49 protein-coding genes, 2 tRNA genes and 1 pseudogene (2 of these 52 running past the window's edge) are annotated in these 56,686 nt (G+C 66.0%); 35 read left to right on the top strand and 17 right to left on the bottom strand.

The genetic code is table 11. The features are described from left to right. The 5 genes in view from ACUCV0_RS20710 to ACUCV0_RS20690 are tightly spaced (at most 56 nt apart) and all read right to left on the bottom strand, a layout consistent with a single transcriptional unit that may run on beyond the window. Nucleotides 1–1,379 carry the 5' portion of an EAL domain-containing protein gene (locus tag ACUCV0_RS20710; RefSeq protein WP_482213563.1) on the bottom strand. It extends 697 nt beyond the left edge of the window, so only the first 1,379 of its 2,076 coding nucleotides appear in the window; its start codon is at nt 1,377–1,379; its stop codon lies beyond the left edge, outside the window. 40 nt (nt 1,380–1,419) lie between these two features. Next, complete coding sequence (locus tag ACUCV0_RS20705; RefSeq protein WP_482213562.1) at nt 1,420–3,204, bottom strand: molecular chaperone; 1,785 nt, start codon at nt 3,202–3,204, stop codon at nt 1,420–1,422. Between the two features lie 43 nt (nt 3,205–3,247). Next, entirely contained in the window at nt 3,248–4,156 is a 909-nt protein-coding gene (gene asd / locus ACUCV0_RS20700) for an archaetidylserine decarboxylase (protein ID WP_313649620.1), read from the bottom strand. Between the two features lie 16 nt (nt 4,157–4,172). Further along, complete coding sequence (locus tag ACUCV0_RS20695; protein ID WP_313649619.1) at nt 4,173–4,985, bottom strand: rhodanese-like domain-containing protein; 813 nt, start codon at nt 4,983–4,985, stop codon at nt 4,173–4,175. 56 nt (nt 4,986–5,041) lie between these two features. Further along, nucleotides 5,042–6,559, bottom strand: coding sequence for an HDOD domain-containing protein (locus ACUCV0_RS20690; protein ID WP_482213561.1), 1,518 nt, complete (start codon nt 6,557–6,559; stop codon nt 5,042–5,044). Between the two features lie 117 nt (nt 6,560–6,676). Here ACUCV0_RS20690 and motA point away from each other — a divergent pair, with 117 nt between their 5' ends. The 3 genes from motA to ACUCV0_RS20675 all read left to right on the top strand — a co-directional run bounded on the left by motA (nt 6,677) and on the right by ACUCV0_RS20675 (nt 9,454). After that, nucleotides 6,677–7,528 carry a flagellar motor stator protein MotA gene (motA, locus tag ACUCV0_RS20685; protein ID WP_059316407.1) on the top strand — a complete coding sequence of 284 codons (852 nt, stop codon included), beginning with the start codon at nt 6,677–6,679 and terminating at the stop codon, nt 7,526–7,528. Beyond that, nucleotides 7,528–8,691: a flagellar motor protein MotB gene (locus tag ACUCV0_RS20680; protein WP_482213560.1), complete on the top strand. Its 1,164-nt coding sequence runs from the start codon at nt 7,528–7,530 to the stop codon at nt 8,689–8,691. Before motA ends, ACUCV0_RS20680 begins: the two co-directional genes overlap by 1 nt. Before the next feature lie 163 nt (nt 8,692–8,854). After that, nucleotides 8,855–9,454, top strand: a complete 600-nt coding sequence (locus ACUCV0_RS20675; RefSeq protein WP_482213559.1) for a nitroreductase family protein — start codon at nt 8,855–8,857, stop codon at nt 9,452–9,454. A 45-nt stretch (nt 9,455–9,499) separates the two neighbouring features. On the opposite strand, the gene rsgA is transcribed toward ACUCV0_RS20675, so the two are convergent. After that, the gene (gene rsgA / locus ACUCV0_RS20670) at nt 9,500–10,522 is read right to left on the bottom strand and encodes a small ribosomal subunit biogenesis GTPase RsgA (protein WP_271653222.1); all 1,023 of its coding nucleotides are present in this window, start codon (nt 10,520–10,522) and stop codon (nt 9,500–9,502) included. Nucleotides 10,523–10,616: 94 nt separating this feature from the next. Between rsgA and ACUCV0_RS20665 the strand changes: the two genes are divergently transcribed. The 6 genes from ACUCV0_RS20665 to ACUCV0_RS20640 all read left to right on the top strand — a co-directional run bounded on the left by ACUCV0_RS20665 (nt 10,617) and on the right by ACUCV0_RS20640 (nt 15,973). After that, nucleotides 10,617–11,387: a class I SAM-dependent methyltransferase gene (locus ACUCV0_RS20665; protein WP_271653221.1), complete on the top strand. Its 771-nt coding sequence runs from the start codon at nt 10,617–10,619 to the stop codon at nt 11,385–11,387. A gap of 50 nt (nt 11,388–11,437) precedes the next feature. Continuing rightward, nucleotides 11,438–11,986: an oligoribonuclease gene (gene orn, locus ACUCV0_RS20660; protein WP_059316402.1), complete on the top strand. Its 549-nt coding sequence runs from the start codon at nt 11,438–11,440 to the stop codon at nt 11,984–11,986. Between the two features lie 16 nt (nt 11,987–12,002). After that, a complete protein-coding gene (locus tag ACUCV0_RS20655; protein ID WP_059316956.1) occupies nt 12,003–12,617 on the top strand; it encodes a trimeric intracellular cation channel family protein in 615 nt (204 codons plus the stop codon). 97 nt (nt 12,618–12,714) lie between these two features. Beyond that, nucleotides 12,715–14,595: a PAAR domain-containing protein gene (locus ACUCV0_RS20650; RefSeq protein ID WP_482213558.1), complete on the top strand. Its 1,881-nt coding sequence runs from the start codon at nt 12,715–12,717 to the stop codon at nt 14,593–14,595. Next, nucleotides 14,592–15,281 carry a DUF2931 family protein gene (locus tag ACUCV0_RS20645; RefSeq protein ID WP_482213557.1) on the top strand — a complete coding sequence of 230 codons (690 nt, stop codon included), beginning with the start codon at nt 14,592–14,594 and terminating at the stop codon, nt 15,279–15,281. Before ACUCV0_RS20650 ends, ACUCV0_RS20645 begins: the two co-directional genes overlap by 4 nt. Before the next feature lie 11 nt (nt 15,282–15,292). After that, complete coding sequence (locus ACUCV0_RS20640; RefSeq protein ID WP_482213556.1) at nt 15,293–15,973, top strand: DUF2931 family protein; 681 nt, start codon at nt 15,293–15,295, stop codon at nt 15,971–15,973. A 16-nt stretch (nt 15,974–15,989) separates the two neighbouring features. Here ACUCV0_RS20640 and queG read toward each other — a convergent pair whose 3' ends face one another. Next, nucleotides 15,990–17,054, bottom strand: a complete 1,065-nt coding sequence (gene queG / locus ACUCV0_RS20635) for a tRNA epoxyqueuosine(34) reductase QueG (RefSeq protein ID WP_482213555.1) — start codon at nt 17,052–17,054, stop codon at nt 15,990–15,992. A gap of 61 nt (nt 17,055–17,115) precedes the next feature. On the opposite strand from queG, the gene ACUCV0_RS20630 reads away from it, so the two are divergent. The 13 genes and pseudogenes from ACUCV0_RS20630 to ACUCV0_RS20570 all read left to right on the top strand — a co-directional run bounded on the left by ACUCV0_RS20630 (nt 17,116) and on the right by ACUCV0_RS20570 (nt 32,338). Further along, complete coding sequence (locus ACUCV0_RS20630) at nt 17,116–18,603, top strand: NAD(P)H-hydrate dehydratase (RefSeq protein WP_482213554.1); 1,488 nt, start codon at nt 17,116–17,118, stop codon at nt 18,601–18,603. Further along, nucleotides 18,591–19,052 carry a tRNA (adenosine(37)-N6)-threonylcarbamoyltransferase complex ATPase subunit type 1 TsaE gene (gene tsaE / locus ACUCV0_RS20625; protein ID WP_059316395.1) on the top strand — a complete coding sequence of 154 codons (462 nt, stop codon included), beginning with the start codon at nt 18,591–18,593 and terminating at the stop codon, nt 19,050–19,052. The genes ACUCV0_RS20630 and tsaE overlap by 13 nt, the downstream gene beginning before the upstream one ends. Nucleotides 19,053–19,230: 178 nt before the next feature. Beyond that, nucleotides 19,231–20,661: an N-acetylmuramoyl-L-alanine amidase gene (locus tag ACUCV0_RS20620; protein WP_059316394.1), complete on the top strand. Its 1,431-nt coding sequence runs from the start codon at nt 19,231–19,233 to the stop codon at nt 20,659–20,661. Beyond that, nucleotides 20,654–22,552, top strand: a complete 1,899-nt coding sequence (gene mutL / locus ACUCV0_RS20615) for a DNA mismatch repair endonuclease MutL (protein ID WP_482213553.1) — start codon at nt 20,654–20,656, stop codon at nt 22,550–22,552. The genes ACUCV0_RS20620 and mutL overlap by 8 nt, the downstream gene beginning before the upstream one ends. 42 nt (nt 22,553–22,594) lie before the next feature. Then, nucleotides 22,595–23,575, top strand: a complete 981-nt coding sequence (miaA, locus tag ACUCV0_RS20610; protein ID WP_313649517.1) for a tRNA (adenosine(37)-N6)-dimethylallyltransferase MiaA — start codon at nt 22,595–22,597, stop codon at nt 23,573–23,575. Between the two features lie 87 nt (nt 23,576–23,662). Next, a complete protein-coding gene (gene hfq, locus ACUCV0_RS20605) occupies nt 23,663–23,908 on the top strand; it encodes an RNA chaperone Hfq (RefSeq protein ID WP_007161156.1) in 246 nt (81 codons plus the stop codon). 20 nt (nt 23,909–23,928) lie between these two features. After that, entirely contained in the window at nt 23,929–25,233 is a 1,305-nt protein-coding gene (hflX, locus tag ACUCV0_RS20600) for a ribosome rescue GTPase HflX (protein ID WP_271653210.1), read from the top strand. A gap of 98 nt (nt 25,234–25,331) precedes the next feature. Beyond that, nucleotides 25,332–26,519: an FtsH protease activity modulator HflK gene (gene hflK / locus ACUCV0_RS20595; RefSeq protein WP_271653209.1), complete on the top strand. Its 1,188-nt coding sequence runs from the start codon at nt 25,332–25,334 to the stop codon at nt 26,517–26,519. Continuing rightward, nucleotides 26,519–27,388 carry a protease modulator HflC gene (gene hflC / locus ACUCV0_RS20590; RefSeq protein WP_017642910.1) on the top strand — a complete coding sequence of 290 codons (870 nt, stop codon included), beginning with the start codon at nt 26,519–26,521 and terminating at the stop codon, nt 27,386–27,388. Before hflK ends, hflC begins: the two co-directional genes overlap by 1 nt. A 255-nt stretch (nt 27,389–27,643) precedes the next feature. After that, the gene (locus ACUCV0_RS20585) at nt 27,644–28,831 is read left to right on the top strand and encodes an ATP phosphoribosyltransferase regulatory subunit (RefSeq protein WP_059316389.1); all 1,188 of its coding nucleotides are present in this window, start codon (nt 27,644–27,646) and stop codon (nt 28,829–28,831) included. Between the two features lie 78 nt (nt 28,832–28,909). Continuing rightward, nucleotides 28,910–30,205 (top strand): adenylosuccinate synthase, encoded by a 1,296-nt coding sequence (locus tag ACUCV0_RS20580; RefSeq protein WP_271653207.1) that lies wholly within the window; start codon nt 28,910–28,912, stop codon nt 30,203–30,205. A gap of 198 nt (nt 30,206–30,403) precedes the next feature. After that, nucleotides 30,404–31,480, top strand: a pseudogene (locus ACUCV0_RS20575) (HAMP domain-containing protein); the annotation flags it as partial. 186 nt (nt 31,481–31,666) lie between these two features. After that, on the top strand, nt 31,667–32,338 hold the full coding sequence (locus ACUCV0_RS20570) for a methyl-accepting chemotaxis protein (RefSeq protein ID WP_420480527.1): 672 nt from the start codon (nt 31,667–31,669) through the stop codon (nt 32,336–32,338). A gap of 89 nt (nt 32,339–32,427) precedes the next feature. Here ACUCV0_RS20570 and ACUCV0_RS20565 read toward each other — a convergent pair. Beyond that, nucleotides 32,428–32,514 (bottom strand) — tRNA-Leu (locus tag ACUCV0_RS20565). Between the two features lie 112 nt (nt 32,515–32,626). Then, nucleotides 32,627–32,713 (bottom strand) — tRNA-Leu (locus tag ACUCV0_RS20560). A 209-nt stretch (nt 32,714–32,922) separates the two neighbouring features. Here ACUCV0_RS20560 and rnr point away from each other — a divergent pair. From rnr to ACUCV0_RS20510, 10 genes are all read left to right on the top strand, one after another. Then, nucleotides 32,923–35,733, top strand: coding sequence for a ribonuclease R (rnr, locus tag ACUCV0_RS20555; protein ID WP_482213552.1), 2,811 nt, complete (start codon nt 32,923–32,925; stop codon nt 35,731–35,733). Then, entirely contained in the window at nt 35,730–36,479 is a 750-nt protein-coding gene (gene rlmB / locus ACUCV0_RS20550) for a 23S rRNA (guanosine(2251)-2'-O)-methyltransferase RlmB (RefSeq protein ID WP_059316385.1), read from the top strand. The genes rnr and rlmB overlap by 4 nt, the downstream gene beginning before the upstream one ends. A 133-nt stretch (nt 36,480–36,612) precedes the next feature. Then, the gene (locus ACUCV0_RS20545; RefSeq protein WP_007161147.1) at nt 36,613–36,987 is read left to right on the top strand and encodes a response regulator; all 375 of its coding nucleotides are present in this window, start codon (nt 36,613–36,615) and stop codon (nt 36,985–36,987) included. 182 nt (nt 36,988–37,169) lie between these two features. Then, entirely contained in the window at nt 37,170–37,586 is a 417-nt protein-coding gene (gene rpsF / locus ACUCV0_RS20540) for a 30S ribosomal protein S6 (protein WP_007161146.1), read from the top strand. A gap of 26 nt (nt 37,587–37,612) precedes the next feature. After that, entirely contained in the window at nt 37,613–37,843 is a 231-nt protein-coding gene (gene rpsR, locus ACUCV0_RS20535) for a 30S ribosomal protein S18 (protein WP_059316384.1), read from the top strand. 35 nt (nt 37,844–37,878) lie between these two features. Further along, on the top strand, nt 37,879–38,769 hold the full coding sequence (locus tag ACUCV0_RS20530) for a hypothetical protein (RefSeq protein ID WP_482213551.1): 891 nt from the start codon (nt 37,879–37,881) through the stop codon (nt 38,767–38,769). Between the two features lie 20 nt (nt 38,770–38,789). Further along, nucleotides 38,790–39,236, top strand: a complete 447-nt coding sequence (rplI, locus tag ACUCV0_RS20525; protein ID WP_059231672.1) for a 50S ribosomal protein L9 — start codon at nt 38,790–38,792, stop codon at nt 39,234–39,236. Between the two features lie 150 nt (nt 39,237–39,386). Further along, nucleotides 39,387–40,781, top strand: a complete 1,395-nt coding sequence (dnaB, locus tag ACUCV0_RS20520; RefSeq protein WP_017642919.1) for a replicative DNA helicase — start codon at nt 39,387–39,389, stop codon at nt 40,779–40,781. Beyond that, entirely contained in the window at nt 40,781–41,797 is a 1,017-nt protein-coding gene (locus tag ACUCV0_RS20515) for a D-alanine--D-alanine ligase (protein ID WP_059316382.1), read from the top strand. Before dnaB ends, ACUCV0_RS20515 begins: the two co-directional genes overlap by 1 nt. 80 nt (nt 41,798–41,877) lie before the next feature. Further along, entirely contained in the window at nt 41,878–43,359 is a 1,482-nt protein-coding gene (locus ACUCV0_RS20510) for a glucosyltransferase domain-containing protein (RefSeq protein ID WP_482213550.1), read from the top strand. Nucleotides 43,360–43,465: 106 nt separating this feature from the next. Here the strand turns inward: ACUCV0_RS20510 and ACUCV0_RS20505 are convergent, their stop codons facing one another. After that, nucleotides 43,466–44,842, bottom strand: a complete 1,377-nt coding sequence (locus ACUCV0_RS20505) for an amino acid permease (protein ID WP_482213549.1) — start codon at nt 44,840–44,842, stop codon at nt 43,466–43,468. A gap of 607 nt (nt 44,843–45,449) precedes the next feature. Here ACUCV0_RS20505 and ACUCV0_RS20500 point away from each other — a divergent pair. Then, a complete protein-coding gene (locus ACUCV0_RS20500; RefSeq protein WP_434775143.1) occupies nt 45,450–47,717 on the top strand; it encodes a YgiQ family radical SAM protein in 2,268 nt (755 codons plus the stop codon). Between the two features lie 153 nt (nt 47,718–47,870). Here the strand turns inward: ACUCV0_RS20500 and ACUCV0_RS20495 are convergent, their stop codons facing one another. The 7 genes from ACUCV0_RS20495 to urtA form a co-directional block, all read right to left on the bottom strand. Then, entirely contained in the window at nt 47,871–48,725 is an 855-nt protein-coding gene (locus tag ACUCV0_RS20495; protein ID WP_482213548.1) for a shikimate dehydrogenase, read from the bottom strand. 4 nt (nt 48,726–48,729) lie between these two features. Further along, on the bottom strand, nt 48,730–49,170 hold the full coding sequence (gene aroQ, locus ACUCV0_RS20490; protein ID WP_482213547.1) for a type II 3-dehydroquinate dehydratase: 441 nt from the start codon (nt 49,168–49,170) through the stop codon (nt 48,730–48,732). Between the two features lie 134 nt (nt 49,171–49,304). Then, nucleotides 49,305–50,003: an urea ABC transporter ATP-binding subunit UrtE gene (urtE, locus tag ACUCV0_RS20485; protein WP_482213546.1), complete on the bottom strand. Its 699-nt coding sequence runs from the start codon at nt 50,001–50,003 to the stop codon at nt 49,305–49,307. Between the two features lie 161 nt (nt 50,004–50,164). Next, the gene (urtD, locus tag ACUCV0_RS20480; protein WP_482213545.1) at nt 50,165–51,010 is read right to left on the bottom strand and encodes an urea ABC transporter ATP-binding protein UrtD; all 846 of its coding nucleotides are present in this window, start codon (nt 51,008–51,010) and stop codon (nt 50,165–50,167) included. Then, on the bottom strand, nt 51,007–52,086 hold the full coding sequence (gene urtC, locus ACUCV0_RS20475) for an urea ABC transporter permease subunit UrtC (protein WP_482213544.1): 1,080 nt from the start codon (nt 52,084–52,086) through the stop codon (nt 51,007–51,009). Before urtC ends, urtD begins: the two co-directional genes overlap by 4 nt. Then, entirely contained in the window at nt 52,083–53,651 is a 1,569-nt protein-coding gene (gene urtB, locus ACUCV0_RS20470; protein ID WP_482213543.1) for an urea ABC transporter permease subunit UrtB, read from the bottom strand. Before urtB ends, urtC begins: the two co-directional genes overlap by 4 nt. A gap of 287 nt (nt 53,652–53,938) precedes the next feature. After that, nucleotides 53,939–55,213 (bottom strand): urea ABC transporter substrate-binding protein, encoded by a 1,275-nt coding sequence (gene urtA, locus ACUCV0_RS20465; RefSeq protein ID WP_434775137.1) that lies wholly within the window; start codon nt 55,211–55,213, stop codon nt 53,939–53,941. A gap of 341 nt (nt 55,214–55,554) precedes the next feature. Here urtA and ACUCV0_RS20460 point away from each other — a divergent pair, with 341 nt between their 5' ends. Both ACUCV0_RS20460 and ACUCV0_RS20455 read left to right on the top strand, forming a co-directional pair. Next, a complete protein-coding gene (locus tag ACUCV0_RS20460; protein WP_482213542.1) occupies nt 55,555–56,445 on the top strand; it encodes an NAD(P)-dependent oxidoreductase in 891 nt (296 codons plus the stop codon). Nucleotides 56,446–56,447: 2 nt separating this feature from the next. Further along, nucleotides 56,448–56,686, top strand: partial view of an aldehyde dehydrogenase family protein gene (locus tag ACUCV0_RS20455; RefSeq protein ID WP_482213541.1) — the 5' portion only. Its footprint extends 1,279 nt past the window's final position; the window shows 239 of its 1,518 coding nt (coding positions 1–239); the start codon lies at nt 56,448–56,450; the stop codon falls past the right edge of the window.

Genomic DNA, 56,686 nt, shown 5'->3' with positions numbered 1-56,686 from the left:
AGGCGGAAGCCGTTCTGCTGCAGCGCCTGCTTGACCATGGCCACCAGATTGCCGCGATTGGCTGCGGCGGCCAGCTCTTCCTGCGGATCGTAGCGCTTGCAGGCGTTGCCGCCGCGCTGGGCGACCTGGCGGGCAGAGCGGTGGGCGCGGTCCACCAGGTCGCCCGCGCTCTTGGCATGGGTGTCCAGGCCGACCACGCCGATGGAGTAGCTGATGGCCAGGTTACGCCCAGCCAGGGCCAGGGGCTTCCGTTCCTGGCGACCGAGCAGGCGCTCGAAGGTGGTGTCCAGGCTGGCATCGGCCGCCTGCGGCAGCAGGGCGGTAAAGGCGTCGTCGGCGAAGCGCGAGAGGGTGACCAGGGTGCCGAAGTGCTCGCGCAGGCGCTCCGCCAGGGCGACCAGCAATTCGTCCATGGCGTCTATGCCGAGCTCGGCCAGCAGCGTCGGATAGCGGTCGATGCTCAGGTAGGCGAAGCTGGCCGGCGCTCCCAGTCGGGCGCGCTCCAGCGCATCTTCCAGCAGGTCGAGCATGCGGCTGCGATTGAGCAGGCCGGTCAGGGTGTCCTGGAAGCGCACCTCGCGCAGCTGCTCCTCGAGGGCCTCGGCCGCGGGGGCCACGCGCGCTTCCCGCAGGTGCAGCTGCACGCAGGGTTCGTCGAGATAGATGGCCGGCGTCAGACGCAGGCGCAAGTCGATGGTACTGCCGTCATGGCGGACGCCCTGGCAGTCCAGTTCCAGCGGGCTGGGATCGTCACGCAGCTGGCGGAAGGCGTCGCGCAGCGCCGGCTGGTCCGCCGCGGCGATCAGGTCCATCAGCGGGGTAATTTCCAGATCGTCTGCGGACGGATAGCCCAGGAGCTCTACATAGGCCAGGTTGACGTGGATGTGCAGGCCGTCATGGACATAGGCGACCGCGTCCACCGCGTTGGCCAGCAGCAGCTGGCAGCGCTGTTCGGCTTCGGCCAGGGCCTGTTCCAGGCGTCGGCGCTCATGACGATCGGCCAGATTGCCCAGTTCGCGCAGGCTGGCCAGCAGCAGGTGCTCGTCGTTGTCACTGGCAATGGCATCCTGTGCCCCCTGGCGCAGGGCGGTCAGCACTGCCTCTGAATCACCCGGGGCCACCCGCTGGATGATCGCGAGGTGCGGCACCTGGTGACGCAGCCGTTGGAGCACGGCGTGGCTGTCGAGCTCGGGGGACGGTGGGGCGAGGATGGCAAGGTCCCAGGACTGGGACAGGAGTTCGTCGAGACCGGCGGGATCGGCAAGGCGCTGGGCCCGCGCTGCCCGTCCGGCATTGCGGAACAGGCTGACCAGGCGTTCCGCCTCGTTCTGCGATGCTTCGAGCAGCAACAGGCGGATCGCGCTGTGTTCGGCAGCCATGGTCTACTCGCGCCCTGGCGATAACGATAATCCCTGGAAGCTACAGAGACTTCCACAACGAGTCAAAGTCTTCTTCCTGGCGCATGCCGCCGCCAGAGCTACCGCCATTGGCCTGGGCGTTGCTCTGCTCCAGCAGGTGGTATTCGAAGACGCTGAAGCTGACGGTCATGCTGCGGCGCCGGTCGAGCATGCCGCGCTGCTCGTTGCCCTGCTGATTGATCTGCACCTTGCTGCCTTCCTGGAAGGGCAGGCGCGGCGCGATCAAGGTCGGCGCCTGGTCGATGGCCTTGATCTCGGGCAGCAGCAGCGCCCGCAGGTACTGGCTGTTCTGCTCGGCCTTGCGCAACAGTTGCAGCCCGCAGGGGCGTGCGGTAGGCGCCAGCAGTTCGACACCCATATGGGTACCACTGCCCGGCACCTGGCGTACCCAGCGCACCACTGCCGGGCCCCAGTTGTGATCGTCGGGCAGGCGCACGCCAAGTAGCTCGCCCGCCTGCAGCTGCTCGGGTACTTCGCCGCTCCAACTCAGGCAGTAGCCGCCCGGACTGTGGTTGACCACCTGCACCCCATGGATCGGAAAGGCCGGGCTGGCCGTCTCGCCTTCGCCCGGCAGGACGTCGTAGTGGATTTCTTCCAGGTTCTCGGCATCCCAGTCCAGGGCGTCCGGTGCGCGGGGGGCGGCATCGAAGGCCTGCGACCAGACGTCTTCCTTGGGCTTGGGTGCGAAGGTTTCCGGCGCCGCCACGGTGGACAGCCGCAGGGTGTCGGCGAACACCTGCCCGCCAGCGAGCTGGTAGTGCAGGGCGCTCATGCCAATGCAGACCTGCACCTGGCCCTGGCCGGGCATGCGTTGGAAGGCGCGATCCGCCTCCTGGCCCCAGGCGCCCACCAGGTGTTGCAGCAGGTCCAGGGACAGATCGCCGTGCACCGGCAGGCGGGCGCGCGGCCGTTGTTCCGGGGCCAGGGCGAGGTAGTCTTCGATGGCCTGGACCAGTTGTTGCGGCGCCAGGCCCAATAGGCCGCTGAGATTGGCTTCGCGCAGCAGCGAGCGATAGCGCGGCGGGGCGTCGATCTGTGGCGCCACCACCATCAGGGTGCCGTTCTGCTCGGGGGCCTGCAGGCGGACCAGATTGGCCCAGTCGTCCAGGTGAAGCGTCAACTGGGCGATGTGGCTCTGGCGCAGCTGGTTGCAGCGCGCCGCGCCGAACAGCAGGGCGGCGCAATAGGCCTGGGTGATGGTCTGGCTGCCATCGCCGGGCAGCAGCTCATCGCGAACCTTCTGATTGTGCAGGCCGGTGGTCACGGCCAGCCGATAGAGCTGATGCAGCTCCAGCCAGAGGTTGTCGTGGACCGGCGTATAGAGCTGCGCGGCGCGGATCAGCGGCCCGAGCAGCGCCCGCAGGGCACGTTGGATGGCCATGGCGAGCAGGGCGCTGCGTTCGCCACGCTCGCTTTCCTCGACCACGATCAGCTTGTAGCCGGCAGCCAGCAGGTTCTGCAGCGCCTGGCAGAGATTGGCCACTTTGCGCGAGCGTTCGTCGAGCACGATGGCCTGGTTCAGCACATGGCGCTCGAGCAGCTGGCAGACCCGCTGTACGTCCGGACGCAAGGCCTCGAGCAGGCGCAGGCGGGCCTCTGGCGTCAGGATCAGCCGGTTGAGTTCGAGCAGGCCCTGATAGAGCAGGCGGGCGAACTCGCCCAGCTTGGCCCGTGGTAACTGTTCCAGCCAGCGCTTGAGGCCGGCCGGCGTGGCGTCACAGAACGTCAGGCTGCGCTGATCGGGCGTGGGTACCCGCAACATGAGCTGTGGCCTCTTGCTATCCATTCGCCGCACGCACTCCTGTTTCGATGGGCAATAAACCGCGCATCTAGGCGAGAGGCCCTGGCTCGGAAACGGTGGTCAAGGGGGCGGGCGTGGTCGGAACCCCCAGCAGTTGACCCATGTTGACGGTAGACAGCGCGCCGAGTTCAGCGGACCAATTCACCGCCTCCGGACCGAACAGCACGATGGCGGTGGAGCCCAGTTTGAAGCGACCCAACTCGTCGCCCGTGCGCAGGGTGATGGGTGCACGAGCCGCTTCGTCGTAGGCGAAACGCTTGAGTTCACGCTTGGGCGGGGTGACCAGGCCGGCCCAGACCGTCTCGATGCTGGCGACGATCATGGCGCCGACCAGGATGACCGCCATGGGGCCCACGGCGGTGTCGAAGATGCAGACCACCCGCTCGTTGCGCGCGAACAGCTCGGGCACGTTCTCGGCGGTGAGCTGATTGACCGAGAAGATGCGTCCGGGCACATAGACCATCTCCTTCAGGGTGCCGGTGAGCGGCATGTGCACCCGGTGGTAGTCCTTGGGCGACAGATAGATGGTGGCGAAATGGCCGCCCATGAAGGGCGCGGCGCGCAGGCCGTCGCCGCCTAGCAGCTCCAGCAGGCTGTAGCTGTGACCCTTGGCCTGGAAGATGCGGCCATGCTCGATGCGACCGAGCTGGCTGATGGCGCCGTCGCTGGGGCTGACCACCACGCCGGGCTCGGCTGGCAGCGGGCGGGCACCGGGCTTGAGGGCACGGGTGAAGAAGGCGTTGAAGTTCTCGTAGGCGGTCGGGTCTTCCACCTGCGCCTGGCGCATGTCCACGTCGTAGTGACGGACGAACCAGCGGGTCAGCAGGTTCTTGAACCAGGGCGCGCGGCACTCGGCGAAACCGCCGACCACCCGCGACAGCAGGTGGTGCGGCAGCAGGTGTTGGGCCAGGATGAACAGTCGGTCTTGCAGTTTCATGAGAGGTCCTTGGCAGTCATTCGATGGGCGTGTCGGGGTGGTTGCCCCATTCGCCCCAGGAGCCGGCATAGGCTTTGACACGCGGATAGCCCAGGGCCTTGGCCGCGAGATAGGTGAAGCCGGATCGGTGATGGGTCTGGCAGTGGGTGATGACTTCCTTGTCGCGAGTGATGCCCAGGCGCTCCAGTTCGGCGGCCAGGTCCTCACGGATGCGCAACTGGCGCGCAGCGTCCATGCCGGCGGTCCACTCGAAGTTGATCGCCCCGGGGATATGCCCGCCACGGGCGGTCAGCACCTTCTCGCCGCGATACTCGTCGGCGCCGCGGGCGTCCCAGATCGCCAGGTCCTCGGCGCCGAGCCGGCTCTGCAGGTAGGCGCGACTGGCGGTGGGCTCCTCGTGCAGGGTCAGGGGGACCGGGCTGCCGACCGGGGCAGGCATGTCGGTGCTCAGTGGCAGGCCGGCGGCGATCCAGCCCTGGCGACCGCCGTTGAGGTAGTGATAGTGGCCATGCCCGATGACGTCGAGCAGCCAGATGAAACGTCCGGCCCAGCCACCGCCTTCGTCGTCATAGACCACATAGACGGCTTCGGGGCGCTGGCCCAGTTCGCCGAACAGCTGTTCCAGGTCAGCCTGGGCGGGCAGCAGGCCGGGCGCCGGCTTGGTGCCCAGCTGGGTGCGGGCGGGCGCGACATGGCGCGCGCCGGGCAGATGCCCCTCGGCATAGTGGGCGGCGCTGCTGAGATCCACCAGGATGAGTTCGGGCGCATCTAGGCGCGCCGCGAGATCGGCCGGCTCGATCACCAGGGGCAGGGCGGAAAAGGGCATCACAGATTTCCCGTCGGTCCGTAGCAAAGGTGAAGTGTACCGAGGTTGACCGGCCAGCGTCAGGTCGGTCGCACCCTGGAACGATTGGCAAAGGTGGCGATGGCGCGCTCGATGCAGGTGAAGGTTTTGTCCAGCGCGGCGGTTCGCCGCGGGTCCGCCGGCTCCAGTTCGCTGTCCAGGATCGCCAGCAGCACCACCCGTTCGCCAAAGCCCAGGCTGCGCAGCCAAAGCCGCTCATTGCTGAACAACCGGCGCAGATCGGCCGGCAGGTGCGGGGCGAACCGTGTGCGATTGCCGGCGTCGATGCGCAGCTGGCCGGGGCTGCCAAACAGCTTGGCCAGCAGGGGATGGCCGGCGATATCCAGTTGCAGGCCGGGGGCGTCGTCCAGGCCGTGATGCAACTGGACATTGCCCTTCTGGCCATTGCGATCCGGGGTCAGCAGCAGCAGTCGGGGCAGACCGCAGGCCACCAGGGCCTGGCGGGCGCAATCGAACAGTTGCGGCAGGGTGGCGAAGGCACTGGGGGTGTGCAGCAGTTGTTCGCAGAGGCCACGCCAGCGTTGCGCCTGGCTTTCGCCTGCGACCTGTACCTTGGGCACTGGTCGCAGGCGGCGCTCGCCCGGTGGCCAGAGCAGCCCTTCGGCGGGATGCCAGAGACCAGGCCGGGCATGGCGCCGGGCGTCCTGCACGGCGAGTTCGTGGCTGCGACTCTGCACCCGCGCCAGGGGCAGCTGGAGATAAAGGGCGCTAAAGCGTTGCCAGCGCAGGGTATGGGCACCGTCCCAGGCGTGGTGGCTCGCCAGGGCCAGACCATTGGCGAGAAGGATGGTGTTGCCCGGATGGGTCAGCCAGCGCCTTAGATTGGGATCCTCGTCGAGTCGCTGCTGGTGCTGCAGGGGATCCTCGTCATGGGCGATATGCAGTGCCCTCACCAACTGGCGACGATCCTCGTCCAGCAGGCGGTAGCCTTCCACGATCCAGTCGGGCAACTGCCAGTGACGGGCCAGCGCCTGGCACAGGCGAATCGCCGGTACGCCCAGCAGCTCGCGCTCGACCTTCGGCGCCGGTTCGCCTTCGCCCAGCACCCGGCGTTCCCACTCCTCGAAGAGTTCGGGGTAGCGGGTCACCAGCGGCCAGAGCGGCGCCAGGAAGAGCAGGGCGGCCAGGCGGATGTCCGGCCACAGCCGCGCCAGGGGCACGCCGAACAGGCCCATTCCCAGCGTCATGGCGTGCTGGCTCACCAGGCACAGCTGCCGCAGCGGCCGCGGCAGGCGCTCCTCGGACAGGGTGGGCTGGCGAGCGATCAGGTATTCCGCCGGGCCCAGGCCGACGCGGCCGAGCACGGCTTCGAGGCTGGCCGCGGGATCGCCAAGGCTGGCATGGCCGCGATTGGCCTCGCGCAGCAGGGCCAGCGCCAGCGGCGGTGATTCGCAGAGACGCTCGGCGATTTCATGCAGCGCCAGACGGCCATCGGCCAGGCTGCGGCGCAGGCGCTCCGCGGTGGCGGTCGCCACCGGCAGGCGCACGCCTTCCAGATGTTTGACCCAGTCTTCGACGGTGTTTGGGCGGCTTGACATACGACGGTCGCCTCGAAATTTGATGAAAGGCCTTCAGTCCGGGGCGCCGGGTCCGATAAAGGGGGCGTGAGGGTGAATCCCCGGCTCAATTTTCCTTAGCACACAGTATTCCCAACCATGGCAAAAATCATCGGCATCATCGTGATATTCGCGGCTGTCCTCGGCGGCTACATCCTCGCGCATGGCAAGATCGCCGCGATCATCCAGCCGCTCGAGGTCCTGATCATCGGCGGTGCCGCCCTGGGGGCCTTTCTGCAGGCCAACCCCGGCAGCACCTTCATGCAGGTGTTCAAGAAGTCGCTGAAAATGTTCGGCAATCGCTTCACCCACGCCTTCTACATGGACGTGCTCAAGCTGCTCTACGAAATCCTCAACAAGAGCCGGCGCGAGGGCATGATGTCCATCGAGGCGGACGTCGAGGATCCCAAGGCCAGTCCGATCTTCAGCAAGTTTCCGAACATCCTCAAGGACGAGCGGATGACTGCCTACATCGCCGACTACCTGCGGCTGATGTCCTCCGGCAACATGGCGCCCCACGAGCTGGAAGGCCTGTTCGACATGGAGCTGGCGGGCATCAAGGAGGACCTGGAACATCCCTCCCACGCCGTGTCCCGCCTCGCCGACGGCCTGCCCGGCTTCGGTATCGTGGCCGCGGTACTGGGCATCGTGATCACCATGGGCATGCTTGGCGAGGGCGACCAGGCGGCCATCGGTGGTCACGTGGGCGCGGCGCTGGTAGGTACCTTCCTCGGCATTCTCGCGGCCTACGGCTTCTTCGGCCCGCTGGCGACCTGCCTGGAGCACGACGCCAAGGAAGAACTCAATGTGCTGGAGGCTATCAAGGCCTGCCTGGTGGCCGCCGCCAGCGGCATGCCGCCCACCGTCGCCGTGGAATTCGGTCGCAAGGTGCTGTTCCCGGCGCACCGGCCGTCCTTCAGTGAACTCGAGCAGGCGATGCGGGGCAGCTGATGGACAACAACCAGCCGATCATCGTCAAGCGCATCAAGAAGAGTGCCGCCGGTCACCACGGTGGCGCCTGGAAGATCGCCTTTGCCGACTTCGCGACCGCCATGATGGCGTTCTTCCTGGTGCTCTGGCTGATGTCCTCGGCCACCCCCGAGCAGAAGAAGGCCATCGCCGGCTACTTCCAGGACCCGATCGGCTTTACCGAGAGCGCCAGTCCCTATGTCATCGACCTGGGCGGTACCCCGACCCCGGCGCCCGATCGCACCCTGAACCCCGAGATCCAGGCGCAACCGGATTCGACCCAGAACAAGGTCAATCCGGACATGCAGGAGCGTGCCGATCCCAACGAGTCCAATCGCGTCGAGCCCGACCCCACCCAGGCGCTCGATCCGTCCGACAAGCGCCAGCCCAACGACGCCGCGCAGCAGCAGAAGGATGCCGCCAACCAGGCGAAGATGGATCCGAGCCAGGCGGAAAAACTCGCCGAGCAGGTCGAGAAGGAGCGCCTGGAGCTGTTGCTGCAGGAGCTGCAGAACAAGATCGAGCAGAATCCGGAGTTGCAGAAGTTCAAGGACCAGATCCTGCTGGAGATCACCCAGGATGGCCTGCGCATCCAGATCGTCGACGCCGACAACCGGCCGATGTTCGACTCCGGCAGCCCGCGGCTGAAGTCCTACTTCGAGGACATCCTGCTGGCCATGGCCGACACCATTCGCCAGGTCCCGAACAAGATCAGCATCAGCGGCCATACCGATGCGGCGCGCTACAACGGCAAGGGCGACTTCAGCAACTGGGAGCTGTCCGCCGGCCGGGCCAACGCAGCGCGGCGGGCACTGATCGCGGGCGGCTATCCGGAAGACCAGGTGGCGCGGATCGTCGGCTATGCCTCTTCGGCACCCTTCGATCGCGACCATCCGCTCAATCCGGTCAACCGCCGCATCGACATCATCGTGCTGACCAAGAAGGCGCAACAGGCCATCGAAGGACGGGCCGGGGGCAATCAGGCACCCAAGCCCGCGGCCGGCTCAGCGCCAGCCGCCAGTCGGAGCGGAGTCTCCAGTGGCGGCGTTTCCGCCACCGGAAACCTGGCCCAACCTATCAATAACGCGGCCTTCAAGCAGCAGGTCAACGCCTTCGATGCCGGCGTCATCCAGGGCAAGCCCTGAGCGGCGGCCCCGATCGATAGGAAAATTCGCTGCTAGCGTTCGGTTTTTTCGTCCGTTGCGGCGCGGATGGGTCGTTATGCTGCAGGGGTTTCATGCTGGATCGGGCACCTTGCGCCCTGGCGCGCGGTCTCTCGATCTCCGATTCCCTTGCAGGAGCCTCCCGATGAGCAACGCCTTTATCGACACCATCAAGCGCCGCCGTAGCCAATACGCGCTGGGCAAGAACCTGCCGCTGGCCCAGGATCAGGTCACCGCGCTGATCCAGGAAGCGGTCAAGCTGTCGCCGTCCGCCTTCAATTCGCAGAGCTCGCGGGCGGTGATCCTGTTCGGCGCCGAGAGCGACAAGTTCTGGGGCTTCGTCATGCAGGCGCTGCGGCAGATCGTGCCGGCCGACGCCTTCGCCGCTACCGAAGGCAAGATCAACAGCTTCGCGGCCGGCGCCGGTACCGTGCTGTTCTACGAGGATCGGCATGTCGTTGCCGGCCTGCAGGACAAGTATCCCGCCTATGCCGACAACTTCCCCATCTGGTCGGAGCAGGCCAGCGGCATTGCCCAGTTCTCGGTGTGGACCGCCCTGGCCAATGCCGGCATCGGCGCCAGCCTGCAGCACTACAATCCGCTGCCTGACGCCCTGGCCGCTGCCGAGTGGCAATTGCCCGACACCTGGCACCTGCGCGCCCAGATGCCCTTCGGCTCCAACGAAGGCGACTTCCCCGAGAAGGGCTTCATGGACGATGCCGAGCGCTTCCGCGTCTTTGGCTGATAGTCGTCGATCGATAAAAAACGCCGGGCTTGCCCGGCGTTTTCGTCAGTAGCGCGATTCGCCTTCGAGGCTGGCCAGGATATGCCGGTAACTGGCCATTCGCTGCGGATGGATATCACCGCGTTCCAGGGCGGCGAGCAGGGCGCAGCCGGGTTCGCGCTCGTGCTTGCAGTCGCGAAAGCGGCAGTGGCCCAGGTAGTCGCCGAATTCCTTGAAGCCAGCCTCGACGTCGTCGCGGCTGACGTGGCTGAGGCCGAATTCGCGGATGCCGGGCGAATCGATCAGATCGCCGCCATCGGGGAAGTGGAAGAGCCGGGCGGTGGTGGTGGTGTGGGTGCCCTTGTTGGTCAGCTCGGACAGCGGCCCGACGCGCGTATCGACGCCCGGCAGCAGGGCGTTCACCAGCGACGACTTGCCCACGCCGGATTGGCCGACGAAGACACTGACGTGCTCATCCAGGGCGCTCTTGAGCTGGTCCATGCTCAGGCCGTTGTGGGCCGACACCTCCAGCAGCGGATAGTCCAGCTCGCGGTAGATGCCCAGCAGGTCGTCCAGCGCCGCGCCGTTGTGCTCGTCGATCAGGTCGGCCTTGTTGAGCAGCAGCAGCGGCTGGATGCCGGCATGCTCGGCGGCCACCAGGTAGCGGTCGATGAGATTGGCGTGGGGCGTGGGCAGCGGGGCGAAGACGATCACCAGGCGGTCGACGTTGGCCGCCACCGGCTTGAGCTGACCGCGCATGTCCGGCCGGCAGATCTCCGAACGGCGCGGCAACTGGGCGACGATGACGCCATTGCCCTGGATGCCGGCGCGAAACACCACCTGGTCGCCCGTGACGAGGGTCGGCAGGTTGGCGCGCAGGTGGCAGCGCTGCAGCCGACCTTCGCCATCTTCGACCTCCACCTGAACGCCGAAGTGGGCGATCACCTGGCCCTGTTGTTCCGGGCCGAGATCGCCGCCTTCCAGTTCGTCGACCAGCTTGGATTCGCGCTTTTCCGCGCGAGCAGCGCGTTCAGTCTGGATTTTTTCGATCCGCCAGCTCTGGCGACGGGTCAGGTGGCGTTTGGCCATGGGAAGTCCGCAGGTTTCAGGGTCGAGGAGTCTAGCATTGGCCGCCTCTCGCGGATTACCTAAACTTGGTCCACCTCGTCGCTCTGGAGCCCCCATGCTGGCCCATCTCGCCTCGCGCTATCCCCTGTTGCTGGCCGTGCTGGTGCAACTGGCCGCCCTGGTGCTGGCGGTCGTCGGGCTACGGCTGTGGGCCGGCTTCACCGGCCAGCGGCCGTCGCTGCTGCTGCTGGTGTGCCTGCAGGCGGTGCTGGCGGCGCTGCTGGGCGAGCGCCTGGGCCTGGCGCGCTGGTGGGTCTTCATCAATCTGCTGTTCGCTCCGGCGCTCTACCTGGTCAGTGGTCGCGGCCTGTCGGCGGGTATCGCCGCGCTCGGCTTCCTGCTGCTGCTGTTGCTGAACTGGAACAGTCTGCGCGAGCGGGTGCCGCTCTATCTCACCGGCCGCCAGACCCGCGAGCGGCTGGCCGAGCTGCTCGCCGAGCGCGAGCCGGGCTTTCGCTTCGTCGACCTCGGCTGCGGCCTGGGCGATACCCTGGTCGACCTGTCACGGCGCTTTCCGCAGGCCACCTTCGTTGGCGTGGAGACGGCGCCGCTGAGCTTCGCCCTGGCCTGGCTGCGCTGCCTGCCACGCCATAACTGTCAGGTACGCTATCGCGATCTCTGGCGGGTGGAGCTGGGCGAGTTCGACATCGTCTACTGCTTTCTCTCCCCGGCGCCCATGCCACGCCTGGGCGACAAGGCTCGCACGGAGCAGCGGGCCGGCAGCTGGCTAATCAGCAACACCTTCGAGATTCCCGGCCAGCCAGCGGACAGGGTGCTGGAAGTAGGCGACCTGCGTGGCAGCCGGCTGCTGCTCTGGCGCCGGTAGGTGCGCGGCAGGCGCACTGCTACACTGGTGCCATCATCAAGGAGTTCACCATGACCACCCCCAATCCGCAGCACCTGATCTGGATCGACCTGGAAATGACCGGCCTGGATCCGGATCGGGACGTGATCATCGAGATGGCCACCATCGTCACCGACAGCGACCTCAATGTGCTGGCCGAGGGCCCGGTGCTGGCCATCCACCAGTCGGACGAGATCCTGGCCGGCATGGACGAGTGGAACACTCGTCAGCACGGTGGTTCGGGGCTGACCCAGCGGGTGCGCGAGAGCACCGTCGATACCGCCCAGGCCGAGGCCCTGACCCTGGAATTCCTGCAGCAGTGGGTGCCCAAGGGCAAATCGCCGATCTGCGGCAACAGCATCTGCCAGGATCGCCGCTTTCTCTATCGCCGCATGCCGGAGCTGGAAGCCTACTTCCACTACCGCAACCTGGACGTCTCCACCCTCAAGGAGCTGGCCGCGCGCTGGGCGCCCCATGTGCGTGACGGCGTGAAGAAGAGCGGTAGTCACCTGGCGCTGGACGACATCCGCGATTCCATCGCCGAGCTGCGGCACTACCGCGAGCACTTCATCAAGGTCTGATGGTCGCGCAGCCGTGCTGCTGTCCATCCTCTATCTGATCGCCATCACCGCCGAGGCCATGACCGGCGCCCTGTCCGCCGGTCGCCGCGGCATGGACCTGTTCGGCGTGGCGCTGATCGCCAGCGTCACCGCCCTGGGCGGCGGCTCGGTGCGCGACGTCCTGCTGGGGCACTATCCGCTCGGCTGGGTGAAGCACCCGGAGTACCTGGCGCTCACCGTCGGTGCGGGCCTGGCCACCGTGGCCATCGCCCGGGTCATGCGCTATCTGCGTCGGCTGTTCCTGGTACTCGACGCCCTGGGCCTGGTGGCTTTTACCGTGATCGGCTGTCAGGTGGCCCTGGAGATGGGCCTGAGTCCGGCCATCGTCATCGTCAGCGGTACCCTCACCGGCACCTGCGGCGGCATCCTGCGCGACATCCTCTGCAACGACGTGCCCCTGATCCTCAGGCGCGAGCTCTATGCCAGCGTGGCGGTGCTGTCCGCCGGTTGCTATCTGCTTTGCCGTCAATGGCTGAGTGAGGAGCAGGCGCTGCTCATCACCCTCGGCGCCGGACTGCTGCTGCGCCTCTTGGCGCTGAGATTCAACTGGCAGATGCCGACCTTCAGCTATCCGGACGATCCCCACGGCTAGGGCTGTGACAGATTGCGCTACACTTCGCTAAAACCCTTGTCCTAGAGCCTTTTGTGCGGCATTTTCAGGCGCCCAGTTACCGATAGGGAGATCGGTCATGTCTGGAAAACCTGCTGCGCGCCTGGGCGACGCCGTCGCCTGCCCCAAATGTGGGGCCACCGCCCTGGTTCAGGGCTCCTCCGATGTCTCTTTCGATGGCCTGCCGGCCGCGACCCTCGGCCATGCCTGCGGCTGTGGCGCCGCCCTGAGCGCCGCGGTCATCCCTACTGTCCTGATCAACGGCCGGCCTGCGGCGGTGCTCGGCAGCCTTACCAGCCATGGCGGCGTGGTGATCGGCGGATCGGGCAGCGTCATCATCGGCCTGGGCGGGGGCGGGGGCGGGGGCGGCGCGGCCAAGGCGGCCTGCGCAAGCCTTGCAGGCACTACCGGCCTGGCACCGGGGCAGGGCAGGCCTTCGGCGCTGCGCGACCGGGAGCGACAGGGTAGCGAGGGGCCTGCCAAACGCCCGGAAGGCGCATCCGTCGCCAGGGATGAAGTCGCCGAACAGGCAGAGCGCCCGCTAGAACAGCGCATCACCCTGCGCATCGGCGTCTTCTTCGACGGCACCGGCAACAACCTCTTCAACGCCACCATCGGCGCCGCCTGCCGGGCGGAAGAGCAAGGTTTTAATGCCGATCAAGCCGAAAGCATCGCTCGGCACTGCCAGGCGTTCATGCGTGACCCGGACAGCAGTTATGCCAATGCCGATACGAACATCGTGCGGTTGTATCGGCTCTATCAGGACGATACTCAGCGTGCCGTCGAGCAGGATGAAAAGTCAGCGGTTATTCCGGTCTATATCGAAGGTATCGGCACTCGAGCCGGACAACCTGATAGCGCCTTGTCCATGGGGACGGGTTTGGGTGCCAGTGGTGTGCTGGGGTGCGTTCAGACGTTTCCAGTCGCGTTCGGTGAGCGCTACGATCAATTCAAGCGCATCAACCCCAATGTCGTCGTTGAAGCCATCAAGTTCGATGTTTTTGGCTTTAGCCGCGGCGCTGCGGCTGCACGCCACTTCGCAAACGAGGTGCTCAAGGCTGGCGGCGGTATTGCTGCAAGGGGTTTGGCCAAGTGCTTTTCGTGGCAGAGCGCCAAGGTCAGGCTCAACTTCATCGGCCTGTTCGATACCGTCACGGCCATAGCGGATCCCAGGCGAGGGGACTTTACCCCAACCGATATCGCCAACCCCGGCGTCAACCTCTATCTGCCGGCAGGATGTGCCGACAAGGTGGTGCATCTGGTTGCCCATGACGAGCACCGGCGTAACTTCGCCCTTACAAGTGTTGCGCCCCAGCATCAAGAAATCGCCCTGCCGGGTGCTCATGCCGACTTAGGTGGGGGCTATGCGCCCGAGATGACCGAACGCCTGCTCTTGACCCGGCCGCGCGCCTCACGCGAGCGCTATGGTACCGACAGTCATGCGGCCTGGAGTTATCGCCAGGCCCAACTCGAGCTAGCGCAATTTCAACGAGAGCCTTGGTATGAGCCGGGCACCACTACATTGGAAATTGATACCTGGCGAAATAACTTGCCACGAACTCGCGGCAATCTGCCGGAAACCGAAGTTATCGCCGCGATCCGCCTGGAACGCCGAGTTCGCGGCGAGCTGTCGTTGATTTACTTACGTATCATGCATCGACTCGCTATTGATCATGATGTAGCTCTTTCCCCGATTCCTGTGACGGCAGCCTTAGCGATTCCTGATGAATTACAAGGTATCGCGGCTAAGTTGCAGGCCTACGCGCAGGGTGCTCCATTACATATCGACCAGGCCGAGGCCCGCCTGCTGTTCGGTCGTTATGTGCATCTTTCCGCTCACTGGAACGCACTATTGGGTAAAGATCGTAGTGATTTGGCCATCTTCTTCGTCAATGCCCCTACGGCGACTGGTCGCCGCAGCGTCTATCCCAATCGTCCCCAAGCAGGCTATCCCGAATGAGCCGTTGGCTGCTGTACCTCATCCTGGCGCTTGGTTTGGCTGGCTGCCAATCCAATGCCATGCCCAAATCCAGGTTGCCCTATGACGCTTGGTACTTGGGCTTTTTGGCACCCAACTACATGCAGATCTGGCTGGAGCAGGCCAATATCAGCGACATTGATGGCCGCTTTTTTCCCAATGCCATGGGCGGCGTGGTGGCTATGGGGCAACCTGCGAGTCTATCGGCAACTGCCAAGGGCTGGCCTAGGAGAATCGGTTCGGGTAAAGGCCGCTACATGACCGGATTAGATTTGCCCTATATGGTTGCTGTGCGCTGGCAATCCCTGGTTGAGCCTCAGACCTATCAGGCGGTATTTGCCATTCCTGCCTGGGCACGGAAAAAAATGCTCGAACGCCTGCCCGCTGAATGCCCAGTCAGTGGTCGCACCTCGGATTATCGTAAGGACCTCACCATCGGGCTAGCGCCGGGCGGTGTCGTCAAGGTGTGGATCATGGGCCCTTGCCTGGATCCTATCGAGGTCTTGACTCTGCAGGCCGAGGTCGAGCCTAAGGGGCCTGATCAGGGCCGCATGAACGGCCAGTACGCCCTGCCGCTGACCGAGGTCACCAAGGCTTATATCGACAAGTACGGCGTCCCCTACGGCAGTTGGTGGGCGCCGATCCCTTACACCACGGTTGGGCCATGAACAGTTGGGCAATGAGTCGCTGGCTGCTGTCTCTCGTCCTGCTACTGGGCCTGGCAGGTTGTCAGTCTGACGCCGCGAACAAGCTGCCCTATGACGCCTGGTACCTGGGCTTTCTAGCGCCCAACTACATGGAAGTCTGGTTGGAGCAAGCCAATATTGGTGATAACAGCGGACGCCTCTTTCCCAATGCCATGGGGGGAGTAGTGTCTTATGGCAAACCTGAAAATCTGGCGATTCGCGCAGAGGGTTGGCCAGAAAGAATCGGCTCAGGCAAAGGCCGGACTCTGACCGGCCTGGATCTGCCCTATGTCGTATCCCTACGCTGGCAATCCATGGTCGAACCTCAAACCTATCACGCGCTTTTCACCATCCCTGATTGGGCCAGGGAAAAAATGGTCGAGCGTCTACCAGCCGAGTGTCCGGTCAGTGGTCGCACCTCGGATTATCGTAAGGACCTTACCATCGGCTTGGCGCCCGGCGGGGTGGTCAAGGTCTGGATCATGGGGCCGTGCCTCGATCCCATCGAAGTCCTGACCCTCCAAGCCGAGATCGAGCCCAAGGGGCCCTATGGCGGCAAATCCAACGGCAAGTACCGGCCGCTGTCGCCGGTGGTCAAAAGCTATGTCGATAAGTACGGCGTCCCCTACGGCAGCTGGTGGGCACCGATCCCTTACACCACGGTAGGGCCCTGAACTTCTAGCCTGCCGCTCAGGCCTCGCCGTGCCGCTGCAGCGCCCATTCCACGTGCTCACGCACCAGGGGAGAGGGATGTTCGCGCTGCAGCTTCAGGGCTTCCAGCACGGGGATGCTGGTCGGCGCATTGCCCAGGCCCACGGCCAGGTTGCGCAGCCAGCGCTCGTAGCCGGCGCGGCGTAGCGGCGAGCCTTCGGTGCGGCTGAGGAATTCGGCTTCGGTCCAGCGAAAGAGCTCGGCCAGGCTGGCGCTGTCCAGGCCGTGGCGTGGCTTGAAGTCGCCTTCGGCGGTGGGCTTGGCGAAGCGATTCCAGGGGCAGACCAGCTGACAGTCGTCGCAGCCAAACACCCGATTGCCGATCAGTGGCCGCAGCTCCAGCGGGATGGAGCCCTTGAACTCGATCGTCAGGTAGGAGATGCAGCGCCGGGCGTCGAGCTGATAGGGGCCGACGAAGGCTTGGGTCGGGCAGATGTCCAGGCAGGCGTGGCAGGTGCCGCAGTGGTCGCGCGGGGTGGGTTCGTCGACCGGCAGGGGCACGTCGACGAAGAGTTCGCCCAGAAAGAACCAGCTGCCGGCCTTGCGATTGAGCACCAGGGTGTTCTTGCCGATCCAGCCCAGACCGGCCTGTTCGGCGATGGCCTTTTCCAACACCGGCGCGCTGTCGACGAAGGCGCGATAGCCGAAGGGGCCGATCTCGCCCTGGATGCGCTCGGCCAGCTGCTGCAGGCGCTTGCGGATCAGCTTGTGGTAATCGCGGCCCAGGGCGTAGCGCGAGATGTAGGCCGCAGCGCCGTCGGCCAGACGCTCGCTCATGCGGGTGTCGCCGGGAAGGTAGTCCATGCGCAGGGACACGACCCTCAGGGTCCCCGGGACCAGCTCGGCCGGTCGCGAACGTTTGCTGCCGTGCGCGGCCATATAGTCCATCTCGCCGTGGAAACCGGCGGCCAGCCAGCGCTCCAGATATTCCTCGTGACGTGCCAGGTCCAGCCCGGCGATGCCGGTCTGCTGAAAGCCCAGTTCCCGACCCCATGCTTTGATGAGGTCGGCCAGGGCGGCGAGATCGAGGGCGACAGCGGACATCGAAGGGAACGCGCAGGCAGGAGGGCCGCCTATTTTGCCAGACTCCGGAGGCTTTCCCAGCATGCACGACGAACTGCCGTTCCAGCTCTACAGCGCCAAGCAGGTGCGGGATCTCGATGCCCAACTGATCGCCGGCGGGCTGCCCGGTCTCGAATTGATGCGCCGCGCGGCTGCCGCGGCCTGGCGCTCGCTGCGCCATGGCTGGCCTCACGCCGGCGCGCTCTGCGTACTGGCGGGCGGCGGCAACAACGCCGGTGACGGCTATCTGGTCGCCAGCCTGGCGCGCAAGGCCGGGTGGCAGGCACGCATCTGGTACCTGGCCGATCCAGCCGGGCTCAAGGGCGATGCCGCCCTGGCCCATGCCGAGGCCCTGGCTGCCGGGGTGGACATCCAGCCCTGGCGCGCGGACGCACCGCTGGACGGCGTGGTGGTCGATGCCCTGCTGGGGACCGGCCTCAAGGGCGCGGCGCGCGAGCCCTATGCCGGCGCCATCGAACGGATCAACGCCAGCGAATTGCCGGTGGTGGCCATCGACCTTCCCTCCGGACTGGATGCCGACACCGGTGCCGCGGCGGGTGCCCTGGTGCGAGCCGACCTGACCATCACCTTCATCGGTCTCAAGCTCGGACTGTTCACCGGCAAGGGGCCGGATCACGTCGGCAGCCTGGTGTTCGAACCCTTGATCGAAGAGCCGCAGAATCCCGCCCACGCTACCGCACAGCGTCTGGCGCCCGGTAACCTGCCGCGGCTGGCGGCGCGACCGCTCAATGCGCACAAGGGGCAATACGGCCATCTGCTGGTGATTGGCGGCGATGAAGGCACCGGGGGTGCGGCCATCATGACCAGCGAGGCGGCGCTACGCTGCGGCACGGGCATGCTCAGCCTGGCGACCCGGCCGTCCAACGTCACCGCGGTGCTGGCGCGGCGCCCGGAGGTCATGGTCGCCGGGGTGCATTCCAGTTTCGCTGTGCTGGAGCTAGCCAAGAAGGCCGATGTGCTCGCCGTCGGCCCGGGCCTGGGGCAGGGCGCCTGGGGCAAGGCGCTGGCCAGTGCCGCCGCGACGCTGGACGTCGCCCAGGTCTGGGACGCCGATGCCCTCAATCTGCTGGCCGCCGGGGTGGTCGAGTCCCCGCGCGGCCCCTGGGTGATGACACCCCATCCGGGCGAGGCGGCGCGGCTGCTGGATGTCTCGATCAAGGACATCGAAGCCGATCGTCCCGGCAGCGCCCGCGAACTGGCTCGTCGCTACGGCGGCGTGGCACTGCTCAAGGGCTTCGGCACCCTGATCGCCCATCCGGATGGGCGCATGGCGCTGTGCGGCGAAGGCCATCCGGCGATGGCTACCGGTGGCCTGGGGGACATTCTCACCGGTATCATCGCCGCCCTGCTGGGGCAGGGGCTGCCCCCCTTCGAGGCCGCCTGCCTGGGCGCCTGGCTGCACGGTCGTGCCGGTGCCGAGCTGGGTCGCCAGGGCCGCGGTCTCGCTGCCAGCGATCTGCCCCCGGTCGCCCGCCAGTTGCTCGAGGAACTCCAGCCATGCCTGAACTGACCCTGCACGCCGCCGACGAAGACGCCATGTATGCCCTGGGTGCCCGCCTGGCCCAGGCCAGCGGCGGTCGTGGTGTGCTCTATCTGCACGGCGACCTGGGTGCCGGCAAGACCACGCTGTCGCGCGGCATCCTGCGTGGCCTCGGCCATGCCGGAGCGGTCAAGAGCCCCACTTTCACCCTGGTCGAGCCCTATGAGCTGACCAGCGGCGCGGTCTATCACTTCGATCTGTATCGCCTGGCCGATCCGGAAGAACTGGAGTTCATGGGGATTCGCGACTACTTCACACCCGAGGCCTTGTGCCTGGTGGAATGGCCCGAGCGCGGCCAGGGCGTTTTGCCAAAGCCGGACCTGGACATTACCATTACGCCACGCGCCGACGGTCGTGATCTGCGCCTGGTTAGCCAGGGGGCTCACGGTGAGGCCTGGTGCGCCGCCCTCGCGCCCTAGGCTTGTCTGAAAAGGCCGGCGCTCGGTCAGGCGGTGTTGAAAATCAGTTCGGAATGCTCATTTACTCTTCGTAAACTCCGCTTCTTCACTGATTTTTTTCTTGGCTGACCTTCGCTCGGCGACTTTTCAAACACGCCTTAGGCGCCGATCCTCGTTCTCCAGCTATACGGTCGCAGGCATGCGCAAGCGTTTTTTCAGGTCGGGACTCGGCCTGTTGTTGTTGATCCTCAGTAGTCAGCTGCTGGCCGCCACCCAGATCAAAGGCATGCGCGTCTGGCGCGCGCCTGACAATACCCGTCTGGTGTTCGACCTGACCGGTCCGGTCAAGGCCAGTGTCTTCACCCTCAGTGCCCCGGACCGCATCGTCATCGACCTGTCCGGCGCGCAGCTCGACGGTGGCTTGAACGAAAAGCCCCTGCGCAACACCCCGGTCACCGGGCTGCGGGCGGCCCAGCGCTCCCCGGGCGAGGTACGCCTGGTGCTGGACACCAAGGGCGCGCTGACGCCCAAGAGCTTTACCCTGGCGCCCAACAAGGAATACGGCAATCGCCTGGTGGTCGACCTCTACGACCAGGGCACCGATCCTGCCACCAGCGACATTCCCGCGACCGTCACGCCCAATCTGCCAGCCACTCCGGTCACCCCGGCCCAGCCGGCGACGCGCCTGCCGGCCAGTCCCAGCGGCAAGCGCGACGTGGTGGTGGTCATTGATCCCGGCCACGGCGGCGAAGACCCGGGCGCCATCGGTCGCGGCCGGCTCTACGAGAAGAACGTGGTGCTGGCCATCGCCAAGCAGCTGCAGGCCAATCTCAACCGGCAGAAGGGCTTTCGCGCCGAGCTGACCCGCACCAGCGACTACTTCATTCCGCTGCGGCAGCGGCAGGTCATCGCTCGCAAGAAGGGCGCCGACCTGTTTATTTCCATCCATGCCGACTCGGCGCCCAGCGCCAGCGCCGAAGGTGTCACCGTCTTCGCCCTGTCCCAGCGTGGAGCCACTTCCGAGGCCGCGCGCTGGCTGGCCGATGCGGAAAACCGCTCCGACCAGGTCGGTGGCGTGTCCGATGCCCTGGACAACAAGGATCCCATGCTTGCCGGGGTGCTCATGGACCTGTCCATGACCGCCACCGTGGCCTCCAGCCTGGAGGTCGGCCAGACTATCCTCGGTCAGGTCGGGCGCGCCACCAAGCTCCTGCATTCGCGGGTGGAGCAGGCCGGCTTCATGGTGCTGAAGTCGCCGGATATCCCCTCGATTCTGGTGGAGACCGGCTTCATCACCAATGCCAATGAGTCGGCAAAGCTGGCCAGTCCCGCGCATCAGGGCCTGCTCGCCCGGCAGATCCAGGCCGGTATCGTGCAGTACTTCCAGCACCGCCCGCCGCCAGGTACCTACCTGGCTTGGCAGCGCGAGCAGCGGGGCGGCAAGGTCGGCATCGTGCGCGGCATCGACCAGCATCGCGTACAGCCCGGCGAGAGCCTGAGCCTGATCGCACGCCGCTATGATGTCGATCTGAGTACCCTGCGCGCCGCCAATCGGCTCAAGGGCGACCGCATCCGCTCCGGCCAGGTCCTGACCATCCCCACCCACGAACTGGCGGCCAGCAATGACTGAACCCCGGCGCATCCAGCTGCTCAGCCCGCGGCTGTCCAACCAGATCGCTGCCGGCGAGGTGGTCGAACGGCCTGCCTCGGTGGCCAAGGAGTTGCTGGAGAACAGCCTGGACGCGGGTGCTCGGCGCATCGATATCGAAGTGGAGCAGGGCGGGGTCAAGCTGCTGCGTATCCGCGACGACGGCCATGGCATCCCGGCGGACGACCTGCCGCTGGCCCTGGCGCGCCACGCCACCAGCAAGATCTACCACCTGGACGAACTGGAAAGTGTCACCAGCCTGGGCTTTCGCGGCGAAGCCCTGGCCTCGGTCAGCTCGGTCTCGCGCCTCACCCTGACCTCGCGCTACCGGGGCGAGGACCAGGCCTGGCAGGTGGAGACCGAAGGCCGCGAGATGCAGCCGCGGGTACAACCCGCCGCCCATCCCCAAGGCACCTCGGTGGAGGTGCGCGACCTCTTCTTCAACACTCCGGCGCGACGCAAATTCCTGCGCGCCGAGAAGACCGAATTCGATCACCTGCAGGAAGTGGTGCGGCGCCTGGCGCTGGCGCGCTTCGACGTGGGTTTTCATCTGAGACACAACGGCAAGAGCGTGCTGGCCTTGCATCCGGCCGGCGATCCGCAGAGCCAGGGCCGCCGGGTCGGCGCGGTCTGCAGCCCAGCCTTTCTCGAACAGGCCCTGCCGCTGGAGCACGAGCGCAACGGCCTGCGCCTCTGGGGCTGGGTCGGTCTGCCGACCTTCTCCCGCAGTCAGGCGGATCTGCAGTACTTCTACGTCAATGGCCGCATGGTGCGCGACAAGCTGGTCGCCCATGCGGTGCGCCAGGCCTATCGCGATGTTCTCTACAACGGTCGTCACCCGGCCTTCGTGCTGTTCCTCGAAGTGGATCCGGCGACGGTGGACGTCAATGTCCATCCCACCAAGCACGAGGTGCGCTTCCGCGACAGTCGCCAGGTGCACGACTTCCTCTACGGCACTCTGCACCGCGCCCTGGGCGACATCCGCCCGGACGACCAGCTCGCCGTGGTGGCGCCCACGGCGCCGGCGCCCCTGAGTGGTCCGGCCGCCGGTGAATTCGGTCCCCAAGGCGAGATGCGCCTGGCCGCCGCCGTCTTGCACGACAGTCCTGCGCCACCTGCCCAGCCTTTCGCCAATGGTGGCGGATCGGGTGGCGCCGCGCATTACGCGCCCACCCCGCAGCCCTATGCGGGCGCGCCGGTGGCCGAGGTGCAGAGCGCCTACAAGGCCTTTTTCGCGCCGCTGCCAGAGGGTGCCGAGGCTGCGTCCCTGCCGGCAGAGCAGGGCGACGTTCCACCGCTGGGCTATGCCCTGGCCCAGCTCAAGGGCATCTACATCCTGGCCGAGAACGCCCAGGGCCTGATCCTGGTGGACACGCACGCCGCCCACGAGCGCATCACCTACGAGCGCCTTAAGGTAGCCATGGCCAGCGAAGGCCTGCGCGGCCAGCCGCTGCTGGTGCCGGAATCCCTGGCGGTCAGCGAGCGCGAGGCCGACTGCGCCGAAGAGCACGGCCAGTGGTTCGAGCGCCTCGGCTTCGAACTGCAGCGCCTGGGCCCCGAAACCCTGGCCATCCGCCAGATCCCCGCGCTGCTCAAGCAGGCCCAGGCCGCGCGGCTGGTGCAGGATGTACTCGCCGATCTGCTCGACTATGGCACCAGCGATCGTATCCAGGCGCACCTCAACGAATTGCTCGGCACCATGGCCTGCCACGGCTCGGTGCGCGCCAACCGCCGGCTGACCCTGCCGGAGATGAATGCCTTGCTGCGTGACATGGAAACCACCGAGCGCAGCGGCCAATGCAACCACGGCCGTCCCACCTGGGCCCAGCTCAGCCTGGACGATCTGGACAAACTCTTCCTGCGCGGCCGTTGACCGCTCCGCTGCGTGCTGCGCGGCGCCCTTCGAGACTCCCTCATGACCGCCCCCCTGCCGCCCGCCATCTTTCTCATGGGGCCGACCGCCTCCGGCAAGACCGACCTCGCCATCGAGCTGGCACGGCTGCTGCCCGTCGAGCTGATCAGTGTCGATTCGGCGCTCATCTATCGCGGCATGGACATAGGCACCGCCAAGCCCAGCGCCGAGCTGCTGGCCGCCCACCCGCACCGGCTGGTGGACATTCGCGATCCGGCCGAGAGCTATTCCGCCGCCGAATTTCGCACCGATGCCCTGGCCGCCATGGCCGAAATCACCGCCGCCGGCCGCATCCCTCTGCTGGTAGGTGGCACCATGCTCTACTTCAAGGCCCTGCTCGAAGGCCTGGCCGACATGCCCAGCGCCGATGCAGCGGTGCGCGCCGAGATCGAAGCCCAGGCGGCTGCGGCAGGTTGGGGTGAGATCCATCGGCAATTGGCCGAGGTCGATCCGGTGTCGGCGGCACGCATTCATCCCAATGATCCCCAGCGTCTCTTGCGCGCGCTGGAGGTGTTCCGGGTCAGCGGCCGCTCAATGACCGAGCATCGCGCGCTGCAATTGCGCGCCAATGCCGATTCGAACGGGGCGCCCCAGACGCAATTACCCTATACTGTTGCCCAATTGATCCTGGCGCCTGCGCGGCGTGAGGTGCTCCATGCGCGTATCGCCGAGCGCTTCCGCCTGATGCTGGAACAGGGCCTCATCGACGAAGTCTCAGCCTTGCGGGAACGTCCCGATCTGCATCTTGGTCTGCCCTCCATGCGATCCGTGGGCTATCGTCAGGTGTGGGAGTTCCTCGAAGGGGAATGCTCGCGGGAGGAGATGGTGGCGCGTGGCGTAGCGGCGACGCGGCAGTTGGCGAAGCGGCAGTTGACCTGGTTACGTGGCTGGCCCGCCGCGAACACCTTCGACAGCCTGGCTTGTGACAATCTGCCACGGATCTTGAAATGCCTGGCCGGCGCCACCATATCGCCCCGCAGCTGAATCGTTTTTGTCCGCGTGTCCATGGTGGGCAGCGGAAACTGGCATGTCGCCAGATCGGTATTTTCATTTCTTTAGGAGAGCGACACGATGTCAAAAGGGCATTCGCTACAAGACCCTTACCTGAACACCCTGCGTAAAGAGCGCGTTCCGGTTTCCATCTATCTCGTCAACGGTATCAAGCTGCAGGGTCAGATCGAGTCCTTCGACCAGTTCGTGATTCTGCTCAAGAACACCGTGAGCCAGATGGTCTACAAGCATGCAATCTCCACCGTGGTGCCGAGCCGCCCGGTCCGTCTGCCCAGCTCCGAGACGAGCGAGTCGGATAGCGAATAAATAACAAGAGGAGCGCCCTGTTGTTCTTCGAGCGTCACGAAGGTGGTGAGCGGGCCATTCTGGTCCATTTGGAAGGCCTGCATCCCGAGGCGCGCGAAGATCCTCAGGAGTTTCTCGAACTCGCGCGATCGGCGGGTGCGGAGACCGTGTCTTTCGTCACGGTGAATCGCAGCCAGCCGACCGCGCGTTTTCTTATCGGCACCGGCAAGGTCGAGGAACTGCACGATCAGGTGCACGCCCATGCCGCCGATCTGGTCATCTTCAACCATGACCTCACGCCCAGTCAGGAACGTAATCTCGAAAAAGCCTTCGAGTGCCGCGTCCTGGACCGCACCGGCCTCATTCTCGATATCTTCGCCCAGCGCGCCCGGACCCACGAGGGCAAGCTGCAGGTGGAGCTCGCCCAACTCGAGCACATGAGCACGCGGCTGGTACGCGGCTGGACCCACCTCGAACGCCAGAAGGGCGGTATCGGTCTGCGCGGTCCGGGTGAAACCCAGCTGGAGACCGACCGCCGTCTCCTGCGGATCCGCATCCGCCAGATCCGCCAGCGCCTGGACAAGGTGCGCAGCCAACGCGAGCAGGCCCGTCGCGGGCGCCGCCGTGCCGAGATCCCCTCGGTGTCCCTGGTCGGCTACACCAACGCCGGCAAGTCCACCCTGTTCAACAGCCTGACCGAATCCGGTGTCTACGCCGCCAACCTGCTGTTCGCCACCCTGGATCCCACCCTGCGCCGTCTGGAGCTGCCGGATCTGGGGCCGATCGTGCTGGCCGATACCGTGGGGTTCATCCGCCATCTGCCACACAAGCTGGTGGAAGCCTTTCGTGCGACGCTGGAGGAATCCAGCAACTCCGATCTCCTGCTGCACGTGATCGATGCCCACGAGGACGATCGCCAGCTGCAGATCGAGCAGGTCGAGGCGGTGCTGCACGAGATCGGGGCTGATGAGCTGCCGATGCTGGAGATCTACAACAAGCTCGACCTGCTCGACGGGGTCGAGCCGCATATCCAGCGCGACGACGAAACCGGCCGTCCGATCCGGGTCTGGGTGTCGGCGCGCGAAGGTCGGGGTCTGGAGCTGGTCGGTCAGGCCGTCGCCGAATTGCTTGGCGAGGATCTCTTCGTCGGCGTGCTGCGCCTGCCCCAACGGCATGCCCGGCTGCGTGCCCAGCTGTTCGAGCTGGGCGTGGTCAGGCAGGACGATCACGATGACGAAGGCAACATCCTGTTGTCTGTACGAGTACCCCGCGCCGAACTCAATCGATTGCTCAGCCGGGCCGGTGAAGAGCCGGAAGTCTTTATCCAGCAACATGTTTTGCAATAAACCCCCGCTCGGCGCTTTTGTTCGGGCAGGGGCCATCCGGTAGCATTGGTCGGCGCGCCATTTCGGCGCGCTTTCGCGTTATCAGTAGGGAGAGCGCTATGGCTTGGAACGAGCCCGGTGGCAACTCGAACAATCAAGACCCCTGGGGCGGCCGCAACAACAACGGTGGCGGCAATGGTGGACGCAAGGGGCCGCCGGATCTCGACGAAGCCTTGCGTAAATTTCAGGACCGCATCAATCGCCTGGTCGGCGGCAAGAAGCGTTCCGGTGGCAGCGGCGGCGACAGCCTCGGTTCGGGGGGCGGCAAAGGCTTGCTGCTCCTGGGCGTACTGCTGATCGGCGCGCTTTGGCTGTACAACGCCGTCTACGTCGTGGACGAGCAGGAGCAGGCAGTGGTGCTGCGCCTGGGCAAATACCATGAGACGGTAGGGCCCGGCCTGAACATCTACTTCCCGCCCTTCGAGACCAAGTACCAGGAAAACGTGACCCGTGAGCGGGCCTACAGCAAGCAGGGCGCCATGCTGACCCAGGACGAGAACATCGTCGAGGTGCCGCTGACCGTCCAGTACCGCATCACCAACCTCAAGGACTTCGTCCTCAACGTCGACCAGCCCGAGGTCAGCCTGCAGCAGGCGACCGACAGCGCCGTGCGCCACGTGGCCGGCTCCTCGACCATGGATCAGTTGCTGACCGATGGCCGCGAGCAGGTCGCTACCAATGTGCGCGAGCGGCTGCAGCGCTTCCTCGATACCTACGGGACCGGCATCACCGTGACCCAGGTGAACATCCAGAGCGCCGCGGCGCCGCGTGAAGTTCAGGAAGCCTTCGACGACGTGATCCGTGCTCGCGAGGATGAGCAGCGCGAGAAGAACCAGGCCGAAGCCTATGCCAACGGCGTGATCCCCGAGGCCCGCGGTGCTGCCCAGCGCATCATCGAGGAAGCCAACGGCTATCGCGACGAAGTCGTGGCCCGTGCCCAGGGTGATGCCTCGCGCTTCAGCCAGCTGGCGGTCCAGTACGCGGCCAATCCGCAGCTGACCCGTGAGCGTCTGTACATCGAGACGATGCAGGAAGTGCTTGGCCAGTCGAGCAAGATCATGGTCACCGGTCAGGCCGGTCAGAACCTGCTCTATCTGCCGCTCGACAAGCTGATGCAGAACCGTGCTCCGGCACCGACCTCGGCCATCAGCGGTGGCGCTGCCCCGGCGGCGTCGAGCGACACGGCTGCCTCGGTCATTCGCAATCTGCCGCAGTCCACCGAAGCGCGTACGAGGGAGAGCCGCTGATGAGCAATAAATCGCTGGCCGCGCTGATCGTCGTGGTCGTTCTGGGCCTTGCGGCCTGGAGCAGTCTGTTCGTGGTGAAGGAGACCGAGCGTGCGGTAATGCTGCGCTTCGGTCGCGTGGTCGAGCCCAACCTGGAGCCCGGCCTGCACTTCAAGATTCCTTACGTCAACCGGGTGCGCAAGTTCGATGCGCGCCTGCAGACGCTGGATACCCCGACGCAGCGCTTCCTGACGCTGGAAAAGAAGGCGGTGATGGTGGATGCCTACGCCAAGTGGCGCATCTTCAATGCCGATCGTTACTACACCGCGACCTCGGGTCTCAAGCAGATCGCCGACGAGCGCCTGCTGCGCCGCCTGGAAGCAGGTCTGCGCGACCAGTTCGGTCGTCGCACCCTGCATGAGGTGGTGTCTGGCGAGCGTGATGCCATGGTCGGTTCGCTGACTGCGGCGCTGAACAAGATGGCCAATCAGGAGCTGGGTATCGAGGTGCTCGACGTACGCGTCAAGGCCATCGACCTGCCCAAGGAAGTCAGTCGCAGCGTCTATGAACGGATGAGCACCGAGCGCGAGCGGGAAGCCCGTGAACACCGCGCCAAGGGTCGTGAACTGGCCGAAGGCATCCGTGCCGACGCCGATCGTCAGCGCCGCGTGCTGCTGGCCGAAGCCTACCGTCAGGCCGAGCAGGCTCGCGGTGAGGGTGATGCCCAGGCGGCCCAGGTGTATTCCCAGGCCTACTCGAAGAATCCTTCGTTCTTCTCCTTCTATCGCAGCCTGCAGGCCTATCGCTCCAGCTTCTCCAGCAAGAGCGATGTCCTGGTGCTCGATCCGAAGAGCGATTTCTTCAAGTATTTCCAGAGCCCTGGACAGTGAGGTTGGGGATGAGCGGCGACTAGGCTTCGCTCGTCGTTCATCCCCGATCGCCGATTTTTTCGTGTTATCATGAATCAGCCGGGGCCATCCCCGGCTTTTTTGCGTCCGTACGAAACCCGTGGAAGGGCGACGCCCTGGCTGATCCGGGTAGCAATCCACGGCAGAGCGGCTCGATCCGGTGGCAGGATTCTCCAGGAATCCACCGCGCCGACCTCGGCAGCCGCGTGCCGATCCATGACATGGAGAAGAGGCCTAATGGCTACGGTAGACCGCTGGCTGCTGCCTGACGGTATCGAGGAAATCCTGCCGCCCGACGCGGCGCGCATCGAGGGTGCTCGTCGCCGGGTACTGGAACTGTTCCATTGCTGGGGCTATGAGTTCGTCATCACCCCGCACCTGGAATTCCTGGAATCGCTGCTCACCGGTGCGGCCAAGGAGCTGGAGCTGCGCACCTTCAAGGTGACCGATCCCAATTCCGGTCGCCTCATGGGCTTTCGCTCCGACATCACGCCCCAGGTGGCGCGCATGGAAGCCCATAGCCTCAAACAGAGCGGCCCTAGCCGGCTGTGCTATGCCGGCAGCGTGCTGCATACCCGTCCGCGGGCATTGTCCACCTCGCGCAGTCCGATCCAGGTTGGCGCCGAGCTCTATGGCGTGCCCGGCAGCGAGGGCGATCTCGAGGTCATCAGCCTGATGCTCGACGTGCTCGAGCAGGCCCAGGTGCCTGACGTCCACATGGATCTAGGGCATGTGGGGATCTATCGCGGCCTGTGCCAGGCAGCCGGTGTTTCCGGCGCCAGCGAGCAGCAGTTGTTCGATGCCCTGCAGCGCAAGGCGGTGGACGAGATCGCCGAGCTGACCGCCGAGTTGCCCGCCGCCGAGCGCGGCTGGCTGCGTGCCCTGGCTGAGCTCAGCGGCGATGCCGCGGTGCTCGACCAGGCGCGCCAGCGGCTGACGGGTGCGCCCGCAGGCGTCCTGCAGTCGCTGGACGAACTGATCGCTCTGGCCGAATCGCTAAAGGGTCGTTTCCCGGGCGTGCCGCTGTATTTCGATCTGGGCGAGCTGCGTGGCTATCACTATCACACCGGCGTGGTCTTTGCCGCCTTCGTGCCTGGCACCGGGCAATCCATCGCCCAGGGCGGGCGCTATGACAACATCGGCGCCGACTTCGGTCGTTCGCGGCCCGCTACCGGCTTCTCCACCGACCTGAAGACCCTCGTCGAGTTGGGCACCGCCGTGCTGGACGAGCCGCGCCGCGGCATCTGGGCGCCAGCAGGCCATGCGCCGGTACTCTGGCAGGCCGTGCGTGAATTGCGTGCCGCGGGCGAGCGGGTGGTCCAGGCTACCGGCCATGACGACGCGGACCAGCTGCACAGCTCGGGCTGCGATCGCCGTCTGGTCGAGCAGCAGGGCGCCTGGGTCGTGGTGCCCTTGAATTCCTAAACACCGGATCTGGCATCCGGGTGAACGTGAGCATCGTCGGCCTGGCCGACAGAAATCTTCCTGACAGGGGATAAGGTTATGGGTAAGAACGTCGTCGTCCTGGGCACCCAGTGGGGTGATGAGGGCAAGGGCAAGATCGTGGACCTGCTGACCGACCAGGCCGCTGCCGTGGTGCGTTATCAGGGCGGCCACAACGCCGGCCACACGCTGGTCATCGATGGTCAGAAGACCATCCTGCGGCTGATTCCCTCGGGCATCCTGCGCGCCGACACCCAGTGCCTGATCGGCAATGGCGTGGTGCTCTCGCCGGAAGCCCTGTTCAAGGAAGTCGGTGAGCTGGAAGCCCGTGGCGTACCGGTGCGCGAGCGCCTGCGCATCAGCTCGGCCTGCTCGCTGATCCTGCCCTATCACGTGGCTCTGGATCAGGCCCGCGAGAAGGCCCGCGGCGAAGCCAAGATCGGCACCACCGGTCGTGGCATCGGTCCGGCCTACGAAGACAAGATCGCCCGTCGCGGTCTGCGCGTCGGCGACCTGTTCCACCCGGAGCGTTTCGCCGTCAAGCTCAAGGAAGTGCTGGACTACCACAACTTTGTCCTGCAGAACTACTTCAACGAGCCGCCGGTGGATTTCCAGAAGACCTACGACGAGGCCATGGAGCACGCCAAGGTCATGCAGCCGCTGGTCATGGATGTCGTCAGCCGTCTGCACGAGCTGCGCAAGGCCGGTGAGAACCTGATGTTCGAAGGCGCCCAGGGCACCCTGCTGGACATCGACCACGGCACCTATCCCTTCGTCACCAGTTCCAACACCACCGCCGGTGGCGTGGCGACCGGTTCCGGCGTGGGTCCGCTGTACCTGGACTACATCCTCGGCATCACCAAGGCCTACACCACCCGCGTCGGCTCCGGTCCCTTCCCGACCGAACTGTTCGACGAGACCGGTGCCTATCTGGCCAAGCAGGGACATGAATTCGGTTCCGTTACCGGCCGTCCGCGCCGTTGTGGTTGGTTCGACGCCGTCATCCTGCGTCGCTCCATCGAGATCAACAGCATTTCCGGCCTGTGCCTGACCAAGCTGGACGTGCTCGATGGCCTGGAAACCGTGCGCATCTGCACCGGCTACAAGGACGCTTCCGGCAACCTGCTGACCGAGGCGCCCACCGACGCAGACAGCTACATCGGTCTGCAGCCGGTCTATGAAGACATGCCGGGCTGGAGCGAATCCACCGTAGGCGCCCAGAGCCTCGAGGCGCTGCCGGCCAATGCCCAGGCCTACATCCGCCGCATCGCCGAGCTGGTCGAGGCGCCGATCGACATTGTCTCGACCGGTCCGGATCGCAAGGAAACCATCGTGCTGCGCCATCCTTTCGCCTGATGCGCTAAAAGGATGCAGCCTGAAAAGCCCCGCCCCGCGGGGCTTTTCTGTTTTCGGGGTGCGAGAGACGCTGGTAGGTCGGGGACGGCCGCTGGTCCGAAATGGCCAGCATAGTGCTATGGCTATTTATCGCTGCGGCTCCAGCTCTTCTCGAGTTGGCCGACAGCCTGTAAATGTCCCTCGCCGCTGGAGACCCCCATGTCGTTTCTCTTGTCGCTGCTGCGCAGCCGTCTGTTGCTGCCGGTATTCATCAGTCTGTTGCTCGCCGTCGTTCTCCAGGTGGGCCTGGCGCTATGGCTGACCCAGGATGCGGTGAAGGGCCTGCAGTCCGGTCTGGCTGCGCGCCTGTCCGGTGAATCCGAGCAGCTCGCCGATACCCTGCGCCAGGCCGGAGGCGAGGTGGATGGCAGTCTTGCCGAGCTGGCCGGGCAGACCCGCACGCGGCTGGCCGAGGGGCTTGCGCAACGCCTGGCGCGCGAGCGGCAGCAGGTGGGTGAAACCCTGACCGCTACCCTCAAGAGCAATGCGCAGAATCTGGCCGAGTTGCTGGCGGGTGTGGCGCCCAAGGCGATGTGGGATGCCGATGTGCCGGCGCTGTCTGACCTGGCGCGCCGGGCGCAGGGCAATCCCGAGGTGCTGTTCGTGGTCTTCCAGGATGCCCAAGGCCAGAATCTGACTCGTTATCTCAATCGTCAAGATGAGCGCGTGGCGCGCCTGCTCGCCATGGGCCAGGGCGAGGGCGCCCTGGCCAAGGTGCTGGATGCCGCGACCCGGGATCCGTCGGTCTATCGCGTGGATGCCTCCATCAGTCCCAACGGCGTGGAAATCGGCAAGGTGGTGGTGGGCTTTTCCACCCAGGTCATCGAGCGTACTGGCGCGGCCCTGGACCAGAGTTTCAAGACCCTAGTCGAGGACGCCGGCGGTCTGGTCTCCAGTAGCGTGACGGCAGCCGCCAAGGGCAGTGCCGCGACTCTGGCGACGCGTCTGGAAGGTACCCGTCAGGCCGCCCTGGCCATGAGCCGCAATGCCGGTGAGACGGTCGTCGCCCTGGCGGGCGCGCTGCGCTGGCAGATCGCCCTGGGGCTGATCGTGGTTGGCGTGGTGATGGTCGTGGCCGTGGCGCTGGTGCTGGGTCGGCGGGTGCTGCGCCGGATCGGCGTGCTGCAGCGGGCGCTGGACGATCTGGCGGCCGGGGAGGGGGATCTGACCCGCCGCCTGCAGCTGGGGCAGGGCGATGAGATCCAGGCGTTGGGTGGAGCGGTCGATCGCTTCCTGGCCAAATTGCAGCCGCTGGTGGGCGAGGCCCATGGCGTCGCCGCACGTACCGGCGAGGAAATTCGTGGCCTGGCCGGCAGCAGCGCCACCGCCGAAGCGGCAGCGCTGCGTCAGCGCGAAGAGGTGGCCCGCAGCCTGGAGGCCTTGTCCGGCATCGCCGCGGAGGCCGAGGGCGAAAGCCTGGCCATGCAGGGCGCGTTGCAGCAGGTGGAAGCCATCCGCAGCTCTGCGCAGAGCAATGCCCGGATCGCCACCGAGGTGGCCGAAGGTATCGAGGGGCTGGTGACCCAGGTCGAATCGGGTGCCCAGGTGATCGAGCGGCTGGCCGCGCAAAGCGAGCAGATCGAGGTGGTGCTGGACGTGATCCGCGGGATCGCCGAGCAGACCAATCTGCTGGCGCTCAATGCGGCCATCGAGGCGGCCAGAGCCGGCGAGAGCGGCCGTGGCTTCGCGGTGGTTGCCGACGAGGTGCGGGCGCTGGCCAGCAAGACCCAGGAATCCACCGGCAGCATCCGGACGCACATCGCCGGACTGCAGGAAGGGGCGCGCGAGGCCGTCGCCGCCATAGGCGAGGCGCGGCAGCAGGCCAGCAGCGGGTTGGCCGTGCTGCGCGACAGCAAGCGCATCCAGCAGGATGTCCATCGCGCAGTGGATCAGGTACATGCCAGCATGAGCACGGCTGCCCAGGCCGCCCAGCGCCAGGCGGCGGGTGCCGCAGCGGTGCGGCAGCGAGTCGAGATCATCCATGGCGAGGCGCTGCGTGCAGCCGAGTCGGTGGCGGCTACTGCGGACAGCAGTCGTACCCTGGCGGAACTGGCTGCGCAGCTGCGCGGCAGTCTGGGACAATTCAAGGCGTAGGGGAGGCCCGCGCCTTTTCGCGGGCAAGAAAAAACCGGCCGAAGCCGGTTTTTTCTGTTGCGTCCGATCAGGGATCGTCCGCTTGGTATTGGTGCCCAGGAGAAGACTCGAACTTCCACGGTGTTGCCACCGCTAGGACCTGAACCTAGTGCGTCTACCAATTCCGCCACCTGGGCCTGCAGTGCGACTTCTGATCGCTTCCTGTCACCCTTGCGGGTTTCAGGATTAAAAAACCGGCTAGCGCCGGCTTTTCGTCGACCGATCTGCAAATCGATCGACTATAATGAGTGGTGCCCAGGAGAAGACTCGAACTTCCACGGTGTTGCCACCGCTAGGACCTGAACCTAGTGCGTCTACCAATTCCGCCACCTGGGCACTCAAGGCGATGATTGCTCATCTCCGGCGTCGTGATTGCTCACGGCGTCGTGGGGCGGCACTTTACTCAGGGGGCGTTTGCTTGTAAACCCCTGCTGTGAAAAATATTTTATTGAGCATGCCAGGCTAACTATTGCGCTGTTTTCACGTTTCAATAGGCTCCATGGCAGCTCCTACCGAACCTAGACTTAGAAGGTAACCCCAGACTGATGGCCGATTGGCAATCCCTCGATCCCGAGGCCGCCCGGGAAGCGGAAAAGTACGATAACCCCATTCCGAGTCGCGAACTCATTCTGGCTCATCTCGCCGATCGCGGCGCTCCGGCCACACGGCCTCAATTGGCCGAGGAATTCGGCCTCGTCACCGAGGACCAGCTCGAAGCCCTGCGGCGCCGCATGCGTGCCATGGAGCGCGATGGTCAGGTGATCTATACCCGCCGTGGCGCCTATGCGCCCATCGACAAGCTGGACCTGGTGCGCGGACGCATCGCCGGCCATCGCGATGGCTTCGGCTTCCTGATCCCCGACGACGGCAGCGACGACCTCTTCCTCAGCCCGTCGCAGATGCGCCTGGTGTTCGATGGCGACATCGCCCTGGCGCGGGTTGCCGGCCATGATCGTCGCGGTCGCCGCGAAGGCGGCCTGGTCGAGGTGGTCACCCGGGCGCACGAATCCCTGGTCGGTCGCTTCTTCCAGGAGAGCGGCCTGGCCTACGTGGTGCCGGACAATCCCAAGATCGGTCAGCAGGTACTGGTGCCCGAAGGCAAGCACGGCGGCGCCGCTCATGGTCAGTTCGTGCAGGTGCGTATCGACGAATGGCCCACCACCTTCCGTCAGGCCCAGGGCGAGGTGGTCGAGATCCTCGGCGACTACATGGCGCCCGGCATGGAGATCGAGGTGGCGCTGCGCAGCTACGACATCCCCAACGAATGGCCCAAGGCCGTCGAGAAGGAAGCCGCCAAGCTCAAGCCCGAGGTCGAGGAGAAGGACAAGCAGAAGCGCATCGACCTGCGTCAGCTGCCCTTCGTGACCATCGATGGCGAAGACGCTCGCGACTTCGATGACGCCGTCTATGCCGAGGCCAAGAAGTCGGGCGGCTGGCGGCTGTACGTCGCCATCGCCGACGTCTCCCACTACGTCAAGGTCGGTTCGGCGCTGGATGCCGAGGCGGAGAAGCGCGGCAACTCGGTGTATTTCCCCGAGCGGGTTATCCCCATGCTGCCGGAAGCCCTGTCCAACGGCCTTTGCTCGCTCAATCCCCAGGTGGATCGCCTGGCCATGGTCTGCGAGATGACCATCGCCGCTTCCGGGCGCATGACCGGCTACCAGTTCTATGAGGCGGTCATCCACTCCCACGCGCGCCTGACCTACAACAAGGTTTCGGCGGTGCTGGAGCAGCCCAAGTCGACCGAAGGCAAGCAGTTGCGCAAGCAGCTCGGCGAGGTGGTGCCGCACCTGGAGCAGCTCTACAGCCTGTACAAGGTGCTGCTGGCTGCCCGTCACGTACGGGGTGCCATCGATTTCGACACCCAGGACACCCGCATCGTCTTTGGCGCCGACCGCAAGATCTCCGAGATCCGCCCGACCCAGCGCAACGATGCCCACAAGCTGATCGAGGAATGCATGCTGTGCGCCAACGTGGCCACTGCGAAATTCCTCGAGAAGCACAAGGTGCCGGCCCTGTACCGGGTGCATGACGCGCCGCCCCTGGAAAAGCAGACCAATCTGCGCCAGTTCCTCGGCGAAATGGGGCTGTCCCTGACCAAGGGCAAGGCCAATCCGGTGCCGTCGGACTACCAGGCGCTGCTGCAGCAGATCCGCGAGCGGCCGGACTTCCGGCTGATCCAGACGGTGATGCTCAGATCGCTGAGCCAGGCGGTCTACAGCCCGGACAACAACGGTCACTTCGGTCTCAACTACGAGGCCTATACCCATTTCACCTCGCCGATCCGGCGCTATCCGGATCTGCTGGTGCATCGGGCGATCCGTAGCGTGATCCGCTCCAAGCTGGAGACCAAGCACGTCAAGCGCGCAGGCGCGACGAGCATGGCCAAGGCGCGCATCTATCCCTACGACGAATTGCGCCTGGATCAGCTCGGTGAGCAGTGCTCCATGACCGAGCGCCGCGCCGACGAAGCCACGCGGGACGTCTCCAACTGGCTCAAGTGCGAGTTCATGAAGGATCGCGTCGGCGAAACCTATGCCGGCGTCATCACCGCGGTGACCGGTTTCGGCCTGTTCGTCGAGCTGTCCGAGGTCTTCGTCGAGGGCCTGGTGCACGTCACCGCGCTGCCCGACGATTACTACCACTTCGACAGCGTTCACCATCGCCTCTCCGGCGAGCGCAGCGGCCGCAGCTATCGCCTGGGTGATCCCCTCGAGGTGGTGGTGGCTCGCGTCGACCTGGACGAACGCAAGATCGACTTCGTGCTGCCGGCCAGTGCCGGGGCGCCGCGTGTGCGGGAAGAGCGCGAGCCGCGTCGCAAGCGTGACAGTCGCGGTCGTCGCCGCGAGGCGCCAGCGGAAGCGCAGGCCGTCGCCCCGACGCCAGAAGCACCGGCTACCTCGGTATCGCCAGAACTGCTGGAGCAGGCCGACAAGCTGCTGGGCAATACCGACGTCAAGCGCAGTCGCGCGGTGAAGCAGGCGCTGCTGGCGGAAGCCAAGGTCGAGGGCGGCAAGCCCAAGGCCAAGGGCAAGTCCAGCGGTCAGAGCAAGGCCGGTACCCAGGGCAAGACCACGGCCCAGGGCAAGGCTGACAAGGGTAAGGCTGACAAGGGCAAGGCCAGTGCCACGGCCAAGGCGCGTACGGCTCCGGCAGGGCGCCAGGCACCGGATGCCGCCGCCGAAGGCGCTGCCGCGGTGGAGGCCAAGGTCAAGAAGTCCAAGGCCGCTGCCGCCAAGAAGAAATCCGCGGCCAAGCCCAAGGCCGAAGGCCAGGCTCAGGCCGCGGCCAAGAGCAGGACCAAGGCCAAGAAGCCTCATCGCAAGGGTCAGTCGCGCCCCAAGGATGACGCATGAGCCAGCTGGAAACCGTCTACGGTATCCACGCCGTGGAAGCGCTGCTGCGCTTCCATCCGCGGCGGGTGAAGCAACTCTGGATCGCCGAAGGGCGGCGCGAACCGCGAGTCGAGGCCCTGCTGGAGCTGGCCGCCGGTCAGCGCCTGGCGGTGGAAACCAAGCCGCGGGCGCTGCTCGATGAGCTGGCCGAGGGCGTGCATCAGGGCGTGGTGGCCCAGGTCAGTCCCAGCCAGGTCTGGGGCGAGGCCATGCTCGAGGAATTGCTCGACCGGGCCGAAGGTCCGCCGCTGCTGCTGGTACTCGATGGCGTCACCGATCCGCACAACCTCGGTGCCTGCCTGCGCAGTGCCGATGCCGCCGGGGCCCTGGCGGTGATCGTGCCCAAGGACAAGTCCGCCACCCTGACCGCGGTGGTGCGCAAAGTGGCCTGTGGTGCTGCCGAGGTGTTGCCGCTGGTGGCCGTCACCAACCTGGCGCGTACCCTGGAAAAGCTGCAGAAGCGCGGCCTGTGGATCGTCGGGACCGCCGGTGAGGCGACCCAGGAGATCTATGAGGTGGATATGAGCGGACCAACGGTCGTGGTCATGGGTGCCGAGGGCAAGGGCATGCGTCGGCTGACCCGCGAACATTGCGATCATCTGGCTCGTTTGCCGATGGCAGGCAGTGTCAGCAGCCTCAATGTCTCGGTCGCGACCGGTGTCTGCCTATTCGAGGCCGTGCGTCAGCGGCGTACCAAAGCCTCCTGACGGTGAACATGAGGAAACGTCTGGGCACCTGCGCGGCGCGTGTTGGACTATACGAAACGCGCTGCAGTGCGCAGAATATCGGGCTCGCCTCGGGAAACCCCGGGGCGAGGCCTGTCAACAGGAGGATGCCCGCGTGAGTCAGGAGATCCAAGAGCCGGTAGGCTTGCGAGTGCTGCTTGTCGAAGACGATGCCACGTTGCGCATGCTGACCACGGAAGTCATCGAGGAGCTGGACCATCAGGTCACGGCCGTCGCCTCGGCGGAAGCTGCCCTGGAGTTGCTGCCGCAACGTGAACACGATGTGCTGTTCACCGACATAGGGCTGGGCGGCATGTCCGGGATCGAATTGACCCGGCGCGCCCTGGCGATGGATCCGACGCTGCGCATCGTCGTCGCCTCGGGTTATGCCTTCGAGCGCGAACCAGGCATGGAAGCGCGGGTCGGGGTGCTGATCAAGCCCTATGATCTGAACAAGATCCGCCAGGCCCTGGCCGACGTGCAACGCTGAGTGCCAGTGGCTGCCCGGCGGTCGCGCCGGTCATGCCTGCGGTTGCGCCCCTCGGCGCCCTTCTCTAGAATGTTGCCCCTTGCCCGGAGTGCGTCCGCATTCCGCTGGGCAAGTCATCCGAACTATTCACTCCTTGTCTGACCGCGTTTCCGCGGCAGGCTGCAACCCGTAAGGAGCATTAAATGCGTCATTACGAAGTCGTGTTCCTGGTTCATCCGGACCAGAGCGAACAGGTGGGCGGCATGGTCGAGCGCTACACCAAGGCTATCGAAGAAGACGGTGGCAAAGTCCATCGCCTGGAAGACTGGGGCCGTCGTCAGCTGGCTTACGCCATCGACAACGTTCACAAGGCTCACTATGTACTCATGAACATCGAGTGCAGCGCCAAGGCCCTGGCCGAGCTGGAAGACAACTTCCGCTACAACGACGCCGTGATCCGTAACATGATCCTGCGCCGTGACGAGGCCGTCACCGGTCAATCCGAGATGCTCAAGGCCGAAGAAAACCGCAACGAGCGTCGCGAGCGTCGCGAGCGTCCTGCCGAGTCCGAGTCCGAGTCCGCCGAAGGCAACTCCGACGACGCCGACAGCGCCGAGTAATCTGGATCTAGCGAGGAATCATTGTCATGGCACGTTTCTTCCGTCGTCGTAAGTTCTGCCGTTTCACCGCCGAAGGCGTGAAAGAGATCGACTACAAGGATCTCAACACCCTGAAAGCCTACGTCTCCGAAACCGGCAAGATCGTCCCGAGCCGTATCACTGGCACCAAGGCCAAGTACCAGCGTCAGCTGGGCGCCGCCATCAAGCGTGCCCGTTACCTGGCCCTGCTGCCCTACACCGACAGCCACGGTCGTTGATCGACGCCTGATCACGAATAACGGATAAACACGGCATGCGGCCTCTGGCTGAGTTCATCATGCGCGGCCGTACTCAGGCCACCCTCGTGGTGGTGCTGGGTGCAGTCGTGCCGCTGCTGTACTGGATGACCGCTGCCGGTGGCAGCCTGGTGCTGTTGCGCCGGGGACCTGCCGCGGCGGCCGGGGTGCTGGTCTGGGCCCTGCTGCCAGCGCTGTTCTGGCTGTATCTGGGTGATGCCAGCATCGTGCTGGTGTTGCTGGGTTCGACGCTTCTGGCGGCGGTATTGCGCCAGAGCCTGTCCTGGACGCGGGTGCTACTGGCCAGCGTCCCTCTGGGGTTGATCTTCGCCCTGGTGCTGGGACAGGTCTATGCCGAGGGCATCGCGCAGCTGGCGGAGGAAATCCGCCGGTTGCTGCCCCAGGTGTTGGGCCCGAGCGCGGCGCAGTTGCCGCCGGAAAAGCAGGCGCAGTTGCAGCAGTCGCTGCTGCCCGTGCTGACCGGTCTGATGGCGGCGTTCTTCCAGATCACCTGCCTGCTGTGCCTGATGTTGGGGCGCTACTGGCAGGCGGCGCTGTACAACCCCAAGGGGTTCGGCCGCGAGTTTCGCGTGCTGCGTCTGCGTCCGGCCATCGCGCTCGGCCTGTTGGCCCTGCTGGTGCTGGCGCCGAACCTGGGCAGCGGGCTTGGCCTGCTGACCCCGTTGTGCAGCGTGCCGCTGGCCTTCGCCGGCATCGCCCTGCTACACGGGCTGGTGGCGGTCAAGCGCCTGGCGGGTTTCTGGCTGGTGGGGCTGTACGTGACGCTGTTGCTGTTTGGGCAGTTGATCTATCCGTTGTTGGTGATTCTGGCTGTGATCGATAGCGTGTTCGATTTTCGTGGGCGGTCTGCGCAAGAGCCGCAGGGGCCCGCGGACGGTGAAGGTTAAAAGTTAAGAGGAAAGACTCAATGGATGTCATCCTGCTGGAAAAGATCGCCAACCTGGGCAACCTGGGCGATAAAGTGAACGTCAAGGGCGGTTACGCTCGTAACTTCCTGCTGCCGCAGGGCAAGGCCACCGCAGCTACCGCTGCCAACGTCGAGGCTTTCGAAGCTCGTCGCGCCGAGCTCGAAAAGCAGGCTGCCGAGAAGAAGGCCCAGGCCGACGCCCGTGCCGCCAAGCTGGCTGAACTGACCGTGACCATCGCCGCCAACTCCGGCGACGAGGGCAAGCTGTTCGGTTCCATCGGCACCCGCGACATCGCCGAAGCCGTCAGCGCCGCTGGCGTCGAGCTGGACAAGAGCGAAGTTCGCCTGCCCAACGGCGCGCTGCGCAACACCGGCGAATACGATGTCGAAGTGCACCTGCACACCGACGTCGAAGCCACCGTCAAGGTCGTCGTTGTCGCTGAATAAGCGCGCCGTCGCCTGACTGGCGGACTTGCGCCCCGGCGCCGGTCTGTCGACAATCGGGCACGTCATTGCCAAGGCAGTGACGTGCCCTTTGTCTTTTCTGCCGTCCGAAAAATCATTTCGCCGCCCGCAATGGGGGCCCAAGACCTGCGCATGAACGAGATTTCCCTGCCCGAGCAGTACGATCTGCAGACCGCTGCCCTCAAGGTTCCGCCGCATTCCATCGAGGCCGAGCAAGCCGTACTGGGTGGTCTGATGCTGGACAACAATGCCTGGGAGCGTGTGCTCGATCAGGTGTCCGATGGCGACTTCTATCGCCACGACCACAGACTCATTTTCCGCGCCGTGGCCCGTCTGGCCGAGCGCAACCAGCCGTTCGACGTGGTGACCCTGTCCGAACAGCTGGACAACGAAGGCCAGCTGCCCCAGGTGGGCGGCCTGGCCTATCTGGCCGAGCTGGCCAAGAACACCCCCTCGGTGGCCAACATCAAGGCCTACGCGCAGATCGTGCGCGAGCGGGCTACCCTGCGGCAGTTGATCGGCATCAGCGCCGACATCGCCGACAGCGCCTACAACCCGGAAGGGCGCGGGGCCAACGAGCTGCTCGACGAAGCTGAGCGCAAGATCTTCGAGATCGCCGAGGCGCGGCCGAAATCCGGTGGTCCGATCGGGGTCAACGACATCCTGACCAAGGCCATCGACCGCATCGATACCCTGTTCAACTCCAGCGATGCCATCACTGGCGTCTCCACCGGCTTCGCCGACCTGGACGAGAAGACCAGCGGCCTGCAGCCGGCGGACCTGATCATCGTTGCCGGTCGCCCGTCGATGGGCAAGACCACCTTCGCCATGAACCTGGTGGAGAACGCGGTGCTGCGTACCGACAAGGCGGTGCTGGTGTTCTCCCTGGAGATGCCCGCCGACTCCATCGTGCTGCGGATGCTGTCGTCCCTCGGTCGCATCGACCAGACCAAGGTGCGCTCCGGCAAGCTGGACGATGACGATTGGCCGCGGCTGACCTCGGCGGTCAACCTGCTCAACGACCGCAAGCTGTTCATCGATGATACCGCCGGCATCAGTCCTTCGGAAATGCGCGCCCGGACCCGTCGCCTGGTGCGCGAGCACGGCGACCTGGCCTTGATCATGGTGGACTACCTGCAGCTGATGCAGATCGGCGGCAGCAGCGGCGAGAACCGCACCAACGAGATCTCCGAGATCTCCCGCTCGCTCAAGGGCCTGGCCAAGGAATTCAACTGCCCGGTGGTGGCCCTTTCCCAGCTCAACCGCTCGCTGGAGCAGCGGCCGAACAAGCGGCCGGTGAACTCCGACTTGCGTGAATCGGGCGCCATCGAGCAGGACGCCGACGTCATCATGTTCGTCTACCGGGACGAGGTGTATCACCCGGAGACCGAGTACAAGGGCGTGGCGGAAATCATCATCGGCAAGCAGCGTAACGGCCCGATCGGCACCACGCGGCTGGCCTTTATCGGCAAATACACCCGGTTCGAGAATCTCGCGCCCGGCAGCTACGTTTTCGAGGACGAATGATGGTCAAGGACAAGCTGAAGATCGCGGTCCTGCTCGGTGGCACCAGCGAAGAACGCGACGTGTCCATCGCCAGCGGTGCCCAGGTGGTGGCGGCCCTGCGCCGGCGCGGGCACCAGGTGGTGACCGTGGACACCGCCCTGGGTCTGCTCGACGAAGATGCCGAGCGGGCGCTGCTGGAAGCCCGCGTCGGCCTCGAACCGCCGGAGCGGACCGCGCTGGTGCGGATGCGCGGCCAGGATGCCGGTGCGGTGCTCAGCCGCGCCCAGCTGGGCGACCAGGATCTGCTGTTCCTTGCCCTGCACGGTGGGACCGGCGAGAACGGCACGCTGCAGACCCTGCTCGACCTGGCCGAGCTGCGCTACACCGGCAGCGGCCGGGTGGGCAGCGCCGTGGCCATGGACAAGGACCTCAGCAAGCGGCTGTTCCGTGCTGCCGGGGTACCCACCGCCGATTGGCTGATGGCGCCCGTGGACGCCGCGACCGTGGCCGAGACCCTGGGCTTTCCGGTGATCGTCAAACCCAGCCAGCAGGGCTCCACCGTGGGTCTGAGCAAGGTCAGCCGTGCCGAGGACCTACAGCCCGCCATCGAGCTGGCGCTGCGCTATGACCGCGAGGTGATGATCGAGCGTTTCGTCGCCGGTCGCGAGCTGACCGTGGGCGTGCTGGGCGACCAGCCGCTGGCGGTGGGCGAGATCGTCCTCGGCCAGAGCGGGGTGTTCGACTACACCAGCAAGTACCAGCCCAAGGGCGCGGTGGAAGTGTTTCCGGCCGAGGTCTCGACCGAGATCGCCGAGGAAGCGCGCCGGCTGGCCCTGGCCGCGCACCGGGCGCTCAAGCTCGATGGCTACAGCCGCGCCGACTTCCGCCTGGACGCCGAAGGACAGCTGTGGTGCCTGGAGGTCAACACCCTGCCGGGGATGACCGCCACCAGCCTGCTGCCGCAATCGGCCGCGGCCATGGGCATCGACTTCGACGAGCTCTGCGAGCGGATCTGCCGGCTGGCCCTGCAGGACTGACCCTTCCGCAGCCGGCGCCGCTATCGCTTCGGGTGGTGGCGGCTGCGTCCCGTGTCGAAGCCGGATTCGGATCCGCCGCCATGCCCCAGACGCTGACCCCGGTGCAGACCCGGGCATTGTTCTTCTCTGCGTTGCTGCTGTTCGTCCTGCCCTTCATCCTGGTCGACTTTCCCTATGTCGATGACAACTGGCGTATCCAGTTGCAGAACGGGCCTGAATGGCGCCAGCAGGGGCGGGTGCTCACCGAGGTCTTCTATCGGCTGCTGACCTTCAGTGGCAGCACCCTCAATCTGTTTCCCCTGCCGCTGCTGATCGCCTGCGCCGCGGCGGCCTGGGCGCTGACCGATCTCGCACGGCACTGCTTCGGCGCGCCGCGACCGACCCAGTGTCTGGCTCTCCTGCCGCTGTGGTTCTCGCCGTTCTGGCTGGGCAATCTGACCTACCAGTACGATGGCCCGACCATGGCCCTGAGTCTGGTGGCGGTGATCTACGCGGTGATCTTTCGCAGTCGCCATACGGCGCTGGCCCTGCTGGTACCGGCGGCGCTGCTGGCGGCGGCCATCGCCTTCTACCAAGTGGCACTCAATGTCTTCATCGGCCTCTGCTGCCTGGAGCTGGTCCGCGTCGTGCAGCGCCGTGAGTCGCCTGAGCAGGCTCTGCGCCTGGTCGTGCGCCAGGGCCTGCAGCTGCTGCTGGGCTGTGGGCTCTACTACCTCACCGCCTACCAGCTGATGGCGACCACCCGGCATGCCGGTGTGGGCGGCCAGGTGCTGCCCGAGCTCTGGCACCGGCTGGGCGAGGTGCTGCACAGCGTTGGCCTGCTGATCACCCCGGGCAACCTCTGGCTGTGGTGGCTGTTCGGTGGCCTGGCCATGATCGGCTACGGCCTGGGCGCCCTGGGCTATGCCCGGGCCTACGGACGGCGGGCGTTGCTGACCCTGCTGCTGTATGGCGCGACCCTGCCGGTGCTGGCCTTCTGCGTGGCCGGCATCACCCTGCTGTTCAGCGACTTCATCCTCGAAGCCCGGACCCTGATGGGTCTGGCGGTAATCCTGACCCTGGCGCTGTTGCTGGCCCACGAACTGCTGGGGCGCCTTCATCCTCGGCTGACCTGGCTGCTGGTGCTGCCGGTGCTGTGGATGCTGTCGCTGGCCTATGCCTATGGGCAGGTGCTCTCGGCGCAGAAGAGCTTCGAGCGCGGTTTCGTCCAGGAGCTGCACCATGACCTCAGCAGTCGTCCGGAGCTGCGGCCGCTCAAGCGCATGCTCTGGACCGGTGGTCCGCTGGAAGTGGCCTGGTTGCCGCTGGCGCAGAAGACCTTCGAGCAATTGCCGGCCTTGCCCTTCATCCTCGGCCTGTCGCCAGGCAATTTCATGATCGCCGAGCGGCTGCTGGACCTGGGCGTGATCGACGATGCCGACAGCGACAGCTGCAGCCAGCGCGTGGCCGTGCCCGGCGCCGCCACGCGACTGGTGGACAATCGCTTCTATGACATCTGGGCGGTGGGCGAGGACGGCTGCATCATCATGAAGCCGCAGCGGCCCTGGGTGCCGTTCGAATAGGGGTAGGTTGGGCTGAGACGGCTCCATCGTCGAAGCCCAACGAGCGGTGCCTGATGCAGGTGTTGGGCTTCGCTTCGCTCAGCCCAACCTACGGGGACGAAGGCGATCAGCCCCGGCGCAGCTTGTAGCAGAGGAACAGGAAGGCCAGCCAGACCGGGATGGCATAGACCGACACGGCGATGCCGGGGATGCGCAGCATCAGCACCAGGATCATGCCGACGAAGGCCAGGCACAGCCAGTTGACCACCGGTGACCAGAAGGCCGGGAAGTGCGATTGGCGGCCGGCCTGGCGCTGGGCGGCGCGGAATTTCAGGTGGGTCAGGCTGATCAGCGCCCAGGCGATCACCAGCGAGGCCACCACCAGCGACATCAGTAGCTCCAGGGCATTCTGCGGCAGCAGGTAGTTGACCACCACGCAGAGCAGGGTCACCGCCGAGGACACGGCGATGCCCAGCAGGGGCACGCCCTGGCGATTGGTGCGCAGCAGGGCGCGCGGGGCATCGCCCTGTTCGGCCAGGCCGTAGAGCATGCGGCTGGTGCAGTAGACGCCACTGTTGTAGACCGACAGGGCCGCGGTCAGCACCACGAAGTTGAGCAGGTGCGCGGCGGTGTCGCTGCCGAGCAGGGCGAAGGTCTGCACGAAGGGACTGCCGGCATAGTCGTCACCGCCGGCGCCGATGCTGTGCACCAGCTCGTCCCAGGGGTGCAGCGACAGCAGGATGGTCAGGGCGCCGACGTAGAAGATCAGGATGCGCCAGACCACCTGGTTGATGGCCTTGGGAATCACGGTGCGCGGCTGGTCGGCTTCGGCGGCGGTGATGCCCACCAGCTCCAGGCCGCCAAAGGAAAACATGATGATCGCCAGCACGGCGAACAGGCCGCTCCAGCCATTGGGCAGGAAGCCGCCATGGCTCCAGAGATTGCTCACCGAGGCCTCGGGCCCGCCACTACCGCTGATCAGCAGCCAGAGGCCGAAGGCCATCATGCCGAGGATGGCGACCACCTTGATCAGCGCGAACCAGAATTCGGTCTCGCCGAAGGCCTTCACGTTGAACAGGTTGATGGCGTTGACCAGCACGAAGAACACCAGGGCGCTGGCCCAGGTCGGCACCTCGGGCCACCAGTACTGCACGTACTTGCCCACTGCGGTGAGTTCGGACATGCCCACCAGTACATAGAGCACCCAGTAGTTCCAGCCGGAGAGAAAGCCCGGGAAGCGGCCCCAGTAGCGACTGGCGAAGTGGCTGAAGGAGCCGGCCACGGGCTCCTCGACGATCATCTCGCCGAGCTGGCGCATGATCAGGAAGGCGATGAAGCCGGCGATGGCGTAGCCGAGGATCATCGCCGGTCCGGCCGACTTGAGTACCCCGGCCGAGCCGAGGAACAGGCCGGTGCCGATGGCCCCGCCGAGGGCGATCAGCTGGATATGACGATTCTTCAGGCCGCGCTGCAACTGGCCGGCGGCGGGTTGGGGCTGGGACATGGACGGGGGTGTCTCGGTGGCAGAGAGGGGCGGGCGGCTATGGTAGCACTCCTGTCGCCAGGGGCCTGGTCCTGGTGCCCAGGGGACCCTCACCCCAGCCCTCTCCCAGGGGGAGAGGGGGAAGAGCGTGCTTCGGTAGGGGGGCTGTTGCGGAGTGTCCTTCGTCCTCGCTATCGAGGGAGATAGCGCGTGGACAAGGCTGCGCCGTTGTCCACCCTACGGCGGAAGTGTATTGCCCCACACCCTGGCCCTCTCCCAGGGGGAGAGGGGGAAGAGCGTGCTTCGGTGGGGGGATTGTTGCGGAGTGTCCTTCGTCCTCGCTATCACGGGAGGTAGCGCCTGGACAAGGCTGCGCTGTTGTCCACCCTACGACGGAAAGGCATTGCCGGTGAGCGTCCCTCACCCCGGGCCTCTCCCAATGAGTGAGGGAGAAAGCAGGTACACCGGGGGCTTTTGCTCCCTCTCCCGCGGGGAGAGGGTTGGAGTGAGGGCAGGGCCAGGGCAGCCGCTTGATAGCCAAAGGCAATCGATGTCCGGGGGCTGAACTGGTCATTTTTTGTGCTATTCTTCGCGCCCTCCCAAAAACACCCCTTTCCCGGAAGCTGCCATGCAAGCCGCCACGCCGCTGTTCGACTATCCGAAATACTGGGCCGAGTGCTTTGGTCCGGCGCCTTTCCTGCCCATGAGTCGGGCGGAGATGGACCAACTCGGCTGGGACAGCTGCGACATCATCATCGTCACCGGGGACGCCTACGTCGATCATCCGTCCTTTGGCATGGCCATCATCGGCCGGCTGCTGGAGGCCCAGGGCTTCCGCGTGGGCATCATCGCCCAGCCGGACTGGCAGTCGAAGGACGACTTCATGAAGCTCGGCGAGCCGAATCTGTTCTTCGGGGTGGCCGCGGGCAACATGGATTCGATGATCAACCGCTACACCGCCGACAAGAAGATCCGCTCCGACGACGCCTATACCCCGGGCAATGTCGCCGGCAAGCGTCCGGATCGCGCCAGCCTGGTCTACAGCCAGCGCTGCAAGGAGGCCTACAGCCACGTGCCGATCGTGCTTGGCGGCATCGAGGCCTCGCTGCGCCGGATCGCCCACTATGACTACTGGCAGGACAAGGTGCGCCGCTCGATCCTGATGGACGCCACCGCCGACATCCTGCTCTATGGCAACGCCGAGCGGGCGGTGGTCGAGATCGCCCAGCGGCTGTCGCGTGGCGAGCGCGTCGAGTCCATCACCGATGTGCGGGGCACCGCCTTCGTCCGCCGCGATACCCCAGCCGGCTGGTTCGAGGTCGACTCGACCCGCATCGACCGTCCCGGCCGCGTCGACAAGATCATCAATCCCTACGTGAACACGCAGGACACCGAGGCCTGTGCCATCGAGCAGGCCAAGGGCGAGGTCGAGGATCCCAACGAAGCCAAGGTGGTGCAGCTGCTGGAAAGCCCGCGCATGACCCGCGACAAGACGGTGATCCGCCTGCCGTCCTTCGAGAAGGTGCGCAACGACCCGGTGCTCTATGCCCACGCCAACCGCGTGCTGCACCTGGAAACCAACCCGGGCAACGCTCGTGCGCTGGTGCAGCGGCATGGCGACGTGGACGTCTGGTTCACGCCGCCGCCCATCCCCATGACCACCGAGGAAATGGACTATGTGTTCGGCATGCCCTATGCGCGCGTGCCGCACCCGGCCTATGGCAAGGAAAAGATCCCGGCCTACGAGATGATCCGCTTCTCGGTGAACATCATGCGCGGCTGCTTTGGTGGCTGCACCTTCTGCTCCATCACCGAGCACGAAGGGCGGATCATCCAGAATCGTTCCCACGACTCGATCATCCGCGAGATCGAGGAGATGCGTGACAAGGTGCCGGGCTTTACCGGGGTGGTCTCGGACCTTGGCGGGCCGACCGCCAACATGTACCGCATCGCCTGCAAGGACCCGGAGATCGAGCGTCACTGCCGCAAGCCGTCGTGCGTGTTCCCCGGCATCTGCGAGAACCTCAACACCGATCACTCCTCGCTGATCGAGCTGTACCGCAAGGCGCGGGCGTTGCCGGGGGTGAAGAAGATCCTGATCGCCTCGGGGCTGAGATACGACCTGGCCGTGGAGTCGCCCGAGTACGTCAAGGAACTGGTCACCCATCATGTCGGCGGCTACCTGAAGATCGCGCCCGAGCACACCGAGCGCGGTCCGCTGGACAAGATGATGAAGCCGGGGATCGGCAGCTATGACCGCTTCAAGCAGATGTTCGAGAAGTACACCAAGGAGGCGGGCAAGGAGCAGTACCTGATTCCCTACTTCATCGCCGCGCATCCGGGCACCACCGACGAGGACATGATGAACCTCGCCCTGTGGCTCAAGCGCAGCGGCTTCCGCGCGGATCAGGTCCAGGCCTTCTATCCTTCGCCCATGGCCACCGCCACGGCCATGTACCACTCGGGCAAGAATCCGCTGCGCAAGGTCACCTACAAGAGCGACGGCGTGACCATCGTCAAGAGCGACCAGCAGCGCCGCCTGCACAAGGCCTTCCTGCGCTACCACGATCCCAAGGGCTGGCCGATGCTGCGCGAGGCGCTCAAGGAGATGGGCCGCGCCGACCTGATCGGTCCGGGCAAGCACCAGCTGATCCCGGCCACCCAGCCGGTGGGCGATGGCAGCTACCAAAGCGCGCGGCGCAAGAACTCCACCCCGGTGGGCAGCAAGAAAACCGGGACAGGCGGTGGCCGCATCCTCACCCAGCATACCGGTCTGCCGCCCCGCGCCAGCGACGGCAGCAAAGCCTGGGACAAGGGCCAGGAAGGCCAGGCCGCCGGCTACGCCAAGGGCGGTCCGCGCAAGAAGTCGCGGCGCCAGCCGAATATGCCGCGCTGAGGCGATGAGATGATAAAGGGGAGGCCGAGGCCTCCCCTTTTTTATGGGTGATAGGTCAGGTGGGGGGGGTTGGACTTCGACGGTGGGGCTGTCCCAGCCCAACCTACAGATGGCGTAGGTTGGGTTGAGCGCAGCGAAGCCCAACGCTGGGATTTATCCGCGCAATTCGGCGAAGTGGGCCTGCATGCGGTCGGCGTCGGCGGTGCGGCCGCTGAAGAGTTCGAAGGCCTTGACCGCCTGGAACACCGCCATGGTGCCGCCGTCGAGGGTGCGGCAACCCAGGGCGCGGGCCTGGCGCAGCAGTTCGGTTTCCAGCGGAAAGTAGATGATCTCGGCGACCCAGAGGCCAGGGTGCAGCAGCTCCGCAGGCAGCGGGAGGCCGGGCAGCTTGGCCATGCCCACCGGCGAGGTGTTGACCAGGCCATCGGCGGCGGCCACGGCGGCGGCCCGGTCGGTGCCGACCGCGGCGCGACCGGGGCCGAAGTGGCGGGTCAGGTTGTCCACCAGGGCCTGGGCGCGCTCGACCTCGACGTCGAAGATGAACAGCTGGTCCACGCCTTCGGCGAGCAGGGCATGGGCCACGGCGCTGCCAGCGCCACCGGCGCCCAGTTGCACCACCAGGCGCTTGGCCACGTCCGGCAGGCCGCGGCGAAAGCCTTCGGCGAAGCCCAGGCAATCGGTGTTGTGGCCCACGGTGCGGCCGTCGGCCAGCACCACGGTGTTTACCGCGCCGATGCCGCGCGCCTCGGGCGAGAGGTCGTCGAGCAGCGGGATGATCGCCTGCTTGCAGGGGAAGGTGATGTTGAGACCGGTGAAGCCGGTGCGCTGGGCCGCTTGCAGCAGCTCGGGCAGGGCGTCGGCGCCGAGGCCGAGCGCATCCAGGTCGATCAGGCGGTAGAGGTATCTCAGGCCCTGGGCGTCGCCTTCGCGTTCGTGCATGGCGGGCGTCAGCGAGGCCTGGATGCCGGCGCCGATGAGGCCGGCGAGGACGGAGGTGGGTGCGGTCATGGACTTAGTTTCCCTGGTGGGCGATGAGGGCGCTGATGGCGGCACGATAGCTCTGGCTGCCGAGGCCGCAGATGACGCCGACGGCGATGCCCGAGACATAGGAATGGTGGCGGAAGGCTTCGCGGCGATGGACGTTGGACAGGTGCACCTCGTAGACCGGCAGTTCGCTGGCCACCAGGGCATCGCGCAGGGCCACCGAGGTGTGGGTCCAGGCCGCGGGATTGATCACCACCCCGGCGTAGGCGCCGCGGGCCGCGTGGATCCAGTCGAGCAATTCGCCTTCGTGGTTGGTCTGGCGAAAGTCCACCTCGTAGCCGCCCTCGGCGGCGGTGGTCGCGCACAGCTCGGCGACGTCGGCCAGGGTCTCGTGGCCGTAGGTGGCGGGTTCCCGGGTGCCGAGCAGATTGAGGTTGGGGCCGTTGAGGACCAGGATGCGGCGGGACATGGCGTTCTCTCTGTTGTCATCTGGCCGGGCGGACCAGCGTCCGGCGTTGCAGAGAAAATGTACCAGCTGGTTAATTTCGTCAATCCGCCGCCGGGGTGTTGCGCCGGAAGCGTTCGATTATCGGCCCTGGAGGCCTAGATCGCCACCAGTCCGCGCACCCCTTCGGCCTCCATGTCGGCACCGCGACCGCGCTGGACGATCTCGCCACGGGACATCACCAGGTAGCCGTCGGCCAGTTCGCTGGCGAAGTCATAGAACTGCTCCACCAGCAGGATGGCCATGTCGCCGCGCTTGGCCAGGTGGGCGATGACGGTGCCGATCTCCTTGATCACCGAGGGCTGGATGCCCTCGGTGGGTTCGTCGAGGATCAGCAGTCGTGGGCGACTGGCCAGGGCGCGGCCGATCGCCAGTTGCTGTTGCTGGCCGCCGGAGAGGTCGCCGCCACGGCGCTGGCGCATCTGCCGGAGCACGGGGAAAAGTTCATAGATGGACTCCGGCACCTCGCGGGCGTCCCGGGCGGGAAAGCGCGACAGGCCCATGAGCAGATTTTCCTCGACGGTGAGGCGCGGGAAGATCTCGCGGCCCTGGGGCACGTAGGCGATGCCGGATTGCACCCGTTGGTGCGGCTTGCGGGCGGTGATGTCCTGGCCTTCCCAGGTGACGCTGCCGCGCTTGGCCGGGATCAGGCCCATGAGGCAGCGCAGCAGGGTGGTCTTGCCGACGCCGTTGCGGCCGAGCAGGCTGGTGACCTCGCCGATGGGTGCGTCGAAGGACAGGCCTCGCAGGATGTGGCTGCCGCCGTAGTACTGATGAAGTTCGTTGACCTGGAGCATGGGGGCCTCGGCCGGTTGTCTGGTCTCTGACAGGCTGGGTGGCCTGCCGACGTAGGTTGGGTTGAGCGGAGCGAAGCCCAACGCTCCCGGTCCGTATCGGTGTTGGGCTTCGACGGTGGAGCCGTCTCAACCCAACCTACGGGCAGGGGCGCGGCCGCACGCTAGCGCCCCAGATACACCTCGATCACCTGGTCGTTGGCCTGGACCTGGTCCAGCGAGCCTTCGGCGAGGACGTGGCCCTGGTGCAGCACGGTGACGTGGTCGGCGATGCTGCCGACGAAACCCATGTCGTGCTCCACCACCATCAGCGAGTGCCTGGGCACCAGCGACTTGAACAGCTCGGCGGTGAATTCGGTCTCGGCGTCGGTCATGCCGGCCACGGGTTCGTCGAGCAGCAGCAGTTGCGGCTCCTGCACCAGCAGCATGCCGATCTCGAGGAATTGCTTCTGGCCGTGGGAGAGCAGCCCGGCGGTGCGGCCGCGGGAGTCCTGCAGGCGGATGGTGCCGAGCACCTCCTCCAGGCGATCACGTTGTTCGCCGGAGAGCCGCGCGCGCAGGCTGGCCCAGACCGACTTGTCGGTTCGCTGCGCCAGCTCCAGGTTTTCCCAGACGGTCAGCGCCTCGAACACCGTGGGCTTCTGGAATTTACGGCCGATGCCGGCCTGGGCGATCTCCACCGGTTGCAGGCGGGTGAGGTCCAGGGTCTCGCCGAACCAGGCGCTGCCACGGTCGGGGCGGGTCTTGCCGGTGATGACGTCCATCATGGTGGTCTTGCCGGCGCCGTTGGGGCCGATGATGCAGCGCAATTCGCCGACGCCGATGTAGAGATTGAGGTCGCGCAGGGCCTTGAAGCCGTCGAAGCTGACCTCGATGCCTTCCAGGCTGAGGATGGTGCCGTGGCGGGTATCCAGGCCCTTGCCGGCGCGATGGCCGAGGCCGCTGGCTTCGGCGCCGATGCCGGGATCGAGCACTTCCGCGGCTGTGGGGGGAATGGGGGCGGCTTTCATGCGTCGCGCTCCTTCTTGATGAGGCCGATCACGCCACGCGGCAGATAGAGGGTGACGACGATGAACAGGGCGCCGAGAAAGAACAGCCAGTATTCGGGAAAGGCCACGGTGAACCAGCTCTTGGCACCGTTGACGATGCCGGCGCCGAGTACCGGGCCGATCAGGCTGCCGCGGCCGCCGAGGGCGACCCAGATGGCCGCTTCGATGGAGTTGGTCGGGGCCATCTCGCTGGGGTTGATGATGCCCACCTGGGGCACATAGAGCGCCCCGGCCAGGCCACAGAGCACCGCCGAGAGCACCCAGACGAACAGCTTGAAGCCGCGCGGATCGTAGCCGCAGAAGGTCACCCGGTTCTCGGCGTCGCGGATCGCCGTGAGGATGCGGCCGAACTTGCTCTGCGCCAGGCGCCAGCCCAGCCAGAGGCTGGCGGTCAGCAGGGCCACGGTGAGCAGGAAGAGCACCGCGCGGGTGCCCTGGGCGGCCACCGGAAAGCCCAGCAGGGTGGTGAAGCCGGTGAAGCCGTTGTTGCCGCCGAAGCCGGTCTCGTTGCGAAAGAATAGCAGCATGCCGGCAAAGGTCAGCGCCTGGGTCATGATCGAGAAGTAGACGCCCCTGATCTTCGAGCGGAAGGCGAAGAAGCCGAACGCCAGCGCCAGCAGACCGGGGGCCAGCACCGCCAGGCACAGCGCCCAGAGGAAATGGTCGGTGCCGGCCCAGAACCAGGGGTAGCTGGTCCAGGAGAGAAAGCTCATGAACGGCGGCAGACCGTCACCGGCGGCCTGACGCATCAGGTACATGCCCATGGCGTAGCCGCCCAGTGCAAAGAACAGCCCGTGGCCGAGGGAGAGCATCCCGGCATAGCCCCAGACCAGGTCCAGCGCCAGGGCGACGATGGCGTAGCAGAGGATCTTGCCCACCAGGGTCAGGGTGTAGGCCGAGACCTGGAAGGCATTGTCGGCTGGCAGCAGAGACAGCAGCGGCAGGGCGATCAGCACGGCCAGGGCCAGGCCGAGTACTGCAACGCTCAGGCGCGGGCCGGCCTTCTGCACGGCGGTAAGCGCGAGTGGCTGGTTCAATCGATGACCCTCCCCTTGAGGGCGAACAGGCCCTGGGGCCTTTTCTGGATGAACAGGATGATCAGGCCGAGGATGAGGATCTTGCCCAGCACGGCGCCGATCTGGGGTTCGAGGATCTTGTTGACGATCCCCAGGCCAAAGGCTGCCAGCACGCTGCCGGCCAGTTGGCCGACGCCGCCGAGCACCACCACCAGGAAGGAGTCGATGATGTAGCTCTGGCCTAGGTCCGGGCCGACGTTGCCGATCTGCGACAGGGCCACGCCACCGAGACCGGCGATGCCGGAGCCGAGGCCGAAGGCGAGCATGTCGATGCGGCCGGTGGGGACGCCGCAGCAGGCGGCCATGCTGCGATTCTGGGTCACGGCGCGCACGTTCAGCCCCAGGCGGGTCTTGTTCAGCAGGGTCCAGGTCAGGATCAGCACGAAGACCACGAAGCCGAGGATGATCACCCGGTTCCACGGCAGGAGCAGGTTGGGCAGCACCTGGATGCCGCCGGACAGCCAGGCCGGGTTGGCCACCTCGACGTTCTGGGCACCGAACAGCACCCGCACCGCCTGGATCAGCATCAGGCTGATGCCCCAGGTGGCCAGCAGGGTTTCCAGCGGCCGGCCATAGAGGTGGCGGATCACGGTGCGTTCCAGCGCCATGCCGATGGCGGCGGTGACGGCGAAGGCGACCGGCAGCGCCAGCAGCGGATACCAGGCCAGCCATTCGGGGGCGAGGCGCTGCAGGGTCAGCTGCACCACATAGGTGCTGTAGGCGCCCAGCATCAGCATCTCGCCGTGAGCCATGTTGATGACGCCGAGCAGGCCATAGGTGATGGCCAGGCCCAGGGCGGCCAGCAGCAGGATGGAGCCTAGCGACAGGCCGGTGAAGGCCTGGCCGAGCAGGTCACCCAGCAGCAGCTTGCGCTCGACCTGGGCAAGGCCGGTCGCGGCGGCCTTGCGGACGTCTTCGTTGGTTTCCACGGCCGGGTCGAGCAGGGCCTGCAGGCGGGTCCTGGCCTGGGGTTCGCCGGACTCGCCCAGCAGGCGTACTGCGGCCAGGCGCACGGCGGGATCGGGATCGGTCAGCTGCAGAGTGGCCAGGGCGGCGGCGAGGGCGGTCTTCACCTCCTTGTCGGCCTCGGTCTGCAGGCGTTTTTCCAGGAAGGGGCGCTGTTCGGGCTTGGCCTCCTGGCGCAGGGCCTGGGCGGCGGTCAGGCGCACGCTGGCATCCGCGGACAGCAGTTGCCCGCTGGCCTGGGCGGCGCCGATGAGAATGCGCAGCCGGTTGTTCAGGCGTACCGGCTTGGGTGTGCCGGTGGGGGCGGTGGCGTCACCTTCGGCGGCGCTGTAGCTATCGCCGATCTTGTAGAACGGGCGCCGGTCTTCGTCGACATAGAAGCGGCCGTCCTGCAGCGCCTGGAGAACCGGGAGCTGGGCGGTGTCGGGTTCGACGGCCCATGCCTGCAGGAGCTTGGCCTGGTCGCTGGCGCTGGCGGCGGCCAGCTCGGCGGCAGGGCCGGCCTGGGCGGTGCCGGCGAGCAGCAACAGCAGGGGCAGAAGAAAAAGGCGTAGGGACATGCTCGGCCTCGTCTGTGGGTAAAGGCTCCTGCGCGTCGTCTCCCGGGGGAGGACGGGCGTGGCCTCGTTTCTGGTGCCGGGCACCTGGCGGTCTGGCCGGGTGCGCTGGCGGGCCCTCACCCCGGCCCTCTCCCAAGGGGAGAGGGGGAAGGGCTGTTGGCCTCGGAGCGGCTTTTGCCCTCACCCCAACCCTCTCCCAAGGGGAGAGGGGGTAAGAGCGGGGTGCCACCTTTCAGGCTTCGCTCCCCTCTCCCTCGGGGAGAGGGGCCGGGGGTGAGGGCTGGCCGTTACTTGCCGCTCTTCACCGGTTCGTCGGACTTCTTGTCGTTGCCGGGGATGTAGGGGCTCCAGGGCTGGGCGCGGACCGGGCCTTCGGTCTGCCAGACGACGTTGAACTGACCGTCGTCCTGGACCTCGCCGATCATCACCGGCTTGTGCAGGTGGTGGTTCTTCTCGTCCATCTTCACGGTGTAGCCGTCCGGCGCGGCGAAGGTCTGGCCGGCCATGGCCTTGCGAACCTTGTCGACGTCGGTGCTGCCGGCCTTTTCCACGGCCTGGGCCCACATGTGGATGCCGATGTAGGTGGCTTCCATGGGGTCGTTGGTCACGGCGGTCTGGTAGTTGGGCAGGTTCTTGGCCTTGGCGTAGGCCTTCCAGGCGTCGACGAATTTCTTGTTCACCGGGTTATCCAGCGACTCGAAGTAGTTCCAGGCGGCCAGCTGGCCGACCAGTGGCTTGGTGTCGATGCCGCGCAGTTCTTCCTCGCCCACCGAGAAGGCCACCACGGGTACGTCGGTGGCCTTCAGGCCCTGGTTACCCAGTTCCTTGTAGAAGGGCACGTTGGAGTCGCCGTTGATGGTGGAGACCACCGCGGTCTTGCCGCCCGCGGCGAACTTCTTGATGTTGGCGACAATGGTCTGGTAATCGCTGTGGCCGAAGGGGGTGTAGACCTCCTCGATGTCCTTGTCCTGCACGCCCTTGCTGTGCAGGAAGGATCTGAGAATCTTGTTGGTGGTGCGCGGATAGACGTAGTCGGTGCCCAGCAGGAAGAAGCGCTTGGCCGCGCCGCCTTCTTCGCTCATCAGGTATTCCACCGCCGGAATGGCCTGCTGGTTCGGCGCCGCGCCGGTGTAGAAGACGTTGGGCGACATCTCTTCGCCTTCGTACTGCACCGGGTAGAACAGCAGGCCGTTGAGTTCCTCGTAGACCGGCAGCACCGACTTGCGCGAGACCGAGGTCCAGCAGCCGAAGGTAACCGCGACCTTGTCCTGGGTCACCAGCTGGCGCGCCTTCTCGGCGAACAGCGGCCAGTTGGAGGCCGGATCCACCACCACGGGTTCCAGCTTCTTGCCCAGCACGCCGCCCTTGGCGTTGATCTCGTCGATGGTCATCAGTGCCATGTCCTTGAGCGAGGTCTCGGAGATGGCCATGGTGCCGGACAGCGAATGCAGGATGCCGACCTTGATGGTGTCCGCGGCGTGGGCGGCGCTCCAGGGGAACAGGCCGCTCATGAGCAGGGCGGAGGCGGCAAGGGTGGTCTTCAGTAGAGGGCGGCGCTTCATGCGAAAGGCTCCTGAGCGAACGTGCGCTGTTGTTGGGCTGGGCTGCTGGCCCGCCAGGGCGCTTTTCAGGAACTGTGCCAGGCCTCGGCAAGGCGCATGGCGACTGGCCTCTTGCCTGCAACCCAAGCGTTTGTGGCCAGTTGCCCTGCACCAGCCTGGGGCTGGGCGGTGCCCTCTGACGGCGCCCTTGCACGATGCTGGTGCCCTCTTTTGCCGTTGCCTTTTGCGCAACATGAAAGTCCGAATGCCGTATTGGTGGTGATGCCTGGCGCCTCCCATACTCGATCGCCAAGGGCCGGCCACAGGGGCGGTCACACCCATTCGAAGAAGAGGAACAAGGCATGGGCAGGCAGGTCGGGGTCATCGGACTCGGCAACATGGGCGGCAACATGGCGATCACCCTGGCGCGCAAGGGCGTGGCCGTCACCGGCCTGGATCCCTCCAGCGCCGCCTGCGAGCGGGTCGCCGCCCAGGGCGTGGCCATCGCCGGTGATCTGGCGGCCCTGGCCGCCACCAACGAGGTGATCGTGCTGTCGCTGCCCAAGGCCGAGCACGTCGAGGCCGTGTGCCTGGGCGAGGCGGGTCTGGTCAGCTGCGTACGGCCGGGCACCGTGGTGGTCGACACCACCACCTCCACCCCGGAGACCAGCCGCCGGGTAGCGGCGGCCTTCGCCGAGGTCGGTGCCGATTTCCTCGATGCCCCGGTCTCCGGCGGCCCCGCCGGTGCCGCGGCTGGCACCATGACCATGGTCATCGGCGGTAGCGAGGCGGCCCTGGCCAAGGCATTGCCGGCGCTGGAAGCCATGAGCGCGACCCGGGTGCACATCGGCGCCGTGGGCGCCGGCAACATCGCCAAGATCGCCAACAACCTGCTGGCCGCGGCGCACCTGATCACCACCGCCGAGGCGGTGACCATGGCCGCTCGCGCCGGGGTCGCCCCGGAAAAGCTGCTCGAAGGCATCAATGCCGGCTCCGGGCGCAGCGCGGCCAGCCAGGGCATGTTCCCCACCTGGGTGCTGAACAAGGCCTACGACTCCGGCTTCACCATGGGCCTGATGCGCAAGGACGTAGGCCTGGCCCAGCAGCTCATCGCCGAACTCGGCCTCGACCTGCCGCTGGCCGCGGCCACCGCCCAGGCCTGGAAAGCCAGCGCCGAGACCCTGGCCGATGGCGAGGATTTCTGCGCCATCGCGCGACGCACCAGCGAAGACCTGTTCGGCAAGGGGGAATGATCATGATGAACGCCAAGACACTGGAATTGCTCAAGCCCTTCTGGGGCGACCGCCAGCAGGTCGCCAGCTTCGTGGACGGCGCCTTCGTCGATGGCAGCGGCGAGCGGATCACCGTGCGTAACGCCCATGACGACAGCCCGGCCTACAGCTACCCCGATGCCGACCTGGCCGTGGTCGAGCGCGCCGATGCCGCCGCCCGCCGGGCGCGCGAGGAATGGCGCGCCCTGACCGCCCAGGCGCG

This window comes from Pseudomonas sp. VMV1 (assembly GCF_056790235.1).
Note: the sequence above shows the minus strand (reverse complement) of the source record. Positions and strands in the feature narration are given on the sequence as shown.

What these genes read in the sequence shown, in the direction of transcription:
- ACUCV0_RS20705 (WP_482213562.1), bottom strand. Translation starts at nt 3,204, where the DNA reads ATGGATAGCAAGAGGCCACAGCTCATGTTGCGGGTACCCACGCCCGAT.
- asd (WP_313649620.1), bottom strand. Translation starts at nt 4,156, where the DNA reads ATGAAACTGCAAGACCGACTGTTCATCCTGGCCCAACACCTGCTGCCG.
- ACUCV0_RS20690 (WP_482213561.1), bottom strand. Translation starts at nt 6,559, where the DNA reads ATGTCAAGCCGCCCAAACACCGTCGAAGACTGGGTCAAACATCTGGAA.
- motA (WP_059316407.1), top strand. Translation starts at nt 6,677, where the DNA reads ATGGCAAAAATCATCGGCATCATCGTGATATTCGCGGCTGTCCTCGGC.
- ACUCV0_RS20680 (WP_482213560.1), top strand. Translation starts at nt 7,528, where the DNA reads ATGGACAACAACCAGCCGATCATCGTCAAGCGCATCAAGAAGAGTGCC.
- ACUCV0_RS20675 (WP_482213559.1), top strand. Translation starts at nt 8,855, where the DNA reads ATGAGCAACGCCTTTATCGACACCATCAAGCGCCGCCGTAGCCAATAC.
- rsgA (WP_271653222.1), bottom strand. Translation starts at nt 10,522, where the DNA reads ATGGCCAAACGCCACCTGACCCGTCGCCAGAGCTGGCGGATCGAAAAA.
- ACUCV0_RS20665 (WP_271653221.1), top strand. Translation starts at nt 10,617, where the DNA reads ATGCTGGCCCATCTCGCCTCGCGCTATCCCCTGTTGCTGGCCGTGCTG.
- orn (WP_059316402.1), top strand. Translation starts at nt 11,438, where the DNA reads ATGACCACCCCCAATCCGCAGCACCTGATCTGGATCGACCTGGAAATG.
- ACUCV0_RS20650 (WP_482213558.1), top strand. Translation starts at nt 12,715, where the DNA reads ATGTCTGGAAAACCTGCTGCGCGCCTGGGCGACGCCGTCGCCTGCCCC.
- ACUCV0_RS20645 (WP_482213557.1), top strand. Translation starts at nt 14,592, where the DNA reads ATGAGCCGTTGGCTGCTGTACCTCATCCTGGCGCTTGGTTTGGCTGGC.
- ACUCV0_RS20640 (WP_482213556.1), top strand. Translation starts at nt 15,293, where the DNA reads ATGAGTCGCTGGCTGCTGTCTCTCGTCCTGCTACTGGGCCTGGCAGGT.
- queG (WP_482213555.1), bottom strand. Translation starts at nt 17,054, where the DNA reads ATGTCCGCTGTCGCCCTCGATCTCGCCGCCCTGGCCGACCTCATCAAA.
- ACUCV0_RS20630 (WP_482213554.1), top strand. Translation starts at nt 17,116, where the DNA reads ATGCACGACGAACTGCCGTTCCAGCTCTACAGCGCCAAGCAGGTGCGG.
- tsaE (WP_059316395.1), top strand. Translation starts at nt 18,591, where the DNA reads ATGCCTGAACTGACCCTGCACGCCGCCGACGAAGACGCCATGTATGCC.
- ACUCV0_RS20620 (WP_059316394.1), top strand. Translation starts at nt 19,231, where the DNA reads ATGCGCAAGCGTTTTTTCAGGTCGGGACTCGGCCTGTTGTTGTTGATC.
- mutL (WP_482213553.1), top strand. Translation starts at nt 20,654, where the DNA reads ATGACTGAACCCCGGCGCATCCAGCTGCTCAGCCCGCGGCTGTCCAAC.
- miaA (WP_313649517.1), top strand. Translation starts at nt 22,595, where the DNA reads ATGACCGCCCCCCTGCCGCCCGCCATCTTTCTCATGGGGCCGACCGCC.
- hfq (WP_007161156.1), top strand. Translation starts at nt 23,663, where the DNA reads ATGTCAAAAGGGCATTCGCTACAAGACCCTTACCTGAACACCCTGCGT.
- hflK (WP_271653209.1), top strand. Translation starts at nt 25,332, where the DNA reads ATGGCTTGGAACGAGCCCGGTGGCAACTCGAACAATCAAGACCCCTGG.
- hflC (WP_017642910.1), top strand. Translation starts at nt 26,519, where the DNA reads ATGAGCAATAAATCGCTGGCCGCGCTGATCGTCGTGGTCGTTCTGGGC.
- ACUCV0_RS20585 (WP_059316389.1), top strand. Translation starts at nt 27,644, where the DNA reads ATGGCTACGGTAGACCGCTGGCTGCTGCCTGACGGTATCGAGGAAATC.
- ACUCV0_RS20580 (WP_271653207.1), top strand. Translation starts at nt 28,910, where the DNA reads ATGGGTAAGAACGTCGTCGTCCTGGGCACCCAGTGGGGTGATGAGGGC.
- ACUCV0_RS20570 (WP_420480527.1), top strand. Translation starts at nt 31,667, where the DNA reads ATGCAGGGCGCGTTGCAGCAGGTGGAAGCCATCCGCAGCTCTGCGCAG.
- rnr (WP_482213552.1), top strand. Translation starts at nt 32,923, where the DNA reads ATGGCCGATTGGCAATCCCTCGATCCCGAGGCCGCCCGGGAAGCGGAA.
- rlmB (WP_059316385.1), top strand. Translation starts at nt 35,730, where the DNA reads ATGAGCCAGCTGGAAACCGTCTACGGTATCCACGCCGTGGAAGCGCTG.
- rpsF (WP_007161146.1), top strand. Translation starts at nt 37,170, where the DNA reads ATGCGTCATTACGAAGTCGTGTTCCTGGTTCATCCGGACCAGAGCGAA.
- rpsR (WP_059316384.1), top strand. Translation starts at nt 37,613, where the DNA reads ATGGCACGTTTCTTCCGTCGTCGTAAGTTCTGCCGTTTCACCGCCGAA.
- ACUCV0_RS20530 (WP_482213551.1), top strand. Translation starts at nt 37,879, where the DNA reads ATGCGGCCTCTGGCTGAGTTCATCATGCGCGGCCGTACTCAGGCCACC.
- rplI (WP_059231672.1), top strand. Translation starts at nt 38,790, where the DNA reads ATGGATGTCATCCTGCTGGAAAAGATCGCCAACCTGGGCAACCTGGGC.
- dnaB (WP_017642919.1), top strand. Translation starts at nt 39,387, where the DNA reads ATGAACGAGATTTCCCTGCCCGAGCAGTACGATCTGCAGACCGCTGCC.
- ACUCV0_RS20515 (WP_059316382.1), top strand. Translation starts at nt 40,781, where the DNA reads ATGGTCAAGGACAAGCTGAAGATCGCGGTCCTGCTCGGTGGCACCAGC.
- ACUCV0_RS20510 (WP_482213550.1), top strand. Translation starts at nt 41,878, where the DNA reads ATGCCCCAGACGCTGACCCCGGTGCAGACCCGGGCATTGTTCTTCTCT.
- ACUCV0_RS20505 (WP_482213549.1), bottom strand. Translation starts at nt 44,842, where the DNA reads ATGTCCCAGCCCCAACCCGCCGCCGGCCAGTTGCAGCGCGGCCTGAAG.
- ACUCV0_RS20500 (WP_434775143.1), top strand. Translation starts at nt 45,450, where the DNA reads ATGCAAGCCGCCACGCCGCTGTTCGACTATCCGAAATACTGGGCCGAG.
- ACUCV0_RS20495 (WP_482213548.1), bottom strand. Translation starts at nt 48,725, where the DNA reads ATGACCGCACCCACCTCCGTCCTCGCCGGCCTCATCGGCGCCGGCATC.
- aroQ (WP_482213547.1), bottom strand. Translation starts at nt 49,170, where the DNA reads ATGTCCCGCCGCATCCTGGTCCTCAACGGCCCCAACCTCAATCTGCTC.
- urtE (WP_482213546.1), bottom strand. Translation starts at nt 50,003, where the DNA reads ATGCTCCAGGTCAACGAACTTCATCAGTACTACGGCGGCAGCCACATC.
- urtD (WP_482213545.1), bottom strand. Translation starts at nt 51,010, where the DNA reads ATGAAAGCCGCCCCCATTCCCCCCACAGCCGCGGAAGTGCTCGATCCC.
- urtB (WP_482213543.1), bottom strand. Translation starts at nt 53,651, where the DNA reads ATGTCCCTACGCCTTTTTCTTCTGCCCCTGCTGTTGCTGCTCGCCGGC.
- urtA (WP_434775137.1), bottom strand. Translation starts at nt 55,213, where the DNA reads ATGAAGCGCCGCCCTCTACTGAAGACCACCCTTGCCGCCTCCGCCCTG.
- ACUCV0_RS20460 (WP_482213542.1), top strand. Translation starts at nt 55,555, where the DNA reads ATGGGCAGGCAGGTCGGGGTCATCGGACTCGGCAACATGGGCGGCAAC.